We start from the raw sequence: 55,595 nt of genomic DNA, 5'->3' as shown, positions 1-55,595 counted from the left end.
CGCGGCCAGCTCGCCAGACTCCATCGCGTACGCGATGCCCTCACCGTTGAACGGGTTGACCATGCCGCCCGAGTCGCCGACCAGCAACACACCGCGGGTGTAGTGGGGCACCCGGTTGAAGCCCATCGGCAGTGCGGCACCGAGGATCGGGCCGTCGGCGTTGGCCTCGTCGGTCATCCCCCAGTCCTCGGGAGTGTTGGCGAGCCAGTCGGTGAGCAGCCGGCGGTAGTTGGTCTTGCCGAACGCGGAGGACGAGTTGAGCACGCCGAGGCCGACGTTGACCCGCCCGTCACCGAGGCCGAAGATCCAGCCGTACCCGGGCAGCAGGTTGTCGCCGCTGTCCTTGCTGCGCAGCTCCAGCCAGGACTCCAGGTAGTTGTCGTCGGCCTTGGCCGGCGAGCGGTAGTAGCGGCGGACGGCCACGCCGATCGGCCGGTCCTCCCGCTTGGCCAGCCCGAGCGCGAGCGGGAACCGACCGGAGACCCCGTCGGCCGCGACGACCAGCGGTGCGTGGAAGGTGGCGGGCTCCTTGCCCGGGCCGACCTCCGCCTCGACGCCGGTGACCCGACCGTCACCGTCGAGCACCGGGCCCAGCACGTTGACGCTGGTCCGCAGCTTGGCACCGGCGGCCACCGCCCGCTGGGCGAGCAGGTCGTCGAAGTCCAGCCTCGTTCGCACCAGGCCGTAGTTGGGGAAACTGGCCAACTCGGGCCAGTCCAGTTCGAGGCGTACACCGCCGCCGATGACCCGCAGACCTCGGTTGTGCAGCCAGCCGGCCTCGGGTGAGGTGTCGACACCCATCCGGATGAGCTGGCGCACCGCGCGCGGGGTCAACCCGTCGCCGCAGACCTTCTCCCGTGGGAACTCGGTCTTCTCCAGCAGCAACACCCGTACGCCGTGCCGGGCCAGGTGGTACGCAGTCGCTGACCCACCGGGACCGGCGCCTACGACAATGACGTCGGCATCGTGTTCCACCGCGGTCATTCGCGCCTCCTCCCGCACGCTCGTGAAATGCTTCACAAGCCAGACGGGACGAGTGTATGACCGGCGTCATACCTGCGCAGGATCAGGGGTACCTAACTCGCCGATGTGACAGCACATGACCGTCCACAGCGGTCAGGTGTCAGGCCGGGCTGGAAGCGTCCAGACCCGCATCGACCCGGATGGTCTCCGGCAGATGCTCACGGAGCGCACCGCCCGCCGCCCGATCCAGCGCCGCCAACACCTCGGCGACCACCTGCCGGACCTCCACCGGGTCGGCTCCGGCCAACGCGCGCAACTGCGCGATGAGTTCGGCCGCGTCGTCGTCGGTGGCGGCCACCGGGTCCGCCGGGTCTGATCCGGTCATGCGAACGAGCGTACGGGGCAAAGTGGACTAAAGACCGATATTCACGAAACCTGAATAATGTCCGTGCCCGTCTCGTGCGACGCGTGCCGCTGCTACTCGCGGATCCCCCGGTGCAGGGCCACCACGCCACCGGTCAGGTTGCGCCACGCCACCCGCCCCCACCCGGCCGCCGCGAGCCGCCCGGCCAGCGCGGCCTGCGCCGGCCAGGCCCGGACCGACTCGGCGAGATAGACGTACGCCTCGGGGTTGCTCGACACCGCGCGGGCGACCGCCGGCAGCGACCGCATCAGGTACGACAGGTAGACCGTCCGGAAGACCGGATTGACCGGAGTGCTGAACTCGGAGACGACCAGCCGTCCGCCGGGCCGGGTCACCCGAGCCAACTCCCGCAGGGCCGCGTCGGTGTCGTTGACGTTGCGCAGCGCAAAGGAGATGGTCACCGCGTCGAAACTGGCGTCGGCGAACGGCAACCGCAGCGCGTCCCCGGCCAGCAGCGACACCTCGGGACGAGCCCGCTTGCCAACCTGCAGCATGCCCAGCGACAGATCGAGCCCGACCGCGTACGCCCCGGACTGCGCAAGCTCCCGCGTCGAGACACCGGTGCCCGCGCCCACGTCCAGCACCCGCTCGCCCGGCCGTAGCCCGAGCGCCGCTCTGGTGGCCCGACGCCAAGAGCGGTCCTGGCCGAAGGAGAGCACCGTGTTGGTCAGGTCGTAACGCTCTGCCACGCCGTCGAACATCGCGGCGACCTCGTGCGGCTGCTTGTCCAGGCTGGCGCGCTGGCCCTTCGGGGTACGGCTCACCCCTCCACTCTGCCAGCCGACCACCGACCCGCGCTCGCTGGGTGGTGCGCCCCCGGCCGGTACGCGAAAGGGCGGGGTGGTCGCCCACCCCGCCCTTTCGCAACGCGCTTCTTGTCAGTCGGTCGACTTCTCGTCGCCGGGGGCGACCAGGACGACCTTGCGCCGGCGGGAGAGCACCAGCAGCGCACCGCCCGCGAGCAGGATGATCGCGCCGATGCCACCGATCAGGCCGACCTGCACACCGGTCACCGGCAGGCCACCACCACCGGAGCCGCCACCACCGGCAGTCGGCGACGTGGTCCCGCCCGGCGTCGTCGTGCCGCTCGGGCTCGGCGTGCCATCCGGCGTCGGGGTGGCCGTCCCGCCCGGGGTCGGCGTGGCGGTGGGCGTCGGGGTGGCGGTCGGCGTCGGGGTCGGCGTCGGCTGCGCGGTCAGATCGACGAAGACGTCGAAGATCGCCTGGTTGTCACTCTCGTCGACCTCGGTGAAGGCCTTACGCTGGGCGCTGGTCGCCAGCTCAGCCTGCTCCTCGGGCTGCCCGGCCGCAGCGTCGAGACCCTGCGCGACCAGCTCACCGACCCGCAGCACCGGCTCGGTGACGTTCGCGCCGACCGTCACCTTGACGTCCGCCGTGTAGTACTCACCGGGCTGGATCACCGCGCCGTCGTCCTGGCAGAGCGCCTGGGCGACACCGCCGACGGTCTGCGACGTGCAGGTGTCCGGCAGGGTGGCGAAGGTGACGCCGGCCGGGAGCGTGAGCACGTAGGACAGGCCGGTGGCCTTGCGGCTGCCGTCGTTGTAGACCGCCCAGTCCAGCGGCACCGTCTCGCCGAGCTTGACCGGCCGAAGGTCGGGATCATCGCCCTGGACGCCGTTCACCACGACGTTCGCGTGGACGTCCTGCACCCAGCTGGTCAGGTCGTAGCCGGGCTTGGTGACGGTGATGTCGTGCTCGACCGTGTTGTCGTCACGGTTGGGGTCGGCGGTGGCCGACTTGATGGTGACCACCAACGTGCCGGCCGCACCGCGAGTACCGGTGGAGAAGAGCGGGATGCCGAAGTCTTCGCTGGTCCCGGCCGGCACGTCGCCGAGCTGGCAGGTGAACGTCTTGCCCTTCACCTGGCAGCCGTCGGGCACCACGAACCCGACCTTGCTCTTCTTCAACTGGCTGGTGTCCACGGTGTAGCTGACGCCCTTGGCGGCGACCGTGCTCCGGGTGTTGTCGACCAGGAACTTGAACGGCTTGGCCTTGGCCGCCTTGACGCCCTTGGCCAGGTCGTAGCTGAGCGGCACCAGCGCCAGATCGGCCTTGTCGGCGGCCTGCGCCGGGGCGGCCACGGTGGCCAGGCCACCGGCCGCGAGCAGGGCCACAACGCCGGCGCGGGCCAGGGCCGAGCGGTGGAACGCTGTCATCAGTCCCCCGGGGGTAGGGAAAGTAAGAATGGTTACGGAACGAGCGGACGCTATCGGAGGTCGATCACGCACGCCAGGGTGCGAGCCTCTTTTCATCCGTCCGGCCCGAGGTGGGCAGACGGTACGGGCGGGATGGTCACCCATCCCGCCCGTACCGCCGTGCGTTATATGAACGACCCTCAACGGGCCGATGGAGGACAGCCCTCACGACAGGACCATCAGACCACCCGCCACCAGCACGGTCGCGCTGATTTCGCCGGTTCACGCTGGCGACGGATACGAGCCGCGACGCTAGCCGTCGACGATCATCTCCACCACCCCCGCGACGGGCAGCCTGACGCTGCGGCGGCGCGGACCACCCGTACCGCCGACGCCGCCAGGCGAGAGCATGAGCCCCGGTCAGCCGAACGGCCGGGCGACGACAGGCGTCAGTTGACCTCGACCAGTGGCAGCAACTTGCGACCGACGCTCGGAGGGTGGCATGGCCCGCGCCCCGGGCACGCGAAAGGCGGGGTGGTCGCCCACCCCGCCCTCGCGTCGTGCCAGCCTGCCGCCACTCTCGTCCAAGCGGCCTCGGAGTGGATACGTCAGTCGGTCGACTTCTCGTCGCCGGGGGCGACCAGGACGACCTTGCGCCGGCGGGAGAGCACCAGCAGCGCACCGCCCGCGAGCAGGATGATCGCGCCGATGCCACCGATCAGGCCGACCTGCACACCGGTCACCGGCAACCCATCGCCGCCACCACCGCCGCCGGCAGCCGGCGAGGTGGTGGTTCCCGGGGTGGACGTCCCGGACGGAGTGGGCGTACCGCTCGGCGTCGCAGTCGGCGTGGGCGTCGGCGCGGCGGTCAGGTCGACGAACACCTCGAAGTTCATGTGGTTGTCCCACGCGTCGACCTCTGCGGTGCGGTCCACCAGCGTGTCCGCGTAGAGGTCACCCAAGCCCAGCATCGGCTCGGTCACGTCGTCGCCGACGGTCACCCGGATATCCGCGGTGTAGTAGTACTCCCCTGGCTCCAAGACCGCACCGGCATCCTCGCACGTCAACACCGGCGTACGCTCCAACAACTGCTCGCGGCAGCCCTCCGGCTTCTGCGCGAAGGTGACGCCCTCCGGCAGGAGCAGGATGTAGCGGATGCCCGTCGCCTTGCGGCTGCCGCCGTTGTAGAACACCCAGTCCAACGGGACCGTCTCGCCCCGCCGCACCGGGCGCAGGTCGGGATCGTCGCCCCGGACGCCGTTCACCACGACGTTGGCCTGGACGTCCTGCACCCAACTGTTCAGGTCCTGGCCGGGCTCGGCGACGGTGATCTTGCGCGAGACCGTGTTGTTGTCAGGCTCGGGGTCGGCGGTGGTCGACTTGACGGTGACCACCCACGTGCCGGCGTCGCCAGGACCACCGGTGGAGAACAGCGGTATGCCGAACCACACGCCGGCACCGGCCGGCAGATCGCCGAGTTGGCAGGTGAACGTCTCGTCCTTCACCTGGCAGCCGTCGGGCACCACGACGCCAACCTTGTCCTTCTTCAACAAGCTGGTGTCGACGGTGTAGCTGACATCCTTGGCGGCAACCCTGCGCAGGCTGTTGTCGACCCGGAACATGAACGGCTTGGCCTTGGCTTGCGTGACGCCCATGGCGAGTTCCTGGCTGACCGGTCCAACGGTAATATCGGCCTGGTCGTCGGCCTGCGCGGGGGCGGCCACGGTGGCCAGGCCACCGGCCGCGAGCAGAGCCACAACGGCAGCACGCGCCAGGGCCGAGCGGTGGAACACTGCCATCAGTCCCCCGGGGGGTAGGAAGAAAGAATTGGTTGCGAGGGGCGACGCTAGCCGCTGATGATCATCTCCACCACCCCCACGCCGGGCAGCCTGACGAAGCGGTGACGGGGACCACCCGTACCGCCAGGGCGTTCCGGCGGGAGCAGGACCGGCGGTCAGCCGAACGGCCGGACGTCGACAGGCGTCAGTTGACCTCGACCAGTGGCAGCGACTTGCCCGCCCCACCGCCGGGCAGCGCGATCGAGGAGAAGTGCGAGACCACCCGCTCGTCGGTCGGGTCATCGGCCGGCGTGTGGTGCACGGCGAGCCGGTTGTAGAGGGTGTCGCGCTGCGCCGGGATCCGATCCGCCGAGCGGATCATGCCGATCAGCTCGTGCAGGTTGGAACGGTGCCGCGCGCCGGCGGAGGAGATGACGTTCTCCTCCAGCATGATCGATCCGAGGTCGTCCACGCCCATGTGCAACGCGAGCTGGCCGACGTCCTTGCCGGTGGTCAGCCAGGACGCCTGCAGGTGCGGCACGGTCTCGAAGAAGAGTCGGGCCACCGCGACGAGTCGCAGGTATTCCAGCGTGGTCGCCTGGGTGCGGCCCTTGAGGTGGTTGTTCTCCGGCTGGTACGTCCACGGGATGAAGGACCGGAAACCGCGGGTGCGGTCCTGCACGTCGCGGATCATGCGCAGGTGCTCGATCCGCTCGGCGTGCGTCTCGCCGGTGCCCATCATCATGGTGGCGGTCGACTCGATGCCCTGCCGGTGGGCCAGCTCCATGACCTCCAGCCAGCGCTCGCCCGACTCCTTGAGGGGCGCGATGGCCTTCCGCGGCCGCTCGGGCAGCATCTCCGCGCCGGCACCGGCGATCGAGTCCAGGCCGGCGGTCTTGATCCGGGCGATGGCCTCGTCCAGGCTCACCCCGGAGACCTTCGCCATGTGCAGGATCTCGCTGGGGCCGATCGAGTGGATGACCAGCTGCGGGTACGCCTGCTTGACCGAGGAGAACAGCTCCTCGTAGTACTCCACGCCGTAGTCCGGGTGGTGCCCGCCCTGGAGCATCACCTGGGTGGCGCCCAGCTCGACCGCCTCGCCGCAACGGCGCAGGATCTCCTCGGTCGGGTGGGTCCACCCTTCCTTGTGCTTGGGCGCGCGGTAGAACGCGCAGAACTTGCACGCCGTCACGCAGACGTTCGTGTAGTTGATGTTGCGATCGATCAGGTACGTGACGATGTTGTCCGGGTAGCGCCGCCGGCGCACCGCGTCCGCCGCCTCGCCGAGGGCGTGGAAGGGCGCCTCGGTGTAGAGCAGCAGGGCCTCCTCGGGCGTGACCCGCCCGCCGTCCGCGCCACGCTGCAGGATGTCGTCGATCTCCCGGCTCACCGTCACGCCCCCGAGCGTACGCCGACCGACCGCCTTGTCCCTGAGGGGTGCTGATGGCTGTGATCAGCTCGGCACGCACTCAGGTGTTCAGGCGTCATAGTCGACCGTGAGCTTGTCGGTGGTCGGGCTGGACTGGCAGGTCAGGACATAGCCGGCCGCCAGCTCGTCGGGCTCCAGGGCGTAGTTGCGGGCCATCGTGACCGCCCCGTCGACGACCTTCGCCTTGCAGGTCGAGCAGACACCGCCCTTGCAGGCGTACGGCAACTCGCCCCGCACCTTCAGCGCGGCGTCCAGCACCCGCTCCTCGCGACCCATGGTGAAGTTCGAAGACCTGCCGTCCAGCACGATGGTGACCTCGGCCCCGGCACCGGCCTGGTCGACGGGACGGCGTACCGGCTCGGGCGGCGCGTCGACATGGAACAGTTCGGTGTGCACCGCCGACTCGGGCAGCCCGCCCGCGGTCAGCACGTCCCGGACGTCGACCACCATGGCGTACGGGCCGCAGAGGAACCACTCCTCGATCACGTCGCCCGGCACGATGGTTTCCAGCAACCGGCCCAGCCGCTCGGCGTCGATCCGCCCGGAGAGCAGCGCCGACTCGCCCTGCTCGCGGGATAGCACGTGCACCAGGTGCAGCCGGGTGGGATAGCGGTCCTTCAGGTCGGCCAACTCCTCGGCGAACATCACCGTGTTCGCCGTGCGGTTGCCGTACACCAGGGTGAAGGTGCTGGCCGGTTCGACGGCCAGTGCGGTCGCGACCAGCGCGAGCACCGGGGTGATCCCGGAACCGGCGACGACCGCGCCGTAGTGCCGCACCCGGTCCGGCGCGAATGCCGTGGTGAAGGTGCCCAGCGGCGGCAGCACCTCGACCAGGTCGCCACGACGCAGCGCCCCGCACGCGAACGCCGAGAAGGCGCCACCGGGGATCTCCCGCACCCCGATCCGCAGCCGGCCGTGCCGGGCCAGGTCGTCGGGGGTGGAGCAGATCGAGTACGACCGGCGCACGTCCGCGCCGTCCTCGGCCACGCGACGCACGGTGAGGTGTTGGCCCGCCCGGAACGCGAAGGTCTCCCGCAGTTCCTCCGGTACGGCGAAGGTCACCGCCACGGCGTCGTCGGTGAGCCGGTCGACGGCGGCGACCGACAACGGGTGGAAGACCGGCCGGCGACGGACCGGGCGGGTGATCGTGACAGTCACAGCGCCTTCAGGTGGTCGAAGGGTTCGGAGCAGGAGCGGCAACGCCACAGCGCCTTGCACGCGGTGGAGCCGAACCGGCTGACCTGTTCGGTCTCCGGTGAGCCGCACTGCGGACAGCGGACCGCGAGGGTCAACGGCACGACGCCGGCGGCGGGCACGGCGGCCGGCGGGGCGATCCCGGCGGCGGCGAGCTTGGCCCGCCCGCCCTCGGAGATCCAGTCGGTGCTCCACGGTGGGCTGTAGACGGTGCGGACCTCGGCGTCGAGGTGACCGGCGACCGCGAGCGCACGGCGGATGTCCGCCCGGATCACGTCCATGGCCGGGCAGCCGGTGTAGGTCGGGGTGATGGTGACGGTGATCCGGCCGGTGGTGGAGTCCTCCTCGACCGCCCGCAGGATGCCCAGCTCGTCGATGGTGATCACGCGGATCTCCGGGTCCACCACGCTGGCGGCGGCCTCCCGCGCGCTCACCGTGCCGGCCTCGATCGCGGGGCTCGCGCTCACCACTTCGCCCCCGGATGGGCGCGGTGCAGCACCTGCATCTCGGCGAGCAGGTAGGCCAGGTGCTCGGTGTGCACGCCGGTCCGCCCGCCGGCCGGGGCCCAGCCGCTCTCCGGCCGGGTCAGTGTCGCCTCGGCCAGCACCGAGCCGACGGTCTCGTCGAACGCCGGACGCAGGGTGGCCGGGTCGACCGGCGCCGCCTGGTCCGCGGCGAACAACTCGTGGGTGTACGGCCACACCTCGTCGACGGCGGCCTGCATCCGACGGTGCGACTCCTCGGTGCCGTCGCCGAGCCGCTTCACCCACAGCGCGCCATGGTCCAGGTGGTACGCCGACTCCTTGCGCGCCTTCGCGCCGATCGCGGCCAACCGCTCGTCCGAGCAACCGGCCAGCGCCGTGTACAGCGGCAGCTGGTACGCCGCCAGGAAGAACAGCTTCGCCATCGTCACCGCGAAGTCGCCGTTGGGCAGCTCGACCAGGAGCGCGTTGCGGAACTCGCGGTCGTCGCGCAGGTACGCCAACGCGTCCTCGTCGCGGCCGGCGCCCTCCAGCTCACCCGCGTACGACAGCAGCAGGCGGGCCGCGCCGAGCTGGTCGAGGGCGATGTTGGCCAGCGCGATGTCCTCTTCCATCTCCGGGGCGCGCGTCGTCCACTCGGCCAGGCGTTGGGCGGCGACCAACGCGTCGTCGCCGAGGGCGAGAGCGAAGTCGAAGGGCCCGTTCACAGGTGAGCCACCCCGTCCGGCACCTCGTAGAACGTGGGGTGGCGGTAGACCTTGTCCGCGGCCGGGTCGAAGAAGGCGTCCTTCTCGTCCGGGCTGGACGCGGTGATCGCGGCGGCCGGCACCACCCAGATCGACACGCCTTCCTGGCGACGGGTGTAGAGGTCCCGGGCGTTGCGCAGGGCCAGCTCCGCGTCGGGGGCGTGCAGGCTGCCGACGTGGGTGTGCGACAACCCCCGCCGGGCCCGCACGAAGACCTCCCAGAGCGGCGAATGTTCGGTACTCACGCGACTGCCACCTTTTCCTTGCTCTCGGTCCGCTTGGCGGCGTACGCCGCGGCGGCCTCGCGTACCCATGCGCCGTCGGCGTGCGCGGCCCGGCGGTGCGCCAGCCGCTCCCGGTTGCACGGCCCGTCGCCGGAGATCACCCGCATCAGCTCGTCGTAGTCCGGCTGGGTGTAGTCGTACGCCTGCCGCTCCTCGTTCCAGCGCAGGTCCGCGTCGGGGATGCGGAGCCCGAGGATCTCGGCCTGCTGGACGCACATGTCGACGAAGCGCTGCCGCAGGTCGTCGTTCGAGAAGCGCTTGATCTTCCAGGCCATCGACTGGGTGGAGTGCGTGGAGTCGCCGTCCGGCGGGCCGAACATGGCCAACGACGGGTACCACCAGCGGTCCACCGCGTCCTGGGCCATCGCCTGCTGCCCCGGGGTGCCGTGCGACAGGGTGTGCAGGATCTCGTAGCCCTGCCGCTGGTGGAACGACTCTTCCTTGCAGACCCGGATCATCGCGCGGGCGTACGGGCCGTACGAGCAGCGGCACAGCGGCACCTGGTTGACGATCGCCGCGCCATCCACCAGCCAACCGATCGCGCCCACGTCGGCCCAGCTCAGGGTGGGGTAGTTGAAGATCGAGCTGTACTTCTGCCGGCCGTCGAGCAGCAGCCGGACCAGCTCGTCACGGCTGATGCCGAGGGTCTCGGCGGCGGCGTAGAGGTAGAGGCCGTGGCCCGCTTCGTCCTGCACCTTGGCCAGCAGGATCGCCTTGCGCTTGAGCGACGGCGCCCGGCTGATCCAGTTGCCCTCCGGCTGCATGCCGATGATCTCGGAGTGGGCGTGCTGGGCGATCTGCCGGATCAGCGTCCGGCGGTACGCGTCGGGCATCCAGTCGCGTGGCTCGATCTTCTGCTCGGCGTCGACCACCTCGGTGAAGTACGCCGCGAGGTCCTCGTCGGGCGCGGGTCCGCCACGCCGCCCGCGCTGTGCCGCCGCGCGCAGCTCCGCCTCGGCAGCCTCGACCTCGCCCAGCAGGCCGCCGCCCGGCGCTTCGGCCGGGGTCGAGAAGTCGTTGCCATACATGGGACAAGTGTTACAGCTTGCGACCCAAGAAACCAGAGCGTGTAACAGGAAACCGAGGATCCCATCAGTGACGGAATGAGCGCTTTGCGCAACCTGGACACCAGACTTCTGCCGTGACTTAGCCCACGAAACAAAGGTGAATCCCCGCAAGAACCGCATACCGGTCGCATATCCCGCCTTTATCGCGGATTGCCTAGTGTCGGGCCCTGACGGGTCACCCAACCGGACGTAGACTTTCCGCCGTCACACCGATCGGCTGCAGCTGACCGCCGCCAGACAGAGGCCACGTCCCCCGGCCTCGGCGATCGACCGATCCGTCCGGACAACAAGCCGGTCCCCCCGGCCCTGACACCTGGAGCTCACCCACTCATGCGATCCCGCGTGACCATGGTGCTCGCCATCACGGCGGTCCTGCTCGGCGGCGTCCTACTGGTCCCCGCCGCGTACGCCCGCCTCTCCAGCGGCGACAGCAGCGGAGGCGGAGGCGGTGCCGCCTCGACCGTCGCCGCGCCATCACCCACGCCACCGCCACCGCCCACGCTGGCGGCCGGACCGGTGTCGGTGAACTTCAACGGCGAATTCTTCTCCTGGGCGCTGCTGGATCGACAGACCGGCAAGATCGCCGGGTCGCCGAACATGGCCGCGACCAGCTCCACCGAGTCGATGATCAAGGCCTGGATCGTCTCCGACTACCTGCGGCAACTGGGTGACAAGGAGCCGTCCGCAGCGCTGAAGAAGTCGGCCAGCCTCGCCATCCGGGACAGCAACGACGTCGCGGCCAACAAGGTCTACGCCGCTGCGGGTGGCTCGTACACGGCGCTGGCGAACGGGCAGCCCGGGCCGGTCATCCAGCGGGCGATCAAGATCTGCGGGCTGACCGACACGAGGCGCGGCAACGTGCCAAAGTACGAGGGCTGGTGGAGCTTCACCCGGATGTCTCCCCGTGACGCGGTCCGGGTCGGGAACTGCATCGCCGACGGCAAGGCCGCCGGCCCGAAGTGGACCAAGTGGGTGCTGAGCGAGATGAGTCAGGTTCGCGGCACCACTGCGGCGAAGGACCAGAAGACCGAGTCCGGGGGCGGCCGCTGGGGGATCATCGACGGCCTGCCGAAGTCGATCACCGCTCAGGGCCCGGTCAGCATCAAGAACGGGTGGACGGAGATCAACTACGACGGCAACTGGCACGTCAACTGCCTCGCCGTCACTGACAAGTGGAGTCTCGCGGTGATGCTGCGCTACCCGTCTAAGAAGTACGGGCTGGACTACGGCGCGCAGGTCTGCGCCAGCGTGGCCACCCAGCTGGTCACCCCGCAGCCGGGCGCCGCGCTCAAGGTGCCGCAGCAGCCGGTCGGGAAGCTCTGATGGCCGGCAATCGTCGGGCCGACCGGCGCGGCGGCGGTGAAACCTCTCCGCTGCGGCTGGTCGCCATCGCGGTCATCCTGATCGGGTTGGTCCTGGTGTCGCTGCGGCTGCTGCCCGGGTCGCCGTTCGAGTCGTCCGCAGCAGCCAAGTGGGGCGACGCCGGCACGACCACCAGCGACCGGTCCACGAGTGGGGCCACCAACCGCAGCGCCCGCCAGCCCGACTCACCGTCGCCGAGCCCCAGCCCGTCGCTGGAGCCCCTGCCGTTCGTGGCGAAGAACCTCAACCTGGACATCGAGGGCTGGTACTCCTGGAGCGTGCTGGACCGCCGGACCGGGGCGATCATCGGTTCCAAGAACATGGGCGAGACCAGCACCACCGCCTCGATGATCAAGTCCTGGATCGTCGCCGACTACCTGCGTCGCACCGCCGACGCCGGCCAGACGCCGAGCGACGCGAAGCTCGCCGACGCGACGCGGATCATCCGGGACAGCGACAACACCCGAGCCGAGCAGTTCTACAACCTGGTCGGCCGGGACGCCTCGATCAAGCGGCTGATCTCCATGTGCAAGTTGACCGACAGCAGCGTCGCCCCCGACAAGGGCTGGTCCCGGACGGCGCTCTCCCCCCGGGACACCGCCCGCCTCGGCAACTGCATCGCCACCGGCACCGCCGCCGGCCCGAAGTGGACCAAGTGGCTGCTCAACGAGATGAAGCTGGTGCGCGGCGCGGGAGACTTCGGCATTCGCAAGGCCTTCCCGGCCGCCGAGCAGAAGCAGATCGCCATCAAGAACGGGTGGATCGACCGGACCCAGGAGCAGGAGATGCACATCAACTGCCTGGCCATCGGTGACACCTGGACGATGGGCGTGATGGTCAAGTACCCGATCAACATGGGCTACGACTACGGCATGAAGAACTGCCAGAAGATCACCGAGGCGCTTCTGCGCCCCGGTGTCTGAGCCCTTCTGGCTGGTGCCGGTCGGTCAGCCGGCGAAGAACTCCGGGCCGCCTTCCGGCAACGCCGGGGCCTCGCCGATCGCGGCCGCTCGCCGGGCCCACTCGCGTAGCCCGGCGACCTGCCGGTCACCGAGAGAAAAGTCCAGGGTCCGGAAGTACGTGGCCAGCGTCGCCGCGTCGAACGTCTCCCAACGGGCGGCAGCCTCCGCGACCTGGTCAAGCTCGGCGAGGCAGAGGTCCCGGGAGCGCAGGAACGCTTCGTGCACCTCCTTGACCAGGCCCGGATGGGCGGCTGCGAAGTCTCGACGAACCGCCCAGACGGCGAAGACCATCGGCAGACCGGTCCACTCTCGCCACGCCTGCCCGAGGTCGGTGACGATGAGCCCCCGCTGCGGCGCCTCGTAGTACGCCCGTAGCGCCACATCCCCGATCAGCACCCCGGCGTCGGCCTCCAGCAGCATCTGCGTCAGGTCCGGTGGGCAGCGGAAGTATTCCGGCCGCACGTTGTACTGCTCGGCGAGCAGCAGCTGAGCCAGCATCACCCCGGTCCGCGAGGTCGAGCCGAGCGCCACTCGGGCGCCGTCCAACTCGGCGAGGGGTCGGGTGGAGACCATGTTGACCGAGAGCACCGGTCCGTCACTGCCCACCGCCAGGTCCGGCAGCAGGAGCAGTTCGTCGGCGTGCTTCAGGTACTCGAGCAGCGTGATCGGGCCGATGTCGAGGTCGCCGGCGATCAGCGACGCGCTCAACCGGTCCGGCGAGTCCTTGTGCAGGTCCACGTCGAGCAGGGTGCCCGAGCGCATCAGGCCCCAGTAGATCGGCAGGCAGTTCAGGAACTGGATGTGCCCGACCCGCGGGCGTTCGATGCGCTCAACCATGACCCGACCGTATCCCCGGCGCTCGGACCCGGCTCGGCGGGCCGGCCCGGAGTGGCCAAATCCCCATCCGTCCCGGACGGCGGGCGTCGTACCGCCCGGGCCACGACCGGCACGAAGACCAGCACCACCAGTAGCCCGGCCACACCCGCGCCGGCGATCAGTGGGCGGGGCTGGACCGCCGCGAGCAATGACCCGCCGATCAGAAAGCCGGCCATCGAGCCACCCTGCACCGCCGCGCCGTAACTGGCGTACGCCCGAGCGCGAACCGCCTCCGGGACGCGACGAGTGGTGAGCAGGTTGGCGAAGACGTTCTCACCGCCGTTGGCCGCGCCGCCCACCAGCCAGAGCGGCACCAGGAGACCCGCCGCCGGCACCGTCGCGGCGAGCAGCACCATCAGGCTGCACACGCCCAGAGTGGCCAGTACCGCACGTACCAGCGCACCGTCGTCCTGGAGCCGGTTGGCGACTCGCGCGGCGAGCCAGGCGCCGGGCAGCATGCCGGCCATCCACGCAGCACTGACCAGGCCGTACGTGGTTGGTGAACCGTCCAGCGTCTCCCGGATGAAGAAGACCTCGATCACGTTGATGCCACCGATCGCCGCGATCACCACGGCGGTGCTCACCACCATGACGAGCATCAGTGGGTCGCGGCGCAGCCGCCACTCGCTGGTCGTACCCCCTGGGTTTGCCGCGCCGGTCGAGCTGGCCGCGCCGTCGGGGGTGGCCTGGCCGCGCGGTGCGGCGGCGGGCCGCCGACCGCCCCGCCGGGTCCGCAGCAGCAGGCCCGCGACCACGAGCGCCAGGTAGGTCGCGGCATCGAGAAGCAGGGGTACGCGGGTGCCGAACTGCCCCACCAACAGGCCCGCCAGCACCGGGCCGCCGAGCGCGCCGAGCGAGACAGCGGTCTGACTGATCGCGCTCGCCCGCGGCAGGTCGGCCGGGCGGACCATCGCCGGCAGTAGCGCTGCCAGGCAGGGCTGGGTCACCGCGAGCCCGCAGGCCAGCAGGGTGACGAGCCCGACCACCAGGACCGGGTGATCGACGACGGCGAGGAGCGCGCAGATCGCGGCCTGGAGCAGTCCGATGGTCACCAGCAGGGTACGGCTGTCCACCCGGTCGGCGAGCCGGCCAGCGAGCGGGGCGAGCACCACCAGCGGCAGGGTGGCAGCCAGCAGCAGCCCCGACACGGCGAGCCCTCCGGCGCCAGCACCCTGCAGGGCAAGCGCGAGAGCGGTGGCGGCGAGGAAGTCACCGCAGATCGTGATGCCCCGAGCAGTGGCGGCGAGCCAGACGTCCGGCCAGCGCGACTCGACAGTTGTGAAGGACATACTTCGAAAATAATCCTTCACAACTGGTCGGCGCAAGCCTCAGTTACGCCAGTGGCACCGTCCGGTAGTGCACGGCGACGGTACGCGCCCCCGACGGCGGATCAGACTGACGCCCCCGCAAGCGGTACGGCCGGAGCAGCGCCAGGACCGCCTCGTTCAGCCCCGCCAACTCCTCGGCGGTGAGCAGCAGCAGCGTGTCGTTGAACAGCGCCTTGTCGTACCACTCGGCCGGCTCGTCCCCGGCGCGCCGCGACCAGTCCCGGATCCGCTCCATCCCCAGGACGGCGTGCGCCTCCACCACCGCCTGCTCGGCCGCACGCGCCGTGGGCTCGGCGTCGCGCCCCGCGTCGACCATCCAACTCGCACTCACCACGCGCCACACCCGCTCGCGCGCGTCGCCCCGGCTCGGCGCCTGCTCGACCAGGCCGAACTTCGCCAGCGCCCGCAGGTGGTAACTGGTCGCGCTCGGCGACAACCCGACAATCTCGGCGCACTCGGTGGCGGTCCCACCGCTCTCGCGGCTACCCAGGTATTCCATGATGGCAATCCGCGCCGGATGGGCCAGCGCCCGCATCACCTGCGGGTCACTGATCGTCATCCGGGGCGCATCGGAGCGAGCCTCGGTCATGAACCCATGATCCCGGCAGGTCTCCCGACCCGCCACCACCCCCACGTTCCGCGCCGAGTCCACGCAACGAGGCGATGCGCTCGCCACGCGGGCCCGGCGGCGGCAGGCGGGAGGCGCCGACACAGTCGCAACGAGTGCGTCAGACCGTCGTTCCAGGCCCGGGAAAAGTGTCGTACATGCGTTCTAACATGTCTTCATGTTGAGGGCGTTGGCGCAGGCAGGCGGTGCCGTCGACGACTGTGCCAAGGCCGCGCTCTGGGCGCTCTGTGACGACCAGCTGCAGGCCTCCCTCGACGCGACGCACGTGCTGGCGCAGCGGCTGGCCACGGTCCAGCTCGGTCTGGTGCGCGAGTTGGACGCTCGCGGCGTGGCGATCGCTCAGGGCGCCTCGTCCACCGCCGTCTGGCTGCGGGAACGACTCCGGATCACCGGCCGCTCCGCGCGCCAACTCGTCCAGCTCGCCGCCTCCGTCGATGCCGCTCCGCCGGCGGTGCGCGAGGCGCTTCTCAGCGGTGCCATCACGGTCGAGCAGGGTCGAGTGGCCGCGGAGACGATCGCGGCCCTGCCGGTCGAGGCCGGCCCCGAGGTGACCGACAAGGCCACCGAGCTGCTGATCGCCTGGGCCGATCGTTTCGATCCGACCATTCTGAGCCGTCTCGGGGAGCGGGTCCTCACGCACGTCGCACCGGACCTGGCCGATCAGGCTGAGCTGGCGGCCCTTGAACGGGCCACCGAGCGGGCCGAGGCTCGTCGGCACGTCACGCTCTCCGAGCAGCAGAACGGTCGGGTACGCCTCAGCGGAAACCTCGACACCGAGACCGCGAGCTTGCTACGTGAGGCGATCGATCCGCTCTGCGCCCCGGCCGGCGAGCACGACGATCGCAGTCCCGGCCAGCGCCGGGCCGACGCGCTGGGCGAGGTCTGCCGGCTGGCGCTGCGCACCGGTCAGCTGCCCGACAACGGCGGTGACCGGCCGCAGCTCGTGGTGACCGTGTCGCTGGACGAGCTGCTCAACGGCGTACGCGCAGGCACCCTGGAGACCGGGGCGCGGCTCACGCCGGGCGCGGTCCGCCGCCTCGCCTGCGACGCGGCCGTGCTGCCTGCCGTGCTGGGCGGTGACAGCCAGGTTCTCGACGTGGGGCGCCAGCGCCGGCTCTTCACCGGACCGCTGCGGCGCGCGCTGGTGCTACGCGACGGTGGTTGCGCCTTTCCTGGCTGTGATCGGCCATCCCGATGGTGCGACGGCCACCACGTCCAACACTGGGCCGATGGTGGGGCGACGGCACTGGGCAATGCCGTGCTGCTCTGCGGCTACCACCACCGGCTCGTCCACCGCGGCGACTGGACGGTTCGCATCACGCCGGACGGTCGGCCCGACTTCCTCCCGCCCAGTTGGCGCGACGCGCAGCGCACACCGCAGCGCAACCTCTACCACCGGCGCTGCTGATGCCGGCAAGCACCTGATGCCGGCAAGCACCGAAAGGCCAGCCCCGCACTGATGGCCGGCCCAGCACCGACACGCCGACCCAACAGCGACCCGCCCGGCGACACGCCGACTCCGACAGGTGGTCGCCTGGGTAATTCGGTAGTGAGGATTCGCGGAAGAGCGTAGGGTTGCAGGCCGCTTGACGGCCGAGGTGAGCTGCACCGGAACGGACGTCTTCGCGCCGGGCGGCCGGCCATCCGCCCCCGGACACGCGAGCGCGCAGCAGATGTGAACGATGGGACGTCAGCATGCCCGCACTTGATCTCGACACCCACCTCGACACAGATCTGTCGGCCGAACGCGCACACCTGGCAACTTCGCGGGCGGCGCTGCGACGGATGCGGGAGCGGGCCGAAGACCTCTTCGCCACCGGTGACCAGGTGGCCGGCGACGCGTACGCGGCGGAGACACTCGGCCGGACCCTGGCCCGCCGGGTGGCCGAACTGGCCGACGACCCGACCACGCCACTCTTCTTCGGCCGCCTCGACTTCGCCGAGTCCACGGACCCGGACACCACGGGCCACGACAGCACGGACCGCGACACCACGGACCACGACGAGGGCTCCGGCGCGGACGCGAACAGCACGAATCATGACGGGCGGCGGTATCACGTGGGGCGGCGGCACGTCGCCGATGAGCGCGGCGAACCGTTGGTGCTGGACTGGCGGGCACCGGTTTCCCGGTCGTTCTACCAGGCCAGCGCGCGGGATCCGCAGGGCGTGGCGGTCCGGCGACGGTTCGGGTTCAGCAACGGGGTGCTGACCAGCTTCGAGGATGAGCATCTGGACCGGGGCGAAGAGCTCGGCACGACCAGTCGGATCCTCGCCGCCGAGATCGAGCGACCGCGTGTCGGGCCGATGCGCGACATCGTCGCCACGATCCAGCCGGAGCAGGACGAGCTGGTCAGGGCCGACCTTTCCGAGTCGATCTGTGTCCAGGGAGCGCCAGGCACCGGGAAGACGGCGGTCGGTCTGCACCGGGCCGCGTACCTGCTCTATCTGCACCGGGAGCGGTTGCGGCGGGCGGGCGTGCTGATCGTCGGGCCGAACCGGGCGTTCATGTCGTACATCGCGGCGGTGCTGCCGGCGCTCGGTGAGGTCGAGGTGGAACAGGCCACCGTGGAGGAGTTGATCTCCAGGGTGCCGGTCCGGGCGGTCGAGGAATCGGCTGTCGCGGTGCTCAAGCACGACGTGCGCATGGCGAAGGTGCTGCAGCGCGCGGTGCAGGCGCAGATTGGTACGCCGACAGACTCGATCACTGTGTCGGACGGTTCGTTCCGGTGGCGGATCGGGCTGGAACCGTTGCACCGGATCGTCGAGGAGACCCGCCGGGAAGGGCTGCCGTACGGCACGGGCCGGGAGCGGGTCCGGGCGCGGGTGGTGAGCCTGCTGCAACGGCAGGCCGAGGCGCGGCGGGCGGAGTCGCCCAGCGATGCCTGGCTGCGTCGGATGGGCCGCTGCCGGCCGGTGATCGACTTCCTGGACGCGGTCTGGCCGGCGCTCACCCCGGAAGGGCTGGTACACGGCCTGCTGTCCGACCCGGGCCGACTCGCCGCCGCGGCGGACGGGGTGCTCAGCGACACCGAGCAGGCGCTGCTCAGCTGGGCGAAGCCGGCTCGTACCGCGAAGGCGACCCGCTGGACCGCCGCCGACGCGGTGCTGATCGACGAGGCGACCGGTCTGCTGGAACGGCTCTCCGGGTTCGGGCACGTGGTGGTGGACGAGGCGCAGGACCTCTCCCCGATGCAGTGCCGGGCCATTGCCCGACGCAGCGAGCACGGCTCGGTCACCCTCCTCGGTGACCTCGCCCAGGGCACCGCGCCGTGGGCGGCGACGGACTGGAGAGAGTCCCTCGCCCACCTGGGCAAGCCGGACGCCGCGGTGGTCCCGTTGACGGTCGGTTTCCGGGTGCCCGCCGCGGTGGTCGCGTTCGCGAACCTGCTGTTGCCGGCGCTCGCGGTGGACGTACCGCCGGCCGAATCGCTGCGTCACGACGGCGGCCTGGACGTGCGTACCGTGAGCGACCTGACCTCGGCGACGGTGGCCGAGGTGCGCGCGGCGCTCGGGCACGACGGCTCGGTCGGCGTGATCGTCACGGACGACGCGGTCGACGGGCTGCGCGCGGCGCTGGCCGCCGCCGGTGTCGCGACCGCGACCGCCGACGACGTGGCGGCCGCGGAGCGGGTCACCGTGGTGCCCGCGACGCTGGTCAAGGGCCTGGAGTACGACCATGTGGTGGTGGTCGAGCCGGCCGCGATCGTCGCCGCCGAGCCGCGTGGGCTGCACCGGCTGTACGTGGTGCTCACTCGGGCGGTGTCCCGACTGGCGGTGCTGCACCGCGAGCCGCTGCCTGCCCCGCTGTTGACCGCCCCGGGGCTAGCGGCCCGTGAGGGCTGAGGCGATCTCGCGCAGCGGCTTGCCGGGCTCGGCGATCGGCACGGTGAACGCCAACCAGGATCCGTCGGTGAACTCGATCCGGAGCCGTTTCGGGTTGAGTCGGTGCCAGCCCACCCGGGCGTCCGCCACGGCAGCCCGGGGTGCTGACCAGACCACCTGGGTCTCGGCTACGGCCCGCGCGTCGTCGGTCTGGCTCGACCAGAGCTTCACCGGCCCGGATGCGCACGCCAGCAACCGCCGGTCGGTGACGGCGAGGATCGTGTCGTAGAGCGTGGTCACCGGGGGCACCGGGCGTCGGGAGTGTCGCAGAGTGGACGCTGCCGAGCCCGGAACTCCCCGCCCGGCGACCCCGTGGGTGATGCGGTCGACGATCCGGTCCCCGGCCGAGAAGGAGATCAACGGCGAGATCAGGTTGAGCAGCACCCCGGAGACAACGCCGCCACGACCGCCACCGGACGCCTCCGGGCTTTCCCCAACCGGAGGATCTGCCGGAAGGACGCCCTGGGCGATCTCCGCCTTCGCGACGGCGAGCACCCGCTCACCCGGCTCGACGAGCTGGCCGAGTCGTTCCTGGTAGCTGATGTCCGCCATCGGCTCAGTACCAATCCGAACGGTCGTCGTCGGTGCGGCCGTCGTCCGTCGGTCGACGGGCACCGGGCGCCTCGGCGATCACCTCGCCGACCAGCTCGCGTACCCGGGCGGCGGCTGCCTCCTGGGCACGCTTGGCGGCGGCGGTGAACTCCTCGGCCAGGGTGTACGAGTCGAGGCGCATCGCCCGGGCGTTGACGTCGGTCGAGACGATCGTGCCGTCCGCCGCGGCGGTGACCCGGACCAGGCCGGAGTCGCTCACGCCCTCGGCGCTGCTGTGTTCCAACTCGGCCATCTTGCTGGCCAGGTCGCGCTGCCAACCGTCCAGGTTGCGGGCCAGCGCCTCGATGCGGTCCAGACCGGGAAAGGTCATGTCGCTCCCTATCAGGTCAGGATGGAGTCGAAGACATTCTGCACGCCCTCGGTGTAGGGGCCCAGATCCTCGCGGTACGTGCCGTCCACGAGGTAGTTGCGGTCCTTGGTGCCGTCGGAGATGTCGTGCAGACCGACGCCGGTGTCCAGTAGTGCCCCGCCGAGGCCGGGGATGTTCACCGGCGACGTGTGATTGATCAGGAACTTGCCCGGGAAGAGTGTCTTGAACTTCTCGATCTGGAACGCCCGGGCCTCGGCCGTCCACCCGGACTTGTTCCAGGCCCGGTACGCCTTCTTCGCCTTGCGGATCTCCAGGACCGCGCGACGGTACTTCATCAGCAGCTCGGCGACCTTCTGCATCTTGGTGGCGAGCTTCGTCAGGATCTCGGCGAAGCGCGCGACGATCTTGACCATCCGGCCGACGGTGGTGGCGAGCCGCGCCAGCACCCGGACGACCGTCGCCGCGAGCGAGATGCCGGCGCTGAGCGCCGCCGCCACCGCCGCGATGATCACCTCGGTGAGGAACCAGAGCAGGAACTCGAGGATCAACTCGACCAGCAGGTTGAACGCGTCGACCGCCGCGTTGGCCGCGTCGACCAGCACCTCCTTGGTGCCGTCCAGCCCCTTGGCCAACTCCTCGATCGCCTCCTCCACCGACTGCATGGAGGCGTGGAAGCTCTCGGCGGCATCGCCCGACCAGGCGCCGCGCAGACGTGCCCGGTGCTGGACCTGCTCACCGGCGATCTCGCGCACCGCCTCGCCGGTGGTCAGGCAGAGCTGGGCGGCGCGCATCAGGTCGTCCGGCTCGCCCGCGACCAGTTCGAGCAGTTGCTCGAAGGGCCAGAGCACCGCATTGGACAGCGGCTTGAACGGGTCGGGCGTGCCCGACACGATCTGCTCGAAGTAGGTCTTGTTGCGCTGCAACGCCTCGGTGCTCACGCCGACACCTGCCCGCCCGGGGTCGAGGGGCCCTGCGACCAGGGGCCCGGTGCGATGACATCGGGAGCGGCGGGGCGGCCGGGCACGAACATGTCGGTGTTGGCCACGTCGGTGCCGGTATAGGCGTCGGCGGTGTCGTTAAGCCCGTCGGCGATGTCTGCCATCACCTCAGCGCCGTCGGCCAGCCCCTGAAGGCACGCCTCGAACTGCTCGGCGTACGACGCCGCGAGGCTGAACGACGCCGGCATCACCCCGAACGCGTGCCGGGGCACGTGCCCTTCGCCGAACGATCCGTGCAGCTCGCGGAAGCGGGCCGCCCGGTCGGTGGACGCCTTGGCGAACGCCTTCAGCGCCTCCGGCTGAACCTCCAGCTCATTGCTCGGGCTCGACACGGACCCTCCCCTGTGTCCTGCGCGACGGATCAGCCGCGACGCCTCCCCACCATAGGCACTTCCCACCGCAATCGGTTACCCCGCCCGCGACGTCGGGGGCACCCAGCTTTGACTTTGCGGCGTAAAGTTCTTTGCGTGAACCCCGACGACGATCTGCCGCCCACGGACGCCGCAGCGGCGCTCCGGCTGATCGAGGACCAGCGGTCAGCCACGGCACGCCGGCTCGAACCCGATGCCCGTCTGCTCTACTGGCCTTGGGGAGTCGCCTGGCTGGTCGGCTTCGGGCTGTACTTCCTGCGGTTCTCCCCCGACGACCGGGAGCTGCTCCGGCTGCCGGGCTGGCTGCCGCTGACCGTTCTCTTCGCGCTGCTCCTGGCTGCCGGAGCGATCCAGGCAGTCGTCAGCACGCGGGCCTACGGCCAGGTGATCGGTGACTCCGCCCGGCGTGGGCGCTGGTACGGGTGCACCTGGGCCCTCGGATCGGTAACCATCTACGCGGGGCTCGGGCGGATCTCCGAGCACCTGCCGGAGGACGTGGCGGGGCTGCTCTGGTCGGCGACCGCCGTCGGGCTGACCGGCGCGCTGCACATGGCCGGGGGAGCGGTCTGGCTGGACCGGGACCTGTTCCGGCTCGGCGTCTGGATCAGCGTGATCAACCTGGCCGGTGTGATCGCCGGGCCGGGCTGGCACGCGCTGGTCATCGCGGTGGCCGGCGGCGGCGGGATCCTGGTCGCTGGCGCGATCGCCCGACGGCGACAGCGACACCGCCAGTGAGCGAACTCGACCCGGTCATCCACGCGCAGGCCCGGCTTCGGGTCGTCGCCAGCCTCTCCGCGCTCAACGATGGCGACCGGATCGCGTTCCCCCGGTTGCAGGAACTGCTCGCGATGACCGCCGGCAACCTCTCCGTACATCTGCGCAAGCTCGAGGACGCCGGCTACGTGGAGATCAGCAAGACCCATCGTGGACGCACGCCGGCGACCCTGGTCCGGCTGAGCCGGCGAGGCCGGCTGGCGTTCGAGGAATACACCGAAGCGATCCGCACCCTGCTCGACCCCACCCTGTCGAAGGAGCATCCATGACCCTCGCCCGCGCCGACCAGGCCAGCCGCCGGTACGGCGACGTCCTCGCCCTCGACCGTGTCGACCTGGAAGTCCGGGCCGGTGAGCTGGTCGGCCTGCTCGGGCCGAACGGCGCCGGCAAGAGCACCCTGATGAACCTGCTGGTAGGTCTGCGCCGTCCCAGCTCGGGGCGGGTCGAGCTGTTCGGCGGCGACCCTCGCGATCCGGCGACCCGGCGACAGATCGGGGTCACCCCGCAGGAGACCGGCCTGCCGGGCACGCTGCGGGTCGGTGAGGTCATCGACTTCGTCTCCGCGCACTATTCCGACCCGGTGCCCCGGGGGGAGTTGCTCGACCGCTTCGGTCTGGGCGATCTCGGCAAGCGACAGACCGGTGGGCTCTCCGGCGGGCAGCGCCGCCGGTTGGCGGTGGCGCTCGCGTTCGTCGGCCGGCCCCGGCTGGTGCTGCTCGACGAGCCGACGACCGGCCTGGACGTGGCCGCCCGGCACACCCTCTGGGAGGCGATCCGCGCGTTCCACGAAGACGGCGGCACCGTGCTGTTGAGCAGTCACTACCTGGAGGAGGTGGAGGCGCTGGCCCACCGGGTGGTGGTGATCGGTCAGGGCCGGGTGCTCGTCGACGACACGATGGAGGCGGTGCGCGGCATCGTCGGCGTACGCCGCGTCAGCCTGATCGCCGACCAACTGCCCGACCTGCCGGGCCTGGTCCGCACCGAGCGGATCGACGGCCGGCTGCACCTGCTCACCACCGACGCCGACGAGCTGGTCCGCGCGCTGGTCAGGGCCGGAACGACCTTCAGCGACCTGGAGGTACGGCCGACCTCGCTGGAGGAGGCCTTCCTCGCCATCACCAGCGGTGACAAATCCACCGGGGACCAGCCCGCCGCCGAAGGCCAGCCCGCCACCGCCGCTGTCGGCGGCCGACACACCACCGTCTGAGGAGGCCACCGTGCAGCTGACCCTGGTCCACGCCCGCTACCAGCTCCTGGAGATCATCCGGATTCCGGTGGCCGTCTTCGGTAGCGCGTTCTTCCCGGCCGCCGCCATGATCTTCTTCGTGGTCCCGTTCGCGGGGGACGACGCGACCGGCGCCACCCTGGCCACCGCGTCGATGGTCACCTTCTCGGTGATGAGCGCCAACATCTTCCAGTACGGCATCGGTGTCGCCGAGGATCGCGACCAGCCGTGGAACCCGTACACCCGGACCTTGCCGGCCGGGCCGGCGCCCCGGTTCGCCGGCCGGGTGCTCGCCGGCCTGGCCCTGACCTACCTCTCGCTTATCCCGGTCGTGGTGATCGGCGCGACGCTGACCGCGGCCCGCATCAGCCCGGCGGCGTTCCTGCTGGCCGCCGGCACCGTGGCCGTCATCTCGGTGCCGTTCACGCTGATGGGGCTCGCCGTCGGCTACTCGCTGCCGAGCAAGGCGGCGATCGTGATCGCTCAGGTGCTCTTCCTGCCGCTCGCGTTCGGCGGCGGCCTGCTCTCCGCGCCGGGTGAGGCACCGGGGTTCATCGAGACGATCGCGCCGTACCTGCCCACCCGGGGAGCGGCGGAGCTGATGTGGGCGTCGGCCGGGGACTACCGCGTCCAGCCACTGGCGGTGATCATGCTCGGTGTCTGGGTGGTGGTGCTCGCCACGCTCGCAGCCTGGGCCTACCGGCGAGACGAGGGTCGCCGGTTCAGCTGACGATTCGTCCGTTTCCGCCCCGGACCGCGGCGGGACGGTGCCAGGATTCCGGCAGGGGGTCGTCGTGGCCGCCCGGGCCGAGAGGGGTCTTGACCGTGAGCACCGTCCCGCCGGGTACGCCCTGCTGGGCCGATCTGGCCACCCCGGACCTGACCGACGCGCGGCGCTTCTACCCCGAGTTGTTCGGTTGGACCGGCCGGGTGACGCCGGAACCCGAGGCGGGCGGCTACACGGTCTTCCTCCTCGACGGCAGGCCGGTCGCCGGGGCCGGGCCGCCAGCGATCCCGGACCAGGTGCCCATCTGGTCGACGTACCTCGCGACCGATGACGCGGAACTGGTCGCCGGCCGGGTCGAACGGGCCGGCGGGCAGGTGGTGGTGCCGCCCTTCGAGGTCTTCGACCGAGGCTGGATGGCGGTCTTCGCCGACCCGGCCGGCGCGACGTTCAGCGTCTGGCAGCCGCTGGCGATGGCCGGTGCCGAAGTGTTCAACGTGCCGGGCGCGATGAGCTGGAACGAGCTGGTCACCCCCGACCCCGAGGGCGCGAAGGTCTTCTACGAGCTGGTGTTCGGGTGGCAGCCGGACGACCAGGCGGTGGGCCCCATGACGTACACCGGGTGGCGGCTCGGGACGCAGATCGTCGCCGGGATGATGCCGCCGCTGGCCGACGACTTCCCGGCCGACCTGCCCGCGTACTGGACGGTCTACTTCGCGGTGGCCGACGCGGATGCCGCCGCGGCCCGCGCCGCCGAGCTGGGCGGGACGATCCTCGTGCCACCCCGTGACATCCCGGCGGGCCGGTTCGCAGCCCTACGCGACCCCCAGGGCGCGCTCTTCTCCGTCATCGACCTGGGCCCCTGACGCAGACCCCGCGCTCGTGCTCGCCCCGACCCTAAGATCGCGCTCGATCCTGGATGTAGTGGCCTCCCGCACCCCGGACCCCCCTGTTTCCAGGATCGAGCACGATCTTGCGCCGGGTGGACCCCCGCCAACCTCATCATCGAGGCGTGGGGCGGGGCGGGCGGACGGGGACCACCAGGGGGCCGTGGGTGCCGGGAACCACTCGGACGCTGGCCCGGTAGTGGGTGGCGAGCAGGTGCTCGGTCAACACCTCCGGCGGGGTCCCGGCGGCCACCACCTGACCACCGGCGAGCAGCACCATCCGGTCGGCGTACTCGCCCGCCAGGGAGAGGTCGTGCATCGTGGCGAGGACGGTCAGGCCGTGCTCGCGGCGCAACTGGTCGACCAGCTCCAGCACCTCCTGCTGGTGACCGATGTCGAGAGCGCTCGTCGGCTCGTCGAGCAGCAGCAACGTCGCGCCCTGGGCGAGCGCCCGGGCGAGGAACACCCGCTGCCGTTCGCCTCCGGAGAGGGTGACCAGCTCGCGTCGGTGCAGGCCGGTGAGGTCCAACCGACCCAGCACCTCGTGCACCGCGTCGACGTCGGCGGTCGACTCCCGGCCCAGCGTCGGGATGTACGGGGTGCGGCCGAGCAGCACGTAGTCCAGCACCGACATGCCGGGCGGCACCACCGGGGACTGCGCCACCGTGGCCACCATCCGGGCGCGGTCCCGGCGGCGCAGCGCGGCGCTCGCCGTACCGAACAGGGTGATCGCCCCCGGCGCGGGCAGCAGGCCGCCGACGGCGCGCAACAGGGTCGACTTGCCGGCGCCGTTCGGGCCGATCACGGTGACCCACTCACCGACGGCGACGGCCACGTCGACACCGGTCAGGATCGGTGTGCCGCCCAGGCTGACGTGCAGCCCCCGCACCTCGACGGCGGGCACGTCAGCGTCGACCGACCGGCCGGCAGCGGACGAACCAGCGGTGGCTTCGGGACTCACGTGAGCACCCGCCGAGCGGTCCGCAGCACGATCACGAAGAACGGGCCGCCCAGCAGTGCGGTCACCACTCCGATCGGCACCTCGCTCGGAGCCGCGGCGGTACGGGCCACCACATCGGTCAACGCCAGGAACGCACCACCGAACAGCAGTGACATCGGCAGGATCACCCGGTAGCTCGACCCAGCCAGCAGCCGGACGGTGTGCGGCACGATGATGCCGACGAAGCCGATCAGCCCGGTCGCCGAGACCGCCGCCGCGGTGCCCAGGGAGGCGGCGGCGATCAACAGGTAGCGGGTGCGCTGCGGGTGCAGGCCCAGACTCCTCGCCTCGTCGTCACCGACCGCGAGGACGTCCAGCTCGCGGCGGTGCAACAGCACCACCACGGTGGTCAGCGCCGCGTACGGCAGCACCAGCAGCACATCGTGCCAGCCCGCAGTCGCCAATCGACCGAGCAGCCAGGAGTAGACCGGCTGGATGCTGTCGGAGTGCCGTTGCAGCAGGTACGTCTGCCCGGCGGAGAGGAACGCGGAGACCGCCACCCCGGCCAGGATCAGCATCGCCGGCGACCCCCTGCGCCCGCCAGCGGCGCCGAGCACGTAGGTCATCGTCACGGCGAGCAGCGAACCGGCGAACGCGGCCAGCGGGATGGTCATCGGCAACCCGGAGATCGCACCCTCCCGGCCGGCGCCGCCGAGCGCGATCACCGCGGTGACCGCCAGGCCGGCGCCGGCGGCCACACCGAGCAGGTACGGGTCGGCCAGCGGGTTGCGGAACACACCCTGGTAGCAGCCGCCGGCAAGGGCGAGCAGGCCGCCGACGAGCAGGCCCAGCACCACCCGGGGCAGCCGCAGCTCGGTGACGATCGCGATCTCCCGCTCGGACAGCCCGCTGTCGAGATGCACCCCTGGAATCAGGTTGAGCAACTCGGCGGCGACACTGCCCGGCGGCAGACTCACCGGGCCCAGCGACACCCCGGCGACGAGCGCGACGAGCACCGCGAACACCCCGATGACCAGCCACCGCGTACGCAGCCCCGCAGGCCGGGCAACCGACTGCGGGGCTCGCGAACCCGGCTCACTCCTGGCGCTCACCGATTGACGGTGGTCACGCGGGCACCTTGGCGACCGCGTCGATGATGACCCGGAGCAGGTCCACGACGCGCGGGCCCCAGCGGGAGGCGATGTCGTCGTCCAGCGCGACCACCTGGTTGTTCTTCACGGCGGTGAGCCCGGCCCAGCCGCTGCGCGCCTTCACCGAGTCCGCGTTCTGCTGGCAGCACTTGGCGTCGGCCAGGAAGACGAAGTCCGGGTCGGCGTTGACGATGAACTCCTGGGACAGCTGCGGGTAGCCGGCGTTCTTGCCGTCCGCGTCGGCCGGGTCGGCGATGTTGGTCAGGCCGACCTGGCTGTACAGCGAGCCGATGAAGGTCTTGCTGGTGGCGCTGTACAACTCGGGGCCCAGCTCGTGGAAGTAGGTGAGCTTCTCGGCGCGTTGCGGCAGGTCCTTGACCAGCTTGGCGATGTCGTCCTTCATCCGGGTGGCGACGTCGGTGGCCTGGTCGGCGTGCCCGGTCAGCGTGCCCAGCTCGGTGATCTGCTTGTACGAGTCGTCCAGCGTGGTCGCCGCCGGGGTCTGGTACACCGGGATCTTCAACTTGCCGAGCTGTTCGACGACCTTGTTCCGGTCGTCGGAGAGCACCACCAGGTCGGGGTTCTTACCGGCGATCGCCTCGGCGTTCGGCTGGAAGGCGGAGAGGTCGGTCTTGGGCGCGTCGGCCGGATAGTTGGACTGGTCGTCGACGGCGGTCACCTGCGGGCCGGCACCGATCGCGAAGAGCATCTCGGTGGCGGTGGGTGACAGCACGACGATCTTCTCGGGGCGCTTGTCGAGCGTGAGCGTGCCGACCGTGACCGGGTAGGCAGCGGCTGCGGTGCCGGTGCTCGGCTGGTCGTCGGCCTTCTCGGCGCAGGCGCCGAGGGCGAGCGCGGCGACCGCGAGGGTCGCGGCGAAGAGCCGAGGGGTACGTCTGAACATGGGGGCCTCCTGTCGGTCGAGGAGTGTGGTGCTTCGCCGACAGGGACTTTCGTACGCCCGCCCACGAGGCGCCCTTCCTCGAGAGCGCGTATCGCGACCGATCCGAGGCGACCTGGCTCGTCCCCACCGTCGGGTGGGGCATCACAGTTGCGGGACAGCGCCGGATTTCGCACCGGCTTCGCTGCGGACTGGTCGTTAAGACGGTAGCGCACCGCCAGGACGTGCCGAATCGATCACGGGCCGATCGATGCGAATCGAATCATCGGACTGCCGCACAGTGGCTGCCGGGGGGCTTATGTCCGGGATCCTGGCGATCAGGAAGGGGTGGTGGGGCCCCGCCGGGGCGGGACGGGGCCCCACCCGATCAGGAGGACGTGATGGTGACGTTGTCCACAGCCGCCTCCAGCAGGCTGGCACCGGAGGCGTCCGCCGCCTCGACGAGGATGCGGACCGACTGGCCGGCGTACGGGGTGAGGTTGAGGTTGGCCAGCGCCCAACTCCCGTTGCGGTTGGTCGCCGCGCCGGCCTGGGTGAGCAGCGCGGTGGTGCCGCCGTTGTGCACCACGCTCACCCGCAGGTAGTCCGCCGACGAGGCGTTCGAGCCGTGCGCCAGGTACCAGGCCAACGAGAGGGTCAGCGTGCCGGACGACGGCAGAGTCACCGCCGGGGACCGGGCGCTGGTCGTGCCGCCGTCGACGTCGTAGTCACCGGCCGCCGAGCCGGCGAGCCGGCCGGTGACCAGGTCGTTGGAACCGGCGTACGGGGTGAGCTGCTTGGCGCCGGAGGACGTGGTCGCCTGGGCGGCACCCCGTTCCCACGCCCCGAGGGTGGCGGTGTCGGTGCCGGCCGGGTTGATGGTCCAGCCGGTGGCGGTCTCGAAGGTGTCCGACCAGACCGTGGTGCCGCCACCACCGCCGCCGCAGTACTGCGCCTGCTTGCCGATGGCCCGGTACGGGCAGTCGGCGTACTCGCTGAGGATCAGCACCGCCTCCCGGTTGCGGGAGGTCTGCGCCGGGATCACCTCGTCGGGCGGGTAGAAGCCGCCACCCCCGGACGATCCGGGATACATCTCGAAGGTGTACGCCCAGATGTTGTGGGTGGCCCACAACCAGTCGAGGCTGTCCCCGTCGGTGATGTAGAGGTCGCTGGACTGCTCCGGGGTGTAGTTGTTGGTGGCCGCCATCTGCTGGCCGATGGTGGCGAAGGTGTTGTACTGGTCCGCGCTCATCCCGGTCGCGGTGTTCGCCGTGGTGTAGCCGTAGGGCCAGAGCACCAACTGCGAGTACGTGTGGAAGTCGATGTTGGCCTTGATCTGCTGCACGCCACCGACCACCCGGCCGTTGACGAAGTTGCGCAGCGCCTGCGTTTCGGGTGCGGAGAACGCCGACGGCCCCCGGTAGGTCTCCGACGAGGTGCTGCCGGACGAGCCGCCGCAGCAACCCCAGTTGTAGCCCCAGTTGCGGTTCAGGTCGGTGCCCACGTTGGACGAGCCGCTGTTGGGCTGGCGGTTCTTGCGCCAGGACCGGTACGACCCGGTGGCGATGTCGTACTCGCTGCCGTCCGGGTTGACCGTCGGGACGATCCAGATCTCCCGACTGTTGACGATGTTGGTGATCCGGGAGTCGCCGCCGTAGCTGTCGGTGAAGAGGTTGAGCAGGTAGATCGCCATCTCGACGGTCAGGTGCTCACGGGCGTGCTGTTGGGAGTTGAACAGGATCTCCGGCTCAGCCTCGTCGGTGCCGACGTTGTCGGAGATCTTCACCGCCATCAGGTCGCGGCCCTCGTACGACGAACCGATGCTGATCTTGCGCGCGATCGCCGGATGGTCGGCGACGACCTGGTTCACGACGGCGGTCAGTTCCGCGTAGTCGTGGTAGTTGGAGTCGGCGGGCGGGAAGGCCAACGTGCCCACCCCGTCGGCGCCGCGCTCGGCGTTGGGCGGTGGGGCGAGCGGTTCGAGTCGGAAGCCGAGCTTGCCGATCGCGGCGGCCTCGACCGCGGTGGCCGAGATGTGCAGCACCCCGTGTTCGGAGTAGTCGATGGCGGCTCCGGTGCGGGCCACCGCGTTGCGGTCGGCGAGGGTTCGAGGGCCGAGGACCCGGTAGCTGGCGGCGGCCGGCTCGGCGGTCCGGTCCGGTGCCGGTCGGGCGGCGACCGGACCCGCGGCGACGGTGACGATTCCCAGCCCGGTGACGACGGCGAGCACCAGGACGCGGCGGAGAGGGATGGGCGTGCGGAGGGCCATGGACTACCTCCTCGATGGGCGGGAGATCCCGCTCGGTGAAGGACACTTCACCACCTGTCACATGGTCATATCAATATTGATCGCTGCCTAATGCATCCCGAGCTGATCATCCCTGCGGCAATGATTTTCCATGCTTGAACATCTGGCGAAACTTCTCTCCAAGCGGGAAACTGACCTGCGACGATGCCCCTTCCGACACCGCGGAGCACTCATGGCCAGATCCCGCTTGCGCGCGGCCGCCATCGCCGGCGTCACCGCACTCACCCTGCTCGCCACCACCGCGCCCGCGACGGCGGCCCGTCCGCCCGCCGCCAGTCACGACGAACAGATCACCTTCCAGGACTGGTCCGGGCCCGCCGACTGGCACCGGGGCAGCCGGGCCGGCACCCGCGTGGTGCCCGGCGCCAAAGCGGGCCTCACCCTGGCCCGCCCGACCGGCACCACCGAGTACGCCGACCCGCACACCGGCACCGCCCGCACCTGGGAGTACGGCACCTGGACCTCGCCGGTGACCCGGATCGGGTTCGACGCCACCGAGCTGATCGCCTCGTGGAACGCGGAGACCCCCGCCGGCACCTGGATCCAGGTCGAGATGCAGGGCAGGTACACCAGCGGCGACCAGACCCCGTGGTACGTCATGGGTCGCTGGGCGTCCGGCGACGCCGACATCAAGCGGACCAGCCTCGACGGGCAGGGTGATCCCTTCTCGACGATCTGGACCGACACCTTCAGCATCGACGACGCCGCCGCCGGGGTGCTGCTGCGGTCGTACCAGCTGCGGCTGACCCTCTACCGCGCGCCCGGGCAGGCCGCCGCGCCGGTGGTGCGGATGCTCGGCGCGATGAGCTCCACCGTGCCGGACCGGTTCACCGTGCCGCCGAGCGCCGGACACATCGCCTGGGGTGTCGAGCTGCCGGTGCCGCGCTACTCGCAGAACGTGCACGCAGGGCACTACCCCGAGTACGACGGCGGCGGCGAGGCGTGGTGCTCACCAACCTCCACCGAGATGGTGGTCGAGTACTGGGGTCGCAAGCCGTCGAAGGCCGACACCTCCTGGGTGGACCCGACCTACCCCGACCCGACTGTCAACCACGCCGCCCGGATGACCTACGACTACGAGTACGACGGCGCCGGCAACTGGCCGTTCAACACCGCGTACGCGGCCAGCTTCCCCGGTCTGGAGGGTCGGGTGACCCGACTGCACTCACTGGACGAGCTGGAGCGTTTCATCGCCGCCGGCATCCCCGTGGTGACCAGCCAGTCGTTCCTCGCCAGCGAGCTGGACGGCGCGAACTACGGGACCTCCGGGCACCTCTTCGTGGTGGTCGGCTTCACCGCCGACGGCGACGTGATCGTCAACGACCCCGCCTCGTCCAGCAACGACGTGGTGCGCAACGTCTACAAGCGTGCGCAGTTCGAGCAGATCTGGCTGCGGACCAAGCGCACCAATGCCAGCGGCGGGGTCTCCGGAGGCTCCGGCGGCATCGCGTACCTGATCAAGCCGCTCCACAAGCCCTGGCCCAAGGTCCCCGGCTCCACCAACTGGTAACAACCAACCCCGCCCCACCCCCACCCAACCAGCGGGTGATCAAGAGGTTTGCGTCACCGAATCGGCCTCAGGTGACGCAAACCTCTTGATCAACGGGAGGGTTGGTCGGTGGGGGAGTCGGGGTTCTCGGTGGGGGGGTTCTGGTTGGGGTCGTCGCCGGCCAGGGCGGAGCGGAGGCGCTCCTTCTCCGTGCGGCGGCGCTCGGCGGCGCTGGCCATCTCCTCGGCCATCTCGTCCCGCCAGCCCCGCAGCAGAAGGAAGGAGAGCGCGGCAGAGAAGGCCAGTGCCAGGATCAGCTTCAGGAACACGTCCATGTCGACCAGCCACAGGCCCGCCAGGACGGCGACGAACAGCCCGATCCGGCCCAGCGTGTACTTCAGCGCGGCGCTCACCTGCACCACTCCGTTCTCTCCGTCGCCCGCCGGTTCCGGCGGAAAATGTCGATCCGCCCGACGGGCGGTCACGGTCAGCCGGTCCGGCGGGCCAGCCAGCGGACGCCCGGGAACCAGACAGTCGCGTACGCCACCGTGAACGCCCCCGCCGCCAACGCGCCAGAGAGCAGCGGCGGCAGCCCGGCGCCCAGACCGGCGATCAGCAGCCCGACGAACACCCCGACGGCAGCGGCGACCACCGCCGCCACCACCCGGGCCGCACCGAACCCCCAGGCTCGGAAATCGTCCCAGAACAGCCAGGCGGGCAGGATCACCGCCAGCCAGCCGTTGGTGTGCCCGAAATCGCCGGCGCCAGCCGAGGCGAACCCCCACTCGAACAGCACCAACGCCAGCACGCCGATGACCAGACCCGCCAGGCACACCCCGAGCAGATCGCCCAGGGTACGGACGCGCCCCTCGGCGTCCCGGCGGGGAAACCCACTCTGCTGCTCAGAACTGCGCTGCTCGGTCATCGACTGCGAGGGTACGTGGTGGCTCAGGCCCAGACCTGCTGCGGCTCGGCGCGCCGCTCGGCCAGCGACGGCGCCTTGTCGTACTCCCGGACCACGTTGTAGCGGGTGTCCCGTTCGACCGGCTGGAAACCGGCGTCCCAGATCAGGTGCAGCAGGTCCTCGCGGTGCATGGTGTTCGGGGTGCCGTACGAGTCGGCGTCGTGCGTGATCTTGTATTCGACGACCGACCCGTCCAGGTCGTCCACACCGAAGTTGAGCGAGAGCTGGGCCACCGACAGCCCGTGCATCACCCAGAAGTTCTTCACGTGCGGCACGTTGTCGAAGAGCAGCCGGGAGACGGCGAACGTCTTCAGCGACTCGGCCGGCGACGCCATCGTGGTACGCGCCTGGATCCGGTTACGGATCTTGCCGTCCGCCGAGTCCACGAAGTCGTGCTGGTAGCGCAGCGGGATGAAGACCGCGAAACCACCGGTCTCGTCCTGCAGCTCCCGCAGCCGGAGCACGTGGTCGACCCGGTGCCGGGGCTCCTCGATGTGGCCGTACAGCATGGTCGCCGGGGTCTTCATGCCCTTGCTGTGCGCGAGGGCATGGATGCGGGACCAGTCCTCCCAGTGGCAGGCGTGATCGACGATGTGCTGGCGGACCTCCCAGTCGAAGATCTCCGCGCCACCGCCGGTCAGCGACTCCAGGCCGGCGTCCATCAGCTCGTCGAGGATCTCGTCGGCACTCAGACCGCTGATCTTCTCAAACCACTGCACCTCGGTCGCCGTGAAGCACTTGAGCTTGACGTTCGGCAGCGCCGCCTTCAGCTCGCGCAGCACCTTCGGGTAGTAACGCCAGGGCAGCGTGGGGTGCAGGCCGTTGACGATGTGCAACTCGGTGAGCTGCTCATCCTCCATCTCCTTGGCCTTGCGGACCGCCTCGTCGATGCGCATCGTGTACGCGTCCTTCTCGCCCGGCTTGCGCTGGAACGAGCAGTAGGCACAGGACGCCGAGCAGACGTTGGTCAGGTTGAGGTGCCGGTTGACGTTGAACATCACCCGTTCGCCGTTGAGCTCGGTGCGCTTGTGGTGGGCGAGCCGCCCCAACCAGGTCAGGTCGTCGCTGTCGTAGAGGGCGACCCCGTCCTCCCGGGTCAGCCGCTCACCCGCGTACACCTTCGCTTCGAGCTCACGCTTGAGTCCGGCGTCCATGGCACGTCCCTTCCACCTGCGGTATCGATCGAGCCTACGTCGAGGGGCCGACGGCCCCGGCGGCACGGTCGGCGACAGCGACCTACTTCACCGAACTCTCAGCCTCCCGTAACCCGACCACGCATCGACAAGGGTGGCGAGGTGCGGTAGTAACAAGGTGGGGCGGAACACACACACTGGTACCGTCCCGACGGCCGCGCCCACCGAGCGCGGCGACGAGCGGCGAGACGGGGAGCGGCATGGTCGACAGCGAGCGCGGGCGACGGCAGCGACGACGGAGCCCGGTGATCTCGCCGGTGCTGCGCCCGAAGCTCTGGGCCGCCCTGCTCGGCGCGATCGCCGCCGCAGTGCTGTCCACCCCCGCGTACGCCGATCCGGCGGTGCCCACGACGGTGCCGGACATCGGCGCCCGCCCGCCGGCGGTCGGCGCGCTCCAACTGCCCGGCGGCCCACCCGTCGCCGGCATCCCGTCCCCGCCGGTCGGCAACATCGGCACCGGCCCGTTGGCCGCGCAGATCTACGCCGGCGAGACCCAGGTCGGCACGCTCGGTGACGCGCTCCTGAAGAGCCGGCAGAAACGCACCGACGCGCAGGCCCAGCTCGAAGCTGCCGGCAAGGTGCTCGCGACCACGCAGGACGCCCTGCTCCGGGCCCAGCAGGCGGCCGACGCGGCCGCCGCGGACGCCGTCAAGGCCGCCGCCGCGCTGCCGCCCGGCGACCTCGCCCAGGACATCCGTGGGCTGAGCCGCCTGCAGCAGATCACCCGTGGCGAGAAGGTCGACGGCGGCACCACCGGAGTGGCCGGGGATCTGTCCCGTGCCCGTGCCGCTGAGCAGACCGCCTACCAGAAGCACACCGAAGCCAAGGATCTGCTCGCCCTCGCCGAGGCGGAGTTCACCTCGGGCGAGACGGCGCTCCGCACGGCCGAGGCAAGCCTGCTCAAGCTGCGCCGGGACAACGCCACGCAGCTGATCGCCATCGAACGCCTGCAGGAAGCCAGCGAGCAGCAGATCGGCGCGGGGTACGTCAACAACCAGAACATCAGCGGCATGGCCGCGCACCCCCGGGCACTGGCCGCGGTCCGGTACGCGCTCGCTCAGCTCGGCGACCCGTACAAGTGGTCTGAGGAGGGGCCGGACCAGTTCGACTGCTCCGGCCTGATGTGGGCGGCATACCGGTCCCCGGGCGCCGACTACTTCGACCTGCCCCGGGTCGCCCGCGACCAGTACGCCGCCACCCGCACCCGGACCGTGTCGCAGAGTGCGCTGCTCCCTGGCGACCTGCTCTTCTTCGCATCCGGCAGCAGCTGGACGACGATCCACCACGTCGGCATGTACATCGGCAACGGCAAGATGGTGCAGGCGCCCACCACCGGCGACGTCGTCAAGATCTCGGTCGTCGGCTGGTCCCGGCTGTACGCGGCCACCCGCGTCATCGGCGCGGTGCCGGCGCCCCCGATCGTGACTGTCCCAACTCCGCCGGTCACCACGCCCAGCGCGACGCCGAAGCCGACGCCCACGCCGACCACGAAGCCGACGCCCACGCCAACGCCGACGGGGTCGGCCACCCCGACGCCCACGCAGACGCCGACGCAAACGCCGACGCCGACGCCCACGCCGACGCCGACGCCGACCGAAAGCACCTCGCCGAGCCCGACGGGCAGCCCGAGCAACACGCCGCCGCCGCTCCCCTCGGCACCGACCAGCGCTCCGGGCAGCACCGCCCCGACGACCACGCCGAAGGCCAGCACGAGCGCGACGGGCAGCGGCAGCGCGACGGGCAGCCCCAGCGCCACGGGTTGATCCGCCACGACCCGCTCCGGCTGTCCGCTCGGGAAGATCTGTGGCACCGTGACAACCAGGCACATCCGGCTCGACGTCACGGGTCCGGGTGCGAGCATGGCGCGGAGGGCGGAGATGGCCGAGCAGAGTGATCCGGCGGAGACTGTCGACCCCGTGGTCGACCAAACCGGCCCGCCAGGGCCGGGCGCCGACCCGGTGCCTCCCGCCGACGCCGGCCCGGTTGCCGCCGACGCCGGCTCTCCTGTCATCGACGCAGGCCCTGCTGTCTCCGACGACGGCCCGGCTGCCGGCGGCACGGCTTCGGCCGCCACTGACGGCACCCCGGCCACCGGCGATGCCTCCACCGACACCGGTGACGACGGCTCCGCCGCCGCTGCCTCCGCCGGCACGAACGTCGGCACGAACGTCGGCACGAACGTCGCCACGGACGTCGCCGATGACGTTTCCGAGTCGGGCACCGGGCAACCGGCGGCTGTCGACCCGGCCGCCGGGGAGCCGGCACGCAGCGACGATCGCCCCGACCCGGCTGCCGCGCCGGTACGAGCCCGGGCCAGCGTCGCGACCGCCGGGGCTCTCCGCAGTGATCTGCCGGCCAGCGCCCCGGTTACCGCAACCACCTACCGTGCGACCGGCTCGGCCGATGTTTCGTTGCCCGGCCAGCGCAACGAGTCGACCGCACCGGCCCGGGCCAGCGCCACGGTTCCCGGCAGCAGCCGGGTCACGGCCGGTGCCATCGGCAACCCGACCCCCCGGGAGGGCACGCCGGCCGTCTACCGAGCCGCGCCGGTGAGTCCCGAGCCGGCCCAGCGGCCCGAGCCGACCCAGCCGCCGACGCCATCCACCCCGGAGCCGGAACCCACGCCACCCGGCCCCGGGCCGACCCAGCCTTCGCCACCCGAACCGGAGCCCGCGCCGACCCCGGGGCCGTACCCGCCCAGCCCGATGCCGACGCCGGGGCCTCGACCCACGCCGCCACCACCCAATCCGGTTCCGCCCGTCCCGGGTCCACCCGTACCGCCGCCTTCGCCGATGCCGCCCATCCCGGGCCCGCCGGCACCACCCATCCCGAGCCCGCCCGTGCCGCCACCCGGCCCGCCGGTGCCCACGCCACCAGGCCCGCCCGGCCCGATGCCGGCACCGCCGTTTCCGCCGCCGCCGGCGATGACCGACACGCCCGGCGTACGGGCCACCGCGTCGGTTTCCGCACCGCCGGCCGGATGGTCGCCCACCGTTGGGACGGCACGCCCGACGTCCAGCGGCGGACGGGCCGAGACACCCGTCTCCGCGCCGCCGGTGGTGCCCGCGCCTGCGCTGCCGAGTTGGCCGCCGTCCACCGTCGGCGCTCCCCGCTCGACCGGGAACGGCGGCGAAAACTCGCGCCTGACCGTCCCGGCGGGCAACCCTTCGGGTGGCTCCGCCGGGAAGGGCACGGCCGGTGCCCGTGGTGGGCGGCGCGACGGTGGCTCTGACCTGGCCGGCACCGTCTACGGCAGCGGCGAGGGGCCGGGTTTCACCACGATCGCGATGCCCGCCAACGCGGTGGAGAATTCCGGCTCGCTGACCGGGCACATCCTGGCCCAGGGCTGGTCGGACACGCCGGCCGAACGGTCCAGTAACGCCCGGGTGATGATCGTTCTGGCCGCCGCTCTGGGGCTGCTGGTGGCGATCAGCGTCATGGTCGTACTGCTCGCCGGGGACGCCCTGGACGGCCTGGTGGGCAACGTGCTCAACGGGTGAGCCGCCGGGTCGCAACGATGGTGAGTCCGCCCACTACCGTCGGGCAACCGGCTGGCGGCTCCGCCGGATCGCCGTACACTGGCTGAGATCACTGACCCGGCGCGCGTGGTGCGCGCCCCTGGGCGATCTTGCGGGCGATCCGGCGGCACAGCCGCGGCAGGCCATCGCGAAGATGCGCCCCGCTCGAAAGGCTTTTGTTGACCACCTCTGCTGACCCCAGCACCGTTACGTCCGTTTCCAACCCGGCCCCGACGACCGACACCACCGGGGAGCTGCTTGACGCCTCCCCGAGCGAGGCCGGCACCGCGTCGGCAGCAGCCGCCGCCCAGCCGGCAGAGCTTGCGCCGGAGACCGTCGATCCGATCAGCTTCGCCTCCCTCGGCCTGCCCGAGCCGCTGGTTCGCGCGCTGGCACAGCAGGGCATCACCAGCCCCTTCGAGATCCAGCGGGCCACCGTTCCGGACGCGCTCGCCGGTCGGGACGTGCTGGGCCGCGGGCAGACCGGTTCGGGCAAGACGCTCGCCTTCGGTCTGCCGATGATCGCCCGGCTGGCCAACCGCAACCGGGCCCGGCCGATGCGTCCGCGCGCCCTGGTCCTGGTGCCCACCCGCGAGCTGGCCATGCAGGTCAACGACGCACTGATGCCGCTGGGCAAGGCCGTCGGCATCTTCCTGAAGACCGCCGTCGGTGGTGTTCCGTACGACCGTCAGATCGACGCGCTGCGGCGCGGCGTGGAGATCATCGTGGCGACCCCGGGTCGGCTCGGCGACCTGATCGAGCGGGGCATCTGCCAGCTCGACGACGTCGAGGTCACGGTCCTCGACGAGGCCGACCAGATGGCCGACATGGGCTTCCTGCCCGAGGTGACCGACCTGCTGGCGAAGACGCCCGCGAACGGTCAGCGACTGCTCTTCTCGGCCACCCTGGACGGTGACGTCGACGCGTTGGTCAAGCGGTTCATGACCGACCCGGTGACCCACTCCACGGCGCCGTCCACCGCATCGGTGTCCACCATGGACCACCACATGCTGTTGATCCCGCCGCACGAGAAGTTCCCGGTGGCGGCCTCGATCGCCGCCCGTGACGGCCGGACCATGGTCTTCGCGCGCACCCAGCTCGGAGTGGACCGACTTGTCGAGCAGCTCGCGGCGGTCGGCGTACGCGCCGGTGGGCTGCACGGCGGCAAGACCCAGCGGATGCGCACCAAGACGCTTGCCGAGTTCCGTGAGGGCCGGATGAACGTGCTGGTCGCCACGGACGTGGCGGCTCGGGGCATCCACGTCGACGGGGTCACCCTGGTGCTGCACGTCGACCCGCCGAAGGACCCCAAGGACTACCTGCACCGCGCAGGGCGCACCGCCCGGGCGGGCGAGTCTGGCGCGGTCGCCACGCTGGTGCTGCCCAAGCAGCGCCGCACCACCCTGGCGATGATGGAGAAGGCCGGCGTCGCGCCGGCCGAGACCCGGGTCCGGGTCGGCGACGCGGCGTTGGCCGAGTTGGTCGGTGCCCGCGAGCCGAGCGGCGTCCCGGTTCGCGTCGAGGCGGAGCCTCGGGGCTACGGCGACCGCTCCGGCGGATCGCGTCGATTCGACGACCGGGCCGGTGGCCCGCGTAGGTTCGGCGACCGCACGGGCGGCGAGCGCCGCTACGGCGACCGGCCCACCGGCGAGCGGCGCTACGGCGACCGCCCGCAGGGTGACCGCCAGTACGGCGACCGTCCCCAGGGCGAGCGGCGCTACGGCGACCGCCCGCAAGGTGACCGCCAGTACGGCGACCGTCCCCAGGGCGAGCGGCGTTACGGCGACCGCCCACAAGGTGACCGCCAGTACGGCGACCGTCCCCAGGGCGAGCGGCGTTACGGCGACCGCCCACAAGGTGACCGCCAGTACGGCGACCGCCCGCAAGGCGAGCGGCGCTACGGCGACCGGCCGACCGGCGACCGGGGCTACGGCGACCGGCCGACCGGCGAGCGGCGTTACGCCGACCGGGACACCCGGGGTTACGGCGACCGGCCGCAGGGCGAGCGCCGGTTCGGTGACCGGCCGCAGTTCGGTGACCGGGACGGCCGGGGTGACCGGCCGACCGGCGAGCGGCGCTTCGGTGACCGGGACACCCGGGGTGGCTTCCGCCCGGAGAGTCGTGGTCGGGACGACCGGCCGCGAGATGAGCGACCGCGCGACGACCGGCAGCGCGACGACCGGCGTGGTTTCGGCGGACGGCCGCCGGCACGTACCCACTGATCCACTGATCCACTGATCCACCGAACGCCGTCGCGGAGCCCAGTCTTCGCGGCGGCGTTCGCGCATGCCCTGCCGATGCCGGCCCGGTCGCGTAACGTCCGGCTCATGCCGACCATGCCGAAGTCGATCTTCTGGTCCCGGACGGACACCGCAGGCAGCGAGCAGGTGCTGCTCGACGACGGCCACGGATTGGCGGCCCGGGGCACCCTGCTCGCCGTGGACCCGATCCCCTGGACCGCCCGCTACCCGCTCACCACCACGCCGGACTGGGCCACCGCCCGCGTCGAGGTCGAGGCGGAGGGGTTGGGCTGGCTGCGCCGAGTGAGGCTGGAGCGGGCCGCGGACCGGTGGCGGGTGACCACCGCCGAGCAGGGCGACCTGGACGCCGCGCTGGTCGCGGCCGGTCATCCGCGGGCGGGCCTGCCGGGCACCGATGACCCGGACCGGCTGGCCGACGCGCTCGACGTCGACCTGAGTGGTTCGCCGCTGTTCAACACCCTGCCGGTCCACCGGCTCGGGCTGGCCGCCGAGCCGGCCGACCTGGCGCATCGGATCACCGTCGCGTGGGTGCTGCTGCCCGGCCTGGAGGTGGTGCCGGCCGAGCAGATCTACACCGGGCTCGGGCCGGGTCGGGTGCGGTTCGCCAGCGGCACCTTCACCGCAGACATCGATCTCGACGACAGCGGCTACGTGGTGCGCTACCCCGGGCTGGCCGAACGGATCGACCCGCGCTGAACGGCACGGACGAGGGTTGGACGGCGCCGGCAGGGCTCAGGCGGGCCAGGTGCCGCTGGTCAGGAAGCGTTCGATCGTGGCCAGGTGCGGTGTCAGGTCGAGGCCCTGGGCGGCCACCCAGTCGTCGGCGTAGTAGGTGTCGGCGTACCGATCGCCCGGGTCGCAGATCAGAGTGACCACCGAGCCGGTCCGGCCCTCGGCGAGCATCGCGGCGATCAGGCCGAACGCACCCCACAGGTTGGTGCCGGTGGAGCCGCCAACCCGGCGGCCGAGCACGGCCGAGCCGGCGCGCATGGCGGCCAGTGACGCCGCGTCCGGCACCTGGACCATCCGGTCCACCACCGAGGGCAGGAACGAGGCCTCCACGGTGGGCCGGCCGATTCCCTCGATCCGGGAGCCCTTCCCGGTACGCACCGACCAGTCGGCGGCCAGCCACGCCGGGTAGAACGCCGAGTTCTCCGGGTCGACGACGCAGAGCTTGGTGGGGAGCCGGCGATACCGGGCGTACCTTCCGATGGTCGCGCTGGTGCCCCCGGTGCCGGCACCCACCACGACCCAGGCCGGGATCGGGTGCCGCTCCAACTCCAACTGCGCGTAGATCGACTCGGCGATGTTGTTGTTGCCCCGCCAGTCGGTCGCCCGCTCGGCGTAGGTGAACTGGTCCATGAAGTGCCCGCCGGAGTCCTCCGCGAGCCAGCGGGCCTCGACCACCACCGTCGCCGGGTCGTCCACCAGGTGGCACCGGCCGCCCTGGAACTCGATCTGCGCGATCTTCTCGGGCGAGGTGGAGGAGGGCATCACCGCGATGAACGGCAGCCCGAGCATCCGGGCGAAGTACGCCTCGGAGACGGCCGTGGAGCCCGACGACGCTTCGACGATCGTGGTGCTCGGCCCGATCCAGCCGTTGCAGAGCCCGTAGAGGAACAGCGAGCGGGCCAGCCGGTGCTTCAGCGAGCCGGTGGGGTGCGACGACTCGTCCTTGAGGTAGAGGTCGACCCCCCATTCGCGGGGCAGCGGGAACGGCAGCAGGTGGGTGTCGGCCGAGCGGTTCGCGTCCGCCTCGACGGCGGCGATCGCCTCCGTCACCCAGGTCCGGCTGGCCGCGTCGCACCGGTCGAGATGAGTCACGCCGGAAACGTAGCAAGCAGGCCAGAGGGGGTCAGCGCCGGTCCGGCGACGCGGTCCGGCGGCGTTGGCGGCGTTGACCGGCCCGGCCGGCGGCCCGGACGAGCGGGGTCAGTGCGACGGCCAGCCCAGGCAGGGCGTCCAGCAGACGCACCTGTGCCCCTCGCCAGCGCGGCAGGCTGACCACCGGGCGTGGCCGACGGGCCAGCCGGACTGCCCGGGCAGCCACCCGCTGCGCGGTCAGCATCGACCCGGTGAAGGAGGCGAGTGCCCCCGGGTCGTCCAGTCGGTCGTGCAGCATCGGGGTCCAGATGCCGTCCGGGCACAGGCAGGAGACGTGCACCCGCCGGTACCCGGCCATCCGCAGGTCGGACAGGGTGCCGAGGCTGAACGCCAGCAGGGCGTGCTTGCTGGCCGCGTACACCGTCTCGCCGGGCGCGGCGACCAGCCCGGCCAGCGAGACGACGTTGAGCACGTGGCCGTGACCCTGCCCGCGCATGACGGCCAGCGCGGCGAGGGTGCCGTTCATGGCGCCGAGGGCGTTCACGTCGAGCACCCGGCGGCGGGTCGGGCCGTCGTGCTCCCACGACGGCCCGGTGACCAGGATGCCGGCGTTGTTGACCCAGAGAGCCAGGTCGCCCCGGCTTGCCGCGGTCGCGGCGATGCCGGCGCAGGCGTCCTCGTCCCGGACGTCCAGGACAGCCGACCATCCGCCGAGCGGTGCTGCGGCGGTGGCCACCGCCGCCGCGTCGAGGTCAGTGAGCAGCACCGACCAGCCGTCGGCGTGCAACGCGGCGGCGATGGCGCGGCCCAGACCTCCGGCAGCGCCGGTCACCACGGCCACTCGACGTCCCGGCGGGGTCATCGGCGCACGCTACCGCCGGCCGACCGGGCGACACCAGGGGTACGCGGCTGTCAGGCCGCGGGCGGGCCGACCGGCTGGGGCCGGTTCTCCCACTTGGTGGAGAGCGCGATGGCGGTGCGGGTGGAGGCGACCCCGGGGGTCCGGTTCAGCCGCACGATCAGCTGCTCCAACTCGGCGATCGTGCCAACCCGCGCCTTCAGCAGGAACGACTCCACGCCGGCCATGAAGTAGCAGGACTCGATCTCGGGCAGCACCCGCAGCGACTCGAGCATGTCGTCGCTGTCGGCACCGGAGTCCTCGACGATGCCGATCAGCGCGGTCACTCCCAGCCCGATCGCCTCCGGGGCCACGTCGGCGCGGTAGCCGCGGACCACGCCGCTGCTCTCCAGCTTGCCGACCCGCTCATGTACGGCCGGGGCCGAGAGGCCCACCTGTCGGGCCAACTCGGCGTACGAGAGGCGCGCGTTGCCGCGCAGCAGGTCGACGAGGCTCAGGTCGATGGCGTCCACGGAGAGTGACCTTAACCGGTTAGGCGTAACGCGACGCCTTCGGCATCCGTTGGACTGAGCAGTGAGTAACTGTTCACAAACAGACGGTCAAGGCAGGGGTTGCACCAGTAGCATTTACTAACTTCCCAGTCAGTGCATTTTTCGCGTTTGGCGGACAGGCCAGGTCCCTGGTGCTGTAATTGCCATACGTCCCTCATGACGGCTCTGGGCTCGCACCAGCCGGGGGCAGTGTGTTCAGCCAGGGGCTTCGTCGACGCGAGGAGGGGGCTGTGGACACTGGAGATCGCCTGCTGACACCGGGTGAGGTCGCCGCGCTGTTTCGGGTGGACCCGAAGACTGTGACGAGATGGGCGGCGGCCGGCCGGATAGGAAGCATCCGGACTCCAGGCGGGCATCGCCGGTTTCGGGAATCCGAGGTGCGAGCCCTGCTTGAGGGGGAGGGCATGCTGGACGAAGTGGACGAGGTCGGAAAGCCACGCAATGTGGGACCGGCCGCATCCACTGGGCCGGGTCCGGCCAACGCCGGCATGTACTGAACTGGTGCGGACAAACGCTGCGCGGACCGGGCACCAGTCCGGTCCGCGTCCCGCTTCGGCCAGCCGGCCGGGCGGCATCACGACACGCCCCGAGCTGCCGACTCAGCTCCGGGCCGCGCCGAGCTGACCGGACCACCTACGGAACAGGGTGTGCGGGACGCCGAGCGCATCCAGCACCTTGCCGGCCACGAAGTCGACCAACTGCTGGGCGCTGGCCTCCGCTCCGGCCCCGTAGAAGCCAGGGCTGGCCGGCAGCACCACCGCGCCGGCGTCGTGCAACGCGATCAGGTGCTCCAGGTGGCTGCGGGTCACCGGCGTTTCCCGGGGGACCACCACCACGGGCCGCCGTTCCTTGAGGTTGACCTCGGCGGCGCGCTGCAACAGGTCCTTGGAGAGCCCGATCGCGATACCCGCGCAGGCTGCCGTGCTGGCGGGGACCACGGCCATCCCGCGTACCCGGTAGGAGCCGCTGCTCGGCCCGGCGGCCAGGTCGCCAGCCGGCCAGTGCCGCACATCCGCCCCGGTCAGGTCCCGGCCGAGCCAGGCGGTGAGGTCCTCGGCCCAGTGTCCGTCGCGAAACGGCCGGCCGGTCTCGTCGAGCACGGTGAGTCGCGCCGCCCGGGACACGATCAGGTCCACCGGCTCGCCCGCGTCGAGCAGTCCTCCGATGACAGCCGCCGCGTACGGCGTGCCAGAGGCCCCGGAGACCCCGACCACCCATGGTTCCCGCATGCCCCCAGCCTGCCTGGTCCGGCTGGTCCACTGGTGAGCACCCCCGAGATGGCCCGTCCGACCTGTCCCGCAGTAGCTAGGCATCCCGTCGACCTGACATGCTGCCGCTGGGGATTCGCACCGACACCATCTCGCACAGGAGGCATCGGTGACGACCGACGAGATCCTCTGGGCGCTGCGTGCCGAATGTCCGATCCCGTCCCGGCTCTCACCGCACGCCGACCGCGTGCAGGAGTGGCTGCTCAGCCTGCTGCCCGAGCTTGGCCTCCCGTTGGACGACGCCGCGTTGCAGCGGCTGGCCCGGGGAGCTTTCGCCCGGTACGCCGGGCGGCTCTACCCGGAGGCGACCGAGGCCGACCTGCGGGTGCTGACTGCCCTGTTCACCTGGTTCTTCCTGGTTGATGACGCCTGCGACGGGCCGGGCCGACTCGACCCGGAGCAGATCCGGGCACTGCGCAACGGCACGCTGGCGCTGCTGAACGACGGCCCCCGGTTGCGGCCGGCCGGCCTCAACGGCCCGCTACGGCGGCTGCTGGTGCTGGCGTGGCGCGAACCGCGCGGCCGGATGCCGTCACGGTGGCGGCTGCGCTTCGCCGACGCGGTGGGCCGGCACCTCGACGGCACCTGGCAGGAGATGGTGAACAAGGAGGCCGGCCACCGACCCAACGTCGACGAGTACGTCGAGCTGCGGCGGGCGACCTCGGCGGCGGAGGTGTCGTACGCGCTGACGGAGTTCGTCGGTGGTCGACCGTTGCCCGACCCGGTCTACCATCACCCGCTGCTGCGCCAGATCGGCGACGTCGGCAACGACCTGCTCTCCTGGTACAACGATCTGGCCTCGCTGGATCGGGACCGGGCCACGGCGGGCGGGCACAACCTGGTCCTGGCCATCCAGGGCGAGCTTGCCGTGCCGTCGACGGAGGCGGTAGAGCGGGCGGCCGAGCGCTGGCGGGAGTCGATGCGGCGCTTCGTCGCGCTGCGGGCCGCGGTGCCGTCGTTCGGCCCGGCGTTGGACGAGGCGGTCGCCGACCATCTCGACGGGGTCGCGTACGCCGTCCGCGGCACCATCGACTGGACCTTGGAAAGTGCCCGCTACCCCGTCGGCACCGCCCCACCAGCCTCAGGGTCGTAGGTCGAGCCGGATCACCAGGTCGAGCAGGGCGAAGACGAACAGCACGATGCCGACGAACCCGTTGGCGGTGAAGAACGCCCGGTTGACCTTGCTGAGGTCGGTCGGCGTGACCACCAGGTGCTGGTAGATGAACGCGACCGCGGTCAGCGCAAGCCCGATCCACCAGAGCCAGCTCAGGCCGATCAGCTCGCCGAACCAGACGAACAGCGCGAAGGTCACCACGTGCGCGACCGTGGAGGCGTGCAGCGCGAAGCGCCGACCGTACCGGGCGGGCACGCTGTGCACGCCGATCTCCCGGTCGATCTCGGAATCCTGGCAGGCGTAGATCAGGTCGAAGCCGCCGATCCACAGCCCGACCGCGGCGCCGAGCAGCCAGGCCGGCCCGGAGCCGTTCAGGGTGCCGGTGACCGCCAGCCACGCACCGACCGGGCCGACCGCCTGGGCGACCCCGAGGATCGCGTGCGGCCAGTTGGTGAACCGCTTGGCATAGGGGTAGACGACCAGCGGCACCACGGCGAGCGGCGCGAGCACCAGGCAGAGCGGGTTGAGCAGGGCGGCGGCGGCGAGGAAGACCACCAACGCGACGGCCGCGCCGGTCCAGGCCGTCCGCACGCTCACCGCCCCGGTCACCAGTTCCCGGCCGGCGGTACGCGGGTTCCGCGCGTCGATCTGCCGATCGATGATCCGGTTGGCGGCCATGGCGAACGTCCGCGCCCCGACCATCGCCACAGTGATCAGCAGCAGGTCGAGCCAGCCCACCCGGCCGCCGTTGACCTGCATGGCGGCGAGCGCCGAGAGGAACGCGAACGGCAGCGCGAAGACGGAGTGCTCGATCTTGACGAGGTCCAGGAATGCCCGCACCTTCCCCGGCGATCCCGCACTTTGTGTCCCGACGGAAGGGGACGGATCGGGGGCCGTCAGTGCAAGATCGCGGGGGTTGTTGGCGGTGGCCATCAGATCCCGTACTCCTTCCAGCGCTTGTCCACCAGGGAGGTGACCTCCGGACTCATCTTCATCTCCTCCGGCCAACCGCGGGTATACCCCTCGGTGGGCAGTTTGCGGGTCGCGTCGACACCCGCCTTGCCGCCCCAGAACTGCTGGTACGACGAGTGGTCGAGGTGGTCCACCGGGCCCTCGGTGACCAGCAGGTCGCGCGCGTAGTCGACGTTGCCGAAGGCGCGGAAGGCGACCTCGTTGTAGTCGTGCACGTCGCAGTCCTCGTCGACGATCACGATCAACTTGGTGAGCGACATCAGGTGCGCGCCCCAGATCGCGTTCATCACCTTCTGGGCGTGCTTCGGGTAGCGCTTGCGGATCGACACGATCGCGCAGTTGTGGAAGACACCGGCGGCCGGCAGGTCGTAGTCGACGATGTCCGGGATCATGAGCTTGAGCAGCGGTTGGAAGATCCGCTCGGTGGCCTTGCCGAGGCCGTGGTCCTCCTGCGGCGGCTGCGAGGTGACGATCGAGTGGTAGACCGGCTTGCGCTGCATGGTCATCGCCTCGATGTGCAGCACCGGGAACGGCTCGACCGGGGTGTAGAAGCCGGTGTGGTCGCCGAACGGGCCCTCGGGCAGCCGCTCACCGGGCTCCAGGTAGCCCTCCAGCACGATCTGCGCGTGCGCCGGCACCTGCAACGGCACGGTGAGGCAGTCGACCATCTCCACCCGCTCGCCGCGCAGGAACCCGGCGAACAGGTATTCGTCGATGTCGCCGGGCAACGGCGCACTGGCCGCGTACGAGACGACCGGGTCGCAACCGATCGCGATCGCGACCGGCAGGCGCTGCCCGAGCCGCTCGGCGACCGCGTGGTGGGCGGTGGAGTCCTTGTGGATCTGCCAGTGCATGCCCAGGGTGTTGCGGCCGTGCTGCTGAAGTCGGTACAGGCCCAGGTTGCGCTTGCCGGTCTCGGGGTGCTTGGTGTGGGTCAACCCGTAGTTGTGGAAGATCCCACCGTCGCCGGGCCAGACCTGCAGCCCCGGCAGTCGGTCCAGGTCGACGTCGTCGCCCCGGTAGACGACCTCCTGGCAGGGCGCGGTCTTCACCTTGCGCGGCGGCACGGACTTGAGCTGCATGACCTTGCCGAGACCCTCGCGGATACCGGACCAGCCGACCGGCAGCTCCGGCTTGATCAGCGCGCCGATCCGGGCACCGATCTCGTCGAGCGAGTCGACGCCGAGAGCCATCGCCATCCGCTTCTCGGTGCCGAACAGGTTGATCGCCAACGGCATCTCGCCCCGGGTCGGACGTTCGAAGAGCAACGCCGGGCCGCCGGCTCGCACGGTGCGGGTGACCACCTCGCTGATCTCCAGGGTGGGGTCGACCGGGACGTCGACCCGGCGCAGCTCCCCCGCGCGCTCGAGCGCAGCGAGGAAGTCCTTGAGATCGGTGTACGGGAAGCCACGAGCCGCCATACCCGCCAGTCTCCCGCACCGGGTGCCGTACGGCCCAAGCCGGGTGGTGTGACGCCCGCGATGGGCCGGGGCCCGACGGCGGGCAGGGCCACCTCCCACGGCATGGCGGGCGGTTGAGCGGGTAGCCGGGCAGCCTGCGGACGGAGGCGATGATGGGCGGGGAGCGGGTTCCAGCGGGGTTTACCGAACAACGGGTGCGCACCGGCCAGATCGCGATGAACTACGTCCGCGGCGGCACTGGTCCGCCACTCATCCTCCTGCACGGCTATCCGCAGTGCTGGCACATGTGGCGGCACCTGCTGCCCGAGTTGGGTCGCTCCTTCGACGTGGTCGCGCCCGACCTTCGGGGCTTCGGGGACAGCGACGCCCCGGCCGGCGGGTACGACAAGAAGACGGTCGCCGCCGACCTGGGCGCGCTGCTCGACCAACTCGGCCTGACGAGCGACCTCCGGCTTGTCGGGCACGACCTGGGGACCATGGTGGCGTACGCGTACGCCGCCGCCCATCCCGAGCGGGTGAGTCGGTTGGTGCTCACCGAGGCCCCGATCCCCGACGAGAGCATCTACACGTTCCCCGCACTGACGGCGGCCGGGCCAGGGGTGTGGAACTTCGGCTACTTCTCCATCGGCAACGGGCTGCCGGAGGAGTTGGTCAGCGGGCGGGAGTCGCTCTGGGTGGACCGGTTCACCGACGCTCTGATGGTGCGCAAGGGCAGCATCCCCCCGCCCGACATCGAGGAGTTCGCCAGCCACCTGCGTGACCCCGCGCACCTGCGGGCCAGCTTCGCCTACTTCCGGGCATTCGATCAGGACATCGCCGACAACGCGGCGTACCGGGGCACGAAGTTGGCGATGCCGGTGCTGGCCGTCGGCGCAGCGGCCAGCCTCGGTGGGCAGGTCGCCGAGCAGGTTCGCCGGTACGCCGACTCGGTACGCGGCGAAGTGGTCGAGGACTGCGGGCACTGGCTGTACGAGGAACGCCCGGACGAGATGGTCGCCCTGCTGCGCGACTTCCTCGGAAATGCCTGAGCAGCGGCCCGCGAGCGCACCCGATCAGGCGGCGGGTGCCCAGGCGTGGGCGGCCAGGGGCGGGTCGAGTGGCGCACGGGTGAGCCGGTTGGCGAAGGTCGAGATGGTGTACGCCCCGACTCCGAGCACCACGTCCAGTGCGTGCCGGGGCTGGTAGCCGGCGGCCAGGAAGTCGTCCAGCTCGTCGTCGGGCACCGCGCCCCGGTGTTCCAGCACAGCCAGCGTGAACCGGCGCAGCGCCTCCAGTCGTGGCTCAGGCAGGGCCGTGCCGGCGCGCAGCGCGGTGATCAGGTCGGTGGTCGCACCGAGCTGGGTGAGCTTGCCGGTGTGCAGGGCGACGCAGACGTGACATTCGTTGACGGTGGCGACGGCGAAGACGACCACCTCCCGCTCCAGTGGCGCGAGGTCGGTCTGCTCGAAGCCCGCGTTGGCGGTGAGGAAGCCGGTGAGCAGCTGCGGGGACTCGGCCATCAGCGCCACCGGGGTCGGCAGCCAGCCGAAGCTGCGGCGTACTCCCTCGATGGACCGACGGGCGGCGGCGGGGGCGGTGTCGGCGGTGTGTGCGGTGAAGACGGACACGGTTGCCTGCTTTCGGAGGGTCGATAAGGAAGGCGGGACGCATCCCGTAGGATCGTCAACGTGGTTGACGAAATAGTAAACGTGGTTGACGAAGATGGCAACCGCTGACCCCGCGCGTCCCGGTTTCCAGTTGCCGCTCCTGCTGCTGGCCGGCTTCCGGACGCTGATCGACGACCTGCACGCCGAGCTGGCCCGGGAGGGGCATCCGGAGCTGCGACCGTTGCACGGCTTCGTGCTCCAGGCCGTGGGGGTGGACGGCACCACCGCCACCGAGCTGGGTCAGCGGTTGGGCATCTCCAAACAGGCCGCCGGCAAGACGGTCGACCGGCTGGTCGCCGTCGGCTACCTGGAGCGGGTCGACGATCCCCAGGACGCCCGCCGCCGGCTGGTCCGGGTGACGGCGCGCGGCGCCGACGGGTTACGCCGCTCGGCCGAGATCTTCGATCGGCTGCGCGAGCGCTGGGCCGAGACCCTCGGCCCAGAACGGGTCGACGCCCTTGAGGACGACCTGCGCACGATGGCCGCCGCCAACTGGTTCCGCCTCGACGTGCCGGGCTGGCTCGGCGGCTGACCGCGCCACGAAGGCTCGCCCCGTCGCCTGCCCGCCGGCGTCGAGCCTTGATCGACACCAGGTCGCCGATGTGGCGGTTCCGGGTCGCCGGATACCGCCACCGCGCCGACCTGGAGTGGATCAAGCCGGGTCAAGCCGGGCGGACACATCTCACCGACGCTGGCGTGCCGCCCTGGTCCAGGCGCAGGCTCGAAGCCATGTCGGATGCCTACGTCGTCGGCAACCCGGACGGGTTGTCACCCCTGCTGGTCGAGCTTCGCGACGCCATCGCCCGGGAGCTGCACGCCCAACTGGCGCTGCGCGCCGAGCGGATCGAACTGGCCGACCTGCCGGAGGTGTCCTATCAGGTCACCATCCAGGTCGAGCGGACGCTGCGCCTGGCGACCGGTGCCCGACTGACCCCGGGCGTCGACGTCAGTCGAGCCCGCCGTACGAGTGCAGGCCGGTGAAGAAGATGTTCACGCCGAACAGGTTCATCAGCATGGTGAGGAAGCCGAGCACCGCGAGCCAGGTGGCCACGTTGCGCTTGACGCTGGGCGTGGCTCGGGCGTGCAGGTAACCGGCGTACACGACCCAGGAGATGAACGCCCAGGTCTCCTTCGGGTCCCAGCCCCACGGCCGACCCCACGCCGCCTCGGCCCAGATGGCACCGGCGATCACCGCGAAGGTGAAGATCGGAAACGCGAAGGCGTGCAGCGCGAAGGTCAACCGCTCCAGGCCGACCGCGCCGGGCAGACGCTTGGCCAGGGTGTACGGGAAGCTCCGCTTGCCCTGCTCGTACCCGTTGCGCATCAGGAAGCCGACCGCCGGCACCACCCCGAGCAGGAAGATGCCGGACGCGAAGACGATGGTCGAGACGTGGATGACGAACCAGTACGAGTTCAGCGCCGGCACCAGCGGCACGATCGGTACGTACAGCACCAGCTCGGCGGTGGCGACCAGCAGCACCATCACCAGGGTCAGGAACAGCCCGAGCTTGCGCAGCGACGGTCGCTTCCAGAGCACCACCAGCCACGCGGCGACCCCGATGAACGTCACCGTGAGCACGAACTCGTACATGTTGCCCCAGGGCATCCGGTCCGCCGCGAGGCCGCGAGTGACCAGCGCCGCCAGGTGCAGCACGGCGGCGACCGCGGTGGCACCCACCGCGATCAGGCCAGCAAGGCGGGCACGCCGCTTCGACCGGCCGTCCCCGGTCGACGGCGGGACCGGCGCGGGCGACGTCGGAACGGGACCGCCGGCGCCCACCAGCTCACGGGCCGGAGCCGCCGCGGCGATTCGGGTACGCGCGTTGCCCAGCGCGTACTCCACGGCGTGGCCGATCATCGCGACCAGGTACGCCAGGATCGCGGAGGTCACCAGATTGTCGGAGAGTGCGGACATCACTCGGCTCCTTCTCGCACGCCGGCCCGGTCACTGGAGTCAGCGCTCACGCCGGCCCGCTCAGCCGCCCGTTCGTCACCGTTGACCGCGGCGATGAGCTGGGCGAACTCCTCGGCGAACCCTGGATAGTCGGTGCGCGGCAACCCACCGGCCTCCATCAAGCTACTACCGCCCGTCGGAGATCCTTCCGCCGGGTCGGGCGAGGTCACCCGGAACCACACCCGACGGCGCCGCCCGAACAGCGAGCCCATCAGCCCGACCAGCAGGAAGCCGCAGCTGATCAACAGCGGCGTCGCGCCCGGGTCGTGCCGAATGGAGAGCGTCACGTACCGCTCGGTGCCCAGGAACTCGACAGTGGTGCCGTCGTCCAGCGTCCAGGTCTCGCCCTTGCGGAGCAGCTTGGTGCCGACCTCCTTGACCTTGCCGGTCCGCACCTGCCGCTGGTCGAGTTGGTAGATCGAGGTGGGGATGCCGGCGTCCAGGCCGAGGTTGCCCCGGTAGGCGACCAGGTTCAGCACCGGGTTGCGCTCGGTGGGGTACTGCGAGCGGACCATCGGCGGCTGCTCGGGTGCCGTGGGCAGGTAGATGCCGGTGAACGCCATCTGCTCGTCCGGTTTGCGCTGACCGGTGGCCGGGTCGACGTTCGCGTCCGGGAAGGCGGCCAGCCCTTCGCTGGTCAGGCCCATGTCGCCGGTGGTCAGGAACGGCTCGTCACTGATCTGACTGTTGCCGAAACGGTCGGTGTAGCGGATCACCGGGGCGTACCCGTGGCCGAGCAGGTAGACGCTCGCGTCGTTCAGGCGCAGCGGTGCGTTCACCGAGAAGTTCGCGCTGCGGGTGGGCTCGTCCGGGCCGTCGACGGTGACCGTGGCGTTGAAGAACTCCGGCTGGCCGGACGCCAGGAACCGGGCCTGGAAGTCGTCCAGCCGCAGGCAGAAGCGGGGCAGGTCCGCGCTGTCCACCCGGGGGCCGAGCTTCGCCTCGGCGTACTGCTGCCGGGTGTTGCAGAACGAGTTGTCCGCGCCCGCCACGAGCAGCCGGTTGCCGCTCCAGCCGTACCACGAGCCGAGCGCGACGCCGATCAGCACCGCGATGAGCGAGGTGTGGAACAGCAGGTTGCCGGTCTCCTTGAGGTAGCCCTTCTCGGCGGAGACCTCGTTGCCACGCACCTCGACGCGCCAGCGGCGCTTGCGCAGCACCTCGGCGATGGCCGCCGCGCCGCCGGGCGGGGCGGGCAGCACGGTGTGCTGCGGCAGCCGTGCCATCCGCTTCGGCGCGGCCGGCGGACGGGACCGCAGCGCCCGGATGTGATCCCGCAGCCGGGGCGTGATGCAGCCGATCAGCGACGTGAACAGCAGCAGGTAGATCGCGGAGAACCAGACCGAACCGAAGACCTCGAACGCGCCGATCCGGTCCAGCCGGGGAGCCAGGTCCGGGTGGTCGGTGAAGTACTGGTTGACCTTCTCCGGGCTGATCCCGCGCTGCGGCAGCACCGAGCCGGGGATGGCGGCGACCGCGAGCAGGAAGAGCAGGATCAGCGCCGTACGCATGCTGGTGAGCTGCCGCCACGAGTTGCGCAGCAGCGCCAGCAGCCGGTTGGGCCGGCGCCGGGGCGCCGGGGCCGCGGTCTCCGGCCGGTCGTCGACGACCGTCATCAGATACTCACCTCGCCCACCCCGACGGTGGTCTGCAACCAGATCACGAAGCTCTGCCATCCGCCGGTGACCAGCGCCAGGCCGATCAGGATGAGCAGGGCGCCGCCGACCCGGGTGACCCAGCGGCTGTTGCGCCGGACGGCGCGGAAGACCCCGAGCAGGCGTTCGAAGCCCAGCCCGAAGACGACGAACGGTATCCCCAACCCGAGGCAGTACGCCACGGCGAGCACCACGGCGCGGTCGCTCTGGCCGCTCGTGGCGGCCATCCCCATCACCGCGCCGAGCGTGGGGCCGGTGCAGGGCACCCAACTGAGTGCGAAGACCGCGCCGAAGACCGGTGCGCCGAGCAGCCCGGCCGACGGCAGTCGGGAGATCCGGAACTCGCGTTGCAGGGCGGGAATCATCCCGAGGTAGCCGAGACCGAGCACGATGATCAGCGCGCCGACGCCGATCTGCAGCTCGCGCTCGTAGTCGAAGAAGACCCGGCCGATGCCGGCGAACAGGATCGCGGTGGCGACGAAGACGACGGTGAAGCCGGCGATGAAGAGCAGCGTCCCGGCGAGCACCCGGCCCTTGACGGCGCCGGCCCGCGCGATCCGCTCCCGGACGGCGACACCACCGGTGCCCTCGGGCGCATTGTCAGCCGCCGGTCGACGGCCCTCCAGGTCGGCGCCGGCCAGGCCGGTGACGTACGAGAGGTAGCCGGGGACCAGTGGGAGTACGCACGGGGAGAGGAAGCTGACCAGGCCGGCGAGCACCGCCGCGCCAATGGCGAGCAGCAGCGGCCCGCTCAGGGCCAGGTCCTTGAAGGTCTCGCCCATCAGCTCGACGCCGATTTCTCGGCCGCGATCCGTTCGACGATCGGTTGCAGGCCCTCCTGCTTGACGGCGGCCCGGATCACCACCGCGATCCGGCCCGCCCGGTCGAGCACCACCGTCGCCGGGACGAAGTTCGGCGGGATGTCCAGGGCGAGCGCCAGCTTGCTCGGCGGGTCGAACAGGCTCGGATAGGTGACCCGGCCCTTCTCGAACGCCTTGGCCTTGTCCCGCTGATCCTGGACGTTGACGCCGAGGAAGGTCACCCCGGAGGCCTTGGTGGCCTGGTAGGTGGCTTCCAGGTCGTCCGCCTCGGCACGGCACGGCGCGCACCAGGAGCCCCAGAAGTTGAGCACCACGACCTGGCCCCGGGCCTGGCTGACGTCGTAGGTGCCGCCGGCGAGCAGCTCACCGGCGAGTTTCGGAGGTGCCGAGCGCTGGTCCGGTGCGCACTCGAAGATCCCGTCGGTGGTGGTCGTGCAGGTCTTCTCCTGCCCCTTCGACGTGCAGCCGACCAGCGCCACCGCGGCGACGGCGGCGAGCAGACCGGCGGTCCACCTCCGGGCGTTCATCAGGCCCCCTTGGCCGTCCGGGCGGTCGCGGAGAGGGCGATCAGGTGCGCTGCCGGCTCGCTGTAGCCGATGCCCGCCACCTTCGCGCCGTCGAAGTGGAACGAGGTGAGGCTCGCCAGCCCGCACTGCCGCTTGCGCGGGTCGTGCCAGAGCCGCTTGCGCTCGACGTAGCGGCGCAGCGTCCAGATCGGGAGTTGGTGCGACACCAGCACCGCCTCGCGCCCCTCGGCGGCGACCCGTGCGGCGTGCACAGCGGCGAACATCCGCTCGGCGATCACCCGGTACGCCTCACCCCAGGACGGGGTCACCGGGTCGCGCAGCACCCACCAGTTACGCGGGTCGCGGAACGACCCGTCACCGGGGGACACCTTCTTGCCCTCGAACCAGTTGGCGCTCTCGATCAGCCGCTCGTCCACCCCGACCGGCAGCCCGAACTGGGCGGCGATGGGCTCGGCGGTCTGCTGGGCGCGCTCCAGCGGGCTGGCCACCACGTGCTCGATCTCCCGCTCAGCCAGGCCCTGTGCGGCGGCCTTGGCCATCTGCACGCCCAGCTCGGACAGGCGGAAACCGGGCAGCCGGCCGTAGAGAATCTGGTCGGGGTTGTACACCTCGCCGTGCCGAAGCACGTGGACCACCGTCTTGCTCACCGCTGCGCCCCCTTCGTTTGCGACTGCGGGGCTCGCAGAACCGGCTCACTCCTCGCGCGCACGCTACCCCCCGTGACCAGCCGCTGCCGCCGCGTTGGCCGCCGTGGGCAGCGCGTCGGCGATGTGCTCCAGAGCGGCGTCGTCGATCGCCGCCGACACGAACCACGACT

Annotated in this window: 57 protein-coding genes and 1 riboswitch (2 of these 58 running past the window's edge); of the genes, 19 read left to right on the top strand and 38 right to left on the bottom strand. The window is 71.1% G+C overall.

Translation table 11 applies throughout. The features are described from left to right. The 11 genes from HNR20_RS15995 to paaA all read right to left on the bottom strand — a co-directional run. Positions 1 to 984, bottom strand: partial view of a geranylgeranyl reductase family protein gene (locus tag HNR20_RS15995; RefSeq protein WP_184180678.1) — the 5' portion only. The gene continues 294 nt to the left of window position 1, outside the view; 984 of the gene's 1,278 nt are visible here — the first part of the coding sequence; it begins with the start codon at positions 982 to 984; the stop codon falls past the left edge of the window. Positions 985 to 1,123: 139 nt separating this feature from the next. Beyond that, on the bottom strand, positions 1,124 to 1,348 hold the full coding sequence (locus HNR20_RS15990; RefSeq protein WP_184180676.1) for a hypothetical protein: 225 nt from the start codon (positions 1,346 to 1,348) through the stop codon (positions 1,124 to 1,126). 92 nt (positions 1,349 to 1,440) lie between these two features. Continuing rightward, complete coding sequence (locus HNR20_RS15985; protein WP_184180674.1) at positions 1,441 to 2,151, bottom strand: demethylmenaquinone methyltransferase; 711 nt, start codon at positions 2,149 to 2,151, stop codon at positions 1,441 to 1,443. Positions 2,152 to 2,265: 114 nt separating this feature from the next. Then, positions 2,266 to 3,564 carry a cell wall anchor protein gene (locus tag HNR20_RS15980; RefSeq protein WP_184180672.1) on the bottom strand — a complete coding sequence of 433 codons (1,299 nt, stop codon included), beginning with the start codon at positions 3,562 to 3,564 and terminating at the stop codon, positions 2,266 to 2,268. 587 nt (positions 3,565 to 4,151) lie between these two features. Further along, the gene (locus tag HNR20_RS15975) at positions 4,152 to 5,342 is read right to left on the bottom strand and encodes a cell wall anchor protein (protein WP_184180670.1); all 1,191 of its coding nucleotides are present in this window, start codon (positions 5,340 to 5,342) and stop codon (positions 4,152 to 4,154) included. Positions 5,343 to 5,526: 184 nt separating this feature from the next. After that, positions 5,527 to 6,717, bottom strand: a complete 1,191-nt coding sequence (mqnC, locus tag HNR20_RS15970) for a cyclic dehypoxanthinyl futalosine synthase (RefSeq protein ID WP_184180668.1) — start codon at positions 6,715 to 6,717, stop codon at positions 5,527 to 5,529. An 81-nt stretch (positions 6,718 to 6,798) separates the two neighbouring features. After that, positions 6,799 to 7,908, bottom strand: a complete 1,110-nt coding sequence (gene paaE, locus HNR20_RS15965; protein ID WP_184180666.1) for a 1,2-phenylacetyl-CoA epoxidase subunit PaaE — start codon at positions 7,906 to 7,908, stop codon at positions 6,799 to 6,801. After that, positions 7,905 to 8,378 carry a 1,2-phenylacetyl-CoA epoxidase subunit PaaD gene (gene paaD, locus HNR20_RS15960; RefSeq protein ID WP_184188515.1) on the bottom strand — a complete coding sequence of 158 codons (474 nt, stop codon included), beginning with the start codon at positions 8,376 to 8,378 and terminating at the stop codon, positions 7,905 to 7,907. Before paaD ends, paaE begins: the two co-directional genes overlap by 4 nt. A 29-nt stretch (positions 8,379 to 8,407) precedes the next feature. Further along, positions 8,408 to 9,133 carry a 1,2-phenylacetyl-CoA epoxidase subunit PaaC gene (gene paaC / locus HNR20_RS15955; RefSeq protein ID WP_184180663.1) on the bottom strand — a complete coding sequence of 242 codons (726 nt, stop codon included), beginning with the start codon at positions 9,131 to 9,133 and terminating at the stop codon, positions 8,408 to 8,410. Continuing rightward, positions 9,130 to 9,417 carry a 1,2-phenylacetyl-CoA epoxidase subunit PaaB gene (gene paaB, locus HNR20_RS15950; RefSeq protein WP_184180661.1) on the bottom strand — a complete coding sequence of 96 codons (288 nt, stop codon included), beginning with the start codon at positions 9,415 to 9,417 and terminating at the stop codon, positions 9,130 to 9,132. Before paaB ends, paaC begins: the two co-directional genes overlap by 4 nt. Continuing rightward, on the bottom strand, positions 9,414 to 10,484 hold the full coding sequence (paaA, locus tag HNR20_RS15945) for a 1,2-phenylacetyl-CoA epoxidase subunit PaaA (RefSeq protein WP_184180659.1): 1,071 nt from the start codon (positions 10,482 to 10,484) through the stop codon (positions 9,414 to 9,416). Before paaA ends, paaB begins: the two co-directional genes overlap by 4 nt. Positions 10,485 to 10,853: 369 nt before the next feature. Here paaA and HNR20_RS15940 point away from each other — a divergent pair, with 369 nt between their 5' ends. Together HNR20_RS15940 and HNR20_RS15935 are read left to right on the top strand one after the other, a co-directional pair. Beyond that, on the top strand, positions 10,854 to 11,846 hold the full coding sequence (locus HNR20_RS15940) for a hypothetical protein (RefSeq protein ID WP_184180657.1): 993 nt from the start codon (positions 10,854 to 10,856) through the stop codon (positions 11,844 to 11,846). Next, positions 11,846 to 12,808, top strand: coding sequence for a serine hydrolase (locus HNR20_RS15935; RefSeq protein WP_184180655.1), 963 nt, complete (start codon positions 11,846 to 11,848; stop codon positions 12,806 to 12,808). Before HNR20_RS15940 ends, HNR20_RS15935 begins: the two co-directional genes overlap by 1 nt. A gap of 24 nt (positions 12,809 to 12,832) precedes the next feature. On the opposite strand, the gene HNR20_RS15930 is transcribed toward HNR20_RS15935, so the two are convergent. From HNR20_RS15930 to HNR20_RS15920, 3 genes are read right to left on the bottom strand one after another with little or no spacing between them, the layout of a single operon-like run. After that, positions 12,833 to 13,684 (bottom strand): menaquinone biosynthetic enzyme MqnA/MqnD family protein, encoded by an 852-nt coding sequence (locus tag HNR20_RS15930; RefSeq protein ID WP_184180654.1) that lies wholly within the window; start codon positions 13,682 to 13,684, stop codon positions 12,833 to 12,835. After that, positions 13,636 to 15,012: an MFS transporter gene (locus HNR20_RS15925; RefSeq protein WP_184180651.1), complete on the bottom strand. Its 1,377-nt coding sequence runs from the start codon at positions 15,010 to 15,012 to the stop codon at positions 13,636 to 13,638. Before HNR20_RS15925 ends, HNR20_RS15930 begins: the two co-directional genes overlap by 49 nt. Before the next feature lie 43 nt (positions 15,013 to 15,055). After that, positions 15,056 to 15,640 (bottom strand): ArsR/SmtB family transcription factor, encoded by a 585-nt coding sequence (locus HNR20_RS15920; RefSeq protein ID WP_184180649.1) that lies wholly within the window; start codon positions 15,638 to 15,640, stop codon positions 15,056 to 15,058. 196 nt (positions 15,641 to 15,836) lie between these two features. Here HNR20_RS15920 and HNR20_RS15915 point away from each other — a divergent pair, with 196 nt between their 5' ends. Together HNR20_RS15915 and HNR20_RS15910 are read left to right on the top strand one after the other, a co-directional pair. Further along, on the top strand, positions 15,837 to 17,087 hold the full coding sequence (locus tag HNR20_RS15915; RefSeq protein ID WP_184180648.1) for an HNH endonuclease signature motif containing protein: 1,251 nt from the start codon (positions 15,837 to 15,839) through the stop codon (positions 17,085 to 17,087). Between the two features lie 287 nt (positions 17,088 to 17,374). Next, a complete protein-coding gene (locus HNR20_RS15910) occupies positions 17,375 to 19,522 on the top strand; it encodes a HelD family protein (protein ID WP_184180646.1) in 2,148 nt (715 codons plus the stop codon). On the opposite strand, the gene HNR20_RS15905 is transcribed toward HNR20_RS15910, so the two are convergent. From HNR20_RS15905 to HNR20_RS15890, 4 genes are read right to left on the bottom strand one after another with little or no spacing between them, the layout of a single operon-like run. Beyond that, positions 19,502 to 20,113 carry a hypothetical protein gene (locus HNR20_RS15905; RefSeq protein ID WP_184180644.1) on the bottom strand — a complete coding sequence of 204 codons (612 nt, stop codon included), beginning with the start codon at positions 20,111 to 20,113 and terminating at the stop codon, positions 19,502 to 19,504. The two genes, HNR20_RS15910 and HNR20_RS15905, sit on opposite strands and share 21 nt — an antisense overlap. 4 nt (positions 20,114 to 20,117) lie before the next feature. Then, on the bottom strand, positions 20,118 to 20,483 hold the full coding sequence (locus HNR20_RS15900; RefSeq protein WP_184180642.1) for a YbaB/EbfC family nucleoid-associated protein: 366 nt from the start codon (positions 20,481 to 20,483) through the stop codon (positions 20,118 to 20,120). An 11-nt stretch (positions 20,484 to 20,494) separates the two neighbouring features. Then, a complete protein-coding gene (locus tag HNR20_RS15895) occupies positions 20,495 to 21,421 on the bottom strand; it encodes a WXG100 family type VII secretion target (protein WP_184180640.1) in 927 nt (308 codons plus the stop codon). Then, positions 21,418 to 21,813: a WXG100 family type VII secretion target gene (locus HNR20_RS15890; protein WP_184180638.1), complete on the bottom strand. Its 396-nt coding sequence runs from the start codon at positions 21,811 to 21,813 to the stop codon at positions 21,418 to 21,420. The genes HNR20_RS15895 and HNR20_RS15890 overlap by 4 nt, the downstream gene beginning before the upstream one ends. Before the next feature lie 135 nt (positions 21,814 to 21,948). Here HNR20_RS15890 and HNR20_RS15885 point away from each other — a divergent pair, with 135 nt between their 5' ends. The 5 genes from HNR20_RS15885 to HNR20_RS15865 all read left to right on the top strand — a co-directional run bounded on the left by HNR20_RS15885 (position 21,949) and on the right by HNR20_RS15865 (position 25,441). Then, positions 21,949 to 22,587: a transporter gene (locus HNR20_RS15885; RefSeq protein WP_184180636.1), complete on the top strand. Its 639-nt coding sequence runs from the start codon at positions 21,949 to 21,951 to the stop codon at positions 22,585 to 22,587. Continuing rightward, positions 22,584 to 22,895, top strand: coding sequence for a transcriptional regulator (locus tag HNR20_RS15880; protein ID WP_184180634.1), 312 nt, complete (start codon positions 22,584 to 22,586; stop codon positions 22,893 to 22,895). The genes HNR20_RS15885 and HNR20_RS15880 overlap by 4 nt, the downstream gene beginning before the upstream one ends. Then, positions 22,892 to 23,833: an ABC transporter ATP-binding protein gene (locus tag HNR20_RS15875; RefSeq protein WP_184180633.1), complete on the top strand. Its 942-nt coding sequence runs from the start codon at positions 22,892 to 22,894 to the stop codon at positions 23,831 to 23,833. Before HNR20_RS15880 ends, HNR20_RS15875 begins: the two co-directional genes overlap by 4 nt. Before the next feature lie 10 nt (positions 23,834 to 23,843). Continuing rightward, on the top strand, positions 23,844 to 24,581 hold the full coding sequence (locus HNR20_RS15870) for an ABC transporter permease (RefSeq protein WP_184180631.1): 738 nt from the start codon (positions 23,844 to 23,846) through the stop codon (positions 24,579 to 24,581). 95 nt (positions 24,582 to 24,676) lie between these two features. Next, a complete protein-coding gene (locus tag HNR20_RS15865; RefSeq protein WP_184180629.1) occupies positions 24,677 to 25,441 on the top strand; it encodes a VOC family protein in 765 nt (254 codons plus the stop codon). Positions 25,442 to 25,577: 136 nt separating this feature from the next. On the opposite strand, the gene HNR20_RS15860 is transcribed toward HNR20_RS15865, so the two are convergent. The 4 genes from HNR20_RS15860 to HNR20_RS15845 all read right to left on the bottom strand — a co-directional run bounded on the left by HNR20_RS15860 (position 25,578) and on the right by HNR20_RS15845 (position 30,702). Continuing rightward, the gene (locus HNR20_RS15860; RefSeq protein ID WP_184188512.1) at positions 25,578 to 26,366 is read right to left on the bottom strand and encodes an ABC transporter ATP-binding protein; all 789 of its coding nucleotides are present in this window, start codon (positions 26,364 to 26,366) and stop codon (positions 25,578 to 25,580) included. Between the two features lie 53 nt (positions 26,367 to 26,419). Further along, the gene (locus HNR20_RS15855; protein ID WP_184180627.1) at positions 26,420 to 27,514 is read right to left on the bottom strand and encodes a FecCD family ABC transporter permease; all 1,095 of its coding nucleotides are present in this window, start codon (positions 27,512 to 27,514) and stop codon (positions 26,420 to 26,422) included. A 13-nt stretch (positions 27,515 to 27,527) separates the two neighbouring features. Then, entirely contained in the window at positions 27,528 to 28,457 is a 930-nt protein-coding gene (locus HNR20_RS15850; protein WP_184180625.1) for an ABC transporter substrate-binding protein, read from the bottom strand. A gap of 111 nt (positions 28,458 to 28,568) precedes the next feature. Next, a riboswitch (cobalamin riboswitch) is annotated at positions 28,569 to 28,634 on the bottom strand. Positions 28,635 to 28,821: 187 nt separating this feature from the next. Continuing rightward, the gene (locus HNR20_RS15845) at positions 28,822 to 30,702 is read right to left on the bottom strand and encodes a M14 family metallopeptidase (RefSeq protein ID WP_184180623.1); all 1,881 of its coding nucleotides are present in this window, start codon (positions 30,700 to 30,702) and stop codon (positions 28,822 to 28,824) included. Positions 30,703 to 30,913: 211 nt separating this feature from the next. Between HNR20_RS15845 and HNR20_RS15840 the strand changes: the two genes are divergently transcribed. Next, the gene (locus HNR20_RS15840) at positions 30,914 to 32,251 is read left to right on the top strand and encodes a C39 family peptidase (RefSeq protein ID WP_184180621.1); all 1,338 of its coding nucleotides are present in this window, start codon (positions 30,914 to 30,916) and stop codon (positions 32,249 to 32,251) included. An 89-nt stretch (positions 32,252 to 32,340) separates the two neighbouring features. Here HNR20_RS15840 and HNR20_RS15835 read toward each other — a convergent pair whose 3' ends face one another. From HNR20_RS15835 to mqnE, 3 genes are all read right to left on the bottom strand, one after another. Beyond that, complete coding sequence (locus tag HNR20_RS15835) at positions 32,341 to 32,643, bottom strand: DUF4229 domain-containing protein (protein ID WP_184180619.1); 303 nt, start codon at positions 32,641 to 32,643, stop codon at positions 32,341 to 32,343. Between the two features lie 74 nt (positions 32,644 to 32,717). Beyond that, entirely contained in the window at positions 32,718 to 33,155 is a 438-nt protein-coding gene (locus tag HNR20_RS15830; protein WP_184180617.1) for a hypothetical protein, read from the bottom strand. Between the two features lie 23 nt (positions 33,156 to 33,178). After that, a complete protein-coding gene (gene mqnE / locus HNR20_RS15825; RefSeq protein WP_110566675.1) occupies positions 33,179 to 34,348 on the bottom strand; it encodes an aminofutalosine synthase MqnE in 1,170 nt (389 codons plus the stop codon). A 239-nt stretch (positions 34,349 to 34,587) separates the two neighbouring features. Here mqnE and HNR20_RS15820 point away from each other — a divergent pair, with 239 nt between their 5' ends. The 4 genes from HNR20_RS15820 to HNR20_RS15805 all read left to right on the top strand — a co-directional run bounded on the left by HNR20_RS15820 (position 34,588) and on the right by HNR20_RS15805 (position 40,862). Beyond that, the gene (locus tag HNR20_RS15820) at positions 34,588 to 36,150 is read left to right on the top strand and encodes a C40 family peptidase (RefSeq protein ID WP_184180615.1); all 1,563 of its coding nucleotides are present in this window, start codon (positions 34,588 to 34,590) and stop codon (positions 36,148 to 36,150) included. A 96-nt stretch (positions 36,151 to 36,246) separates the two neighbouring features. Then, positions 36,247 to 37,887 (top strand): hypothetical protein, encoded by a 1,641-nt coding sequence (locus tag HNR20_RS32340; RefSeq protein ID WP_229687018.1) that lies wholly within the window; start codon positions 36,247 to 36,249, stop codon positions 37,885 to 37,887. A gap of 197 nt (positions 37,888 to 38,084) precedes the next feature. Continuing rightward, positions 38,085 to 40,127 carry a DEAD/DEAH box helicase gene (locus tag HNR20_RS15810; RefSeq protein ID WP_260321841.1) on the top strand — a complete coding sequence of 681 codons (2,043 nt, stop codon included), beginning with the start codon at positions 38,085 to 38,087 and terminating at the stop codon, positions 40,125 to 40,127. Between the two features lie 114 nt (positions 40,128 to 40,241). Next, positions 40,242 to 40,862: a putative glycolipid-binding domain-containing protein gene (locus HNR20_RS15805; RefSeq protein WP_184188503.1), complete on the top strand. Its 621-nt coding sequence runs from the start codon at positions 40,242 to 40,244 to the stop codon at positions 40,860 to 40,862. A 36-nt stretch (positions 40,863 to 40,898) separates the two neighbouring features. On the opposite strand, the gene cds1 is transcribed toward HNR20_RS15805, so the two are convergent. The 3 genes from cds1 to HNR20_RS15790 are packed head-to-tail and all read right to left on the bottom strand — an operon-like array spanning position 40,899 to position 43,361. Further along, positions 40,899 to 41,990 (bottom strand): L-cysteine desulfhydrase Cds1, encoded by a 1,092-nt coding sequence (cds1, locus tag HNR20_RS15800; protein ID WP_184180613.1) that lies wholly within the window; start codon positions 41,988 to 41,990, stop codon positions 40,899 to 40,901. Positions 41,991 to 42,021: 31 nt separating this feature from the next. Further along, complete coding sequence (locus tag HNR20_RS15795; RefSeq protein WP_184180611.1) at positions 42,022 to 42,852, bottom strand: SDR family oxidoreductase; 831 nt, start codon at positions 42,850 to 42,852, stop codon at positions 42,022 to 42,024. A gap of 50 nt (positions 42,853 to 42,902) precedes the next feature. Beyond that, positions 42,903 to 43,361 carry an Lrp/AsnC family transcriptional regulator gene (locus tag HNR20_RS15790; protein ID WP_184180609.1) on the bottom strand — a complete coding sequence of 153 codons (459 nt, stop codon included), beginning with the start codon at positions 43,359 to 43,361 and terminating at the stop codon, positions 42,903 to 42,905. A 269-nt stretch (positions 43,362 to 43,630) separates the two neighbouring features. Here HNR20_RS15790 and HNR20_RS15785 point away from each other — a divergent pair, with 269 nt between their 5' ends. After that, positions 43,631 to 43,897 (top strand): BldC family transcriptional regulator, encoded by a 267-nt coding sequence (locus HNR20_RS15785; RefSeq protein WP_007454516.1) that lies wholly within the window; start codon positions 43,631 to 43,633, stop codon positions 43,895 to 43,897. A 102-nt stretch (positions 43,898 to 43,999) separates the two neighbouring features. On the opposite strand, the gene HNR20_RS15780 is transcribed toward HNR20_RS15785, so the two are convergent. Further along, on the bottom strand, positions 44,000 to 44,629 hold the full coding sequence (locus HNR20_RS15780; protein ID WP_184180607.1) for a UbiX family flavin prenyltransferase: 630 nt from the start codon (positions 44,627 to 44,629) through the stop codon (positions 44,000 to 44,002). Between the two features lie 148 nt (positions 44,630 to 44,777). On the opposite strand from HNR20_RS15780, the gene HNR20_RS15775 reads away from it, so the two are divergent. Then, positions 44,778 to 45,761 (top strand): terpene synthase family protein, encoded by a 984-nt coding sequence (locus HNR20_RS15775; RefSeq protein WP_184180605.1) that lies wholly within the window; start codon positions 44,778 to 44,780, stop codon positions 45,759 to 45,761. On the opposite strand, the gene mqnP is transcribed toward HNR20_RS15775, so the two are convergent. Further along, positions 45,750 to 46,715: a menaquinone biosynthesis prenyltransferase MqnP gene (mqnP, locus tag HNR20_RS15770; RefSeq protein ID WP_184180603.1), complete on the bottom strand. Its 966-nt coding sequence runs from the start codon at positions 46,713 to 46,715 to the stop codon at positions 45,750 to 45,752. The genes HNR20_RS15775 and mqnP overlap by 12 nt on opposite strands. Continuing rightward, on the bottom strand, positions 46,715 to 48,175 hold the full coding sequence (locus tag HNR20_RS15765) for a menaquinone biosynthesis decarboxylase (protein ID WP_184180601.1): 1,461 nt from the start codon (positions 48,173 to 48,175) through the stop codon (positions 46,715 to 46,717). Before HNR20_RS15765 ends, mqnP begins: the two co-directional genes overlap by 1 nt. Before the next feature lie 194 nt (positions 48,176 to 48,369). Between HNR20_RS15765 and HNR20_RS15760 the strand changes: the two genes are divergently transcribed. Further along, positions 48,370 to 49,203, top strand: coding sequence for an alpha/beta fold hydrolase (locus HNR20_RS15760; RefSeq protein WP_229687019.1), 834 nt, complete (start codon positions 48,370 to 48,372; stop codon positions 49,201 to 49,203). Positions 49,204 to 49,227: 24 nt separating this feature from the next. Here the strand turns inward: HNR20_RS15760 and HNR20_RS15755 are convergent, their stop codons facing one another. Further along, positions 49,228 to 49,782, bottom strand: coding sequence for a carboxymuconolactone decarboxylase family protein (locus tag HNR20_RS15755; RefSeq protein WP_184180597.1), 555 nt, complete (start codon positions 49,780 to 49,782; stop codon positions 49,228 to 49,230). A 94-nt stretch (positions 49,783 to 49,876) separates the two neighbouring features. Between HNR20_RS15755 and HNR20_RS15750 the strand changes: the two genes are divergently transcribed. After that, complete coding sequence (locus HNR20_RS15750) at positions 49,877 to 50,353, top strand: MarR family winged helix-turn-helix transcriptional regulator (protein WP_184180595.1); 477 nt, start codon at positions 49,877 to 49,879, stop codon at positions 50,351 to 50,353. A 197-nt stretch (positions 50,354 to 50,550) separates the two neighbouring features. Further along, positions 50,551 to 50,802, top strand: coding sequence for a hypothetical protein (locus tag HNR20_RS15745; protein WP_184189393.1), 252 nt, complete (start codon positions 50,551 to 50,553; stop codon positions 50,800 to 50,802). On the opposite strand, the gene ccsB is transcribed toward HNR20_RS15745, so the two are convergent. The 6 genes from ccsB to hemL all read right to left on the bottom strand — a co-directional run. Continuing rightward, positions 50,768 to 51,736, bottom strand: a complete 969-nt coding sequence (ccsB, locus tag HNR20_RS15740) for a c-type cytochrome biogenesis protein CcsB (protein ID WP_184180593.1) — start codon at positions 51,734 to 51,736, stop codon at positions 50,768 to 50,770. The genes HNR20_RS15745 and ccsB overlap by 35 nt on opposite strands. Beyond that, positions 51,736 to 53,391: a cytochrome c biogenesis protein ResB gene (gene resB / locus HNR20_RS15735; protein WP_184180591.1), complete on the bottom strand. Its 1,656-nt coding sequence runs from the start codon at positions 53,389 to 53,391 to the stop codon at positions 51,736 to 51,738. Before resB ends, ccsB begins: the two co-directional genes overlap by 1 nt. Continuing rightward, a complete protein-coding gene (locus HNR20_RS15730; RefSeq protein ID WP_184180590.1) occupies positions 53,391 to 54,212 on the bottom strand; it encodes a cytochrome c biogenesis CcdA family protein in 822 nt (273 codons plus the stop codon). Before HNR20_RS15730 ends, resB begins: the two co-directional genes overlap by 1 nt. Further along, the gene (locus HNR20_RS15725; protein WP_184180588.1) at positions 54,212 to 54,778 is read right to left on the bottom strand and encodes a TlpA family protein disulfide reductase; all 567 of its coding nucleotides are present in this window, start codon (positions 54,776 to 54,778) and stop codon (positions 54,212 to 54,214) included. The genes HNR20_RS15730 and HNR20_RS15725 overlap by 1 nt, the downstream gene beginning before the upstream one ends. Next, positions 54,778 to 55,425 (bottom strand): histidine phosphatase family protein, encoded by a 648-nt coding sequence (locus tag HNR20_RS15720; protein WP_184180586.1) that lies wholly within the window; start codon positions 55,423 to 55,425, stop codon positions 54,778 to 54,780. The genes HNR20_RS15725 and HNR20_RS15720 overlap by 1 nt, the downstream gene beginning before the upstream one ends. Positions 55,426 to 55,488: 63 nt before the next feature. Then, positions 55,489 to 55,595, bottom strand: partial view of a glutamate-1-semialdehyde 2,1-aminomutase gene (gene hemL, locus HNR20_RS15715; protein ID WP_184180584.1) — the 3' end only. It continues 1,231 nt past the right edge of the window; the window shows 107 of its 1,338 coding nt (coding positions 1,232–1,338); its start codon lies off the right edge, out of view; it ends in the stop codon at positions 55,489 to 55,491.

Origin of the sequence: Micromonospora parathelypteridis, assembly GCF_014201145.1 — a bacterium.
GTDB classification, from domain to species: domain Bacteria; phylum Actinomycetota; class Actinomycetes; order Mycobacteriales; family Micromonosporaceae; genus Micromonospora; species Micromonospora parathelypteridis.
The sequence above is the reverse complement of the archived record's forward strand: the minus strand, read 5'-3'. Positions and strand labels throughout refer to the sequence as shown.

Bases quoted from the DNA above. Each gene is read 5' to 3' on its own strand.
- HNR20_RS15750 (WP_184180595.1), top strand. From the start codon at position 49,877: ATGGCAACCGCTGACCCCGCGCGTCCCGGTTTCCAGTTGCCGCTCCTG.
- HNR20_RS15990 (WP_184180676.1), bottom strand. From the start codon at position 1,348: ATGACCGGATCAGACCCGGCGGACCCGGTGGCCGCCACCGACGACGAC.
- HNR20_RS15975 (WP_184180670.1), bottom strand. From the start codon at position 5,342: ATGGCAGTGTTCCACCGCTCGGCCCTGGCGCGTGCTGCCGTTGTGGCT.
- HNR20_RS15845 (WP_184180623.1), bottom strand. From the start codon at position 30,702: ATGGCCCTCCGCACGCCCATCCCTCTCCGCCGCGTCCTGGTGCTCGCC.
- HNR20_RS15830 (WP_184180617.1), bottom strand. From the start codon at position 33,155: ATGACCGAGCAGCGCAGTTCTGAGCAGCAGAGTGGGTTTCCCCGCCGG.
- HNR20_RS15900 (WP_184180642.1), bottom strand. From the start codon at position 20,483: ATGACCTTTCCCGGTCTGGACCGCATCGAGGCGCTGGCCCGCAACCTG.
- mqnP (WP_184180603.1), bottom strand. From the start codon at position 46,715: ATGGCCACCGCCAACAACCCCCGCGATCTTGCACTGACGGCCCCCGAT.
- HNR20_RS15745 (WP_184189393.1), top strand. From the start codon at position 50,551: ATGTCGGATGCCTACGTCGTCGGCAACCCGGACGGGTTGTCACCCCTG.
- HNR20_RS15765 (WP_184180601.1), bottom strand. From the start codon at position 48,175: ATGGCGGCTCGTGGCTTCCCGTACACCGATCTCAAGGACTTCCTCGCT.
- HNR20_RS15730 (WP_184180590.1), bottom strand. From the start codon at position 54,212: ATGGGCGAGACCTTCAAGGACCTGGCCCTGAGCGGGCCGCTGCTGCTC.
- mqnE (WP_110566675.1), bottom strand. From the start codon at position 34,348: ATGGACGCCGGACTCAAGCGTGAGCTCGAAGCGAAGGTGTACGCGGGT.
- HNR20_RS15915 (WP_184180648.1), top strand. From the start codon at position 15,837: ATGTTGAGGGCGTTGGCGCAGGCAGGCGGTGCCGTCGACGACTGTGCC.
- HNR20_RS15910 (WP_184180646.1), top strand. From the start codon at position 17,375: ATGCCCGCACTTGATCTCGACACCCACCTCGACACAGATCTGTCGGCC.
- HNR20_RS15820 (WP_184180615.1), top strand. From the start codon at position 34,588: ATGGTCGACAGCGAGCGCGGGCGACGGCAGCGACGACGGAGCCCGGTG.
- HNR20_RS15725 (WP_184180588.1), bottom strand. From the start codon at position 54,778: ATGAACGCCCGGAGGTGGACCGCCGGTCTGCTCGCCGCCGTCGCCGCG.
- resB (WP_184180591.1), bottom strand. From the start codon at position 53,391: ATGACGGTCGTCGACGACCGGCCGGAGACCGCGGCCCCGGCGCCCCGG.
- HNR20_RS15905 (WP_184180644.1), bottom strand. From the start codon at position 20,113: ATGGCGGACATCAGCTACCAGGAACGACTCGGCCAGCTCGTCGAGCCG.
- HNR20_RS15795 (WP_184180611.1), bottom strand. From the start codon at position 42,852: ATGACCCCGCCGGGACGTCGAGTGGCCGTGGTGACCGGCGCTGCCGGA.
- HNR20_RS15930 (WP_184180654.1), bottom strand. From the start codon at position 13,684: ATGGTTGAGCGCATCGAACGCCCGCGGGTCGGGCACATCCAGTTCCTG.
- HNR20_RS15980 (WP_184180672.1), bottom strand. From the start codon at position 3,564: ATGACAGCGTTCCACCGCTCGGCCCTGGCCCGCGCCGGCGTTGTGGCC.
- HNR20_RS15850 (WP_184180625.1), bottom strand. From the start codon at position 28,457: ATGTTCAGACGTACCCCTCGGCTCTTCGCCGCGACCCTCGCGGTCGCC.
- HNR20_RS32340 (WP_229687018.1), top strand. From the start codon at position 36,247: ATGGCGCGGAGGGCGGAGATGGCCGAGCAGAGTGATCCGGCGGAGACT.
- HNR20_RS15925 (WP_184180651.1), bottom strand. From the start codon at position 15,012: ATGTCCTTCACAACTGTCGAGTCGCGCTGGCCGGACGTCTGGCTCGCC.
- HNR20_RS15805 (WP_184188503.1), top strand. From the start codon at position 40,242: ATGCCGAAGTCGATCTTCTGGTCCCGGACGGACACCGCAGGCAGCGAG.
- HNR20_RS15780 (WP_184180607.1), bottom strand. From the start codon at position 44,629: ATGCGGGAACCATGGGTGGTCGGGGTCTCCGGGGCCTCTGGCACGCCG.
- HNR20_RS15940 (WP_184180657.1), top strand. From the start codon at position 10,854: ATGCGATCCCGCGTGACCATGGTGCTCGCCATCACGGCGGTCCTGCTC.
- HNR20_RS15935 (WP_184180655.1), top strand. From the start codon at position 11,846: ATGGCCGGCAATCGTCGGGCCGACCGGCGCGGCGGCGGTGAAACCTCT.
- paaA (WP_184180659.1), bottom strand. From the start codon at position 10,484: ATGTATGGCAACGACTTCTCGACCCCGGCCGAAGCGCCGGGCGGCGGC.
- ccsB (WP_184180593.1), bottom strand. From the start codon at position 51,736: ATGTCCGCACTCTCCGACAATCTGGTGACCTCCGCGATCCTGGCGTAC.
- HNR20_RS15840 (WP_184180621.1), top strand. From the start codon at position 30,914: ATGGCCAGATCCCGCTTGCGCGCGGCCGCCATCGCCGGCGTCACCGCA.
- HNR20_RS15875 (WP_184180633.1), top strand. From the start codon at position 22,892: ATGACCCTCGCCCGCGCCGACCAGGCCAGCCGCCGGTACGGCGACGTC.
- HNR20_RS15920 (WP_184180649.1), bottom strand. From the start codon at position 15,640: ATGACCGAGGCTCGCTCCGATGCGCCCCGGATGACGATCAGTGACCCG.